Source organism: Paenibacillus sp. P46E (assembly GCF_001909095.1).
Lineage (GTDB): Bacteria > Bacillota > Bacilli > Paenibacillales > Paenibacillaceae > Paenibacillus_AQ > Paenibacillus_AQ helianthi.
Genome location: NZ_LVYZ01000001.1, coordinates 230,686 through 288,356, shown reverse-complemented (window position 1 = coordinate 288,356; position 57,671 = coordinate 230,686). Strand labels below are relative to the sequence as shown.

47 protein-coding genes (2 of these 47 only partly in view) are annotated in these 57,671 nt (G+C 49.6%); 11 read left to right on the top strand and 36 right to left on the bottom strand.

Features of this window, described 5'->3' with window-relative positions; genetic code table 11:
- Nucleotides 1–621, top strand: the end of a protein-coding gene (locus A3849_RS01145; RefSeq protein ID WP_074109774.1) for a sugar efflux transporter. It extends 630 nt beyond the left edge of the window; 621 of the gene's 1,251 nt are visible here — the last part of the coding sequence; its start codon lies off the left edge, out of view; its stop codon occupies nt 619–621.
- Between the two features lie 404 nt (nt 622–1,025).
- On the opposite strand, the gene A3849_RS01135 is transcribed toward A3849_RS01145, so the two are convergent.
- From A3849_RS01135 to A3849_RS01110, 6 genes are all read right to left on the bottom strand, one after another.
- Nucleotides 1,026–1,844 carry a serine/threonine protein kinase gene (locus tag A3849_RS01135; RefSeq protein WP_074109772.1) on the bottom strand — a complete coding sequence of 273 codons (819 nt, stop codon included), beginning with the start codon at nt 1,842–1,844 and terminating at the stop codon, nt 1,026–1,028.
- 24 nt (nt 1,845–1,868) lie between these two features.
- The gene (locus A3849_RS01130; protein ID WP_074109827.1) at nt 1,869–2,534 is read right to left on the bottom strand and encodes an SDR family NAD(P)-dependent oxidoreductase; all 666 of its coding nucleotides are present in this window, start codon (nt 2,532–2,534) and stop codon (nt 1,869–1,871) included.
- Nucleotides 2,535–2,574: 40 nt separating this feature from the next.
- Entirely contained in the window at nt 2,575–3,654 is a 1,080-nt protein-coding gene (locus tag A3849_RS01125) for an alkene reductase (RefSeq protein WP_074109771.1), read from the bottom strand.
- A 49-nt stretch (nt 3,655–3,703) separates the two neighbouring features.
- Nucleotides 3,704–4,456 carry an SDR family NAD(P)-dependent oxidoreductase gene (locus tag A3849_RS01120; RefSeq protein WP_074109770.1) on the bottom strand — a complete coding sequence of 251 codons (753 nt, stop codon included), beginning with the start codon at nt 4,454–4,456 and terminating at the stop codon, nt 3,704–3,706.
- Between the two features lie 127 nt (nt 4,457–4,583).
- Complete coding sequence (locus A3849_RS01115; RefSeq protein ID WP_074109769.1) at nt 4,584–5,360, bottom strand: SDR family oxidoreductase; 777 nt, start codon at nt 5,358–5,360, stop codon at nt 4,584–4,586.
- Nucleotides 5,361–5,378: 18 nt separating this feature from the next.
- A complete protein-coding gene (locus A3849_RS01110; RefSeq protein ID WP_074109768.1) occupies nt 5,379–6,380 on the bottom strand; it encodes an NADP-dependent oxidoreductase in 1,002 nt (333 codons plus the stop codon).
- Between the two features lie 145 nt (nt 6,381–6,525).
- Here A3849_RS01110 and A3849_RS01105 point away from each other — a divergent pair, with 145 nt between their 5' ends.
- Nucleotides 6,526–7,116 carry a TetR/AcrR family transcriptional regulator gene (locus A3849_RS01105; protein WP_218619198.1) on the top strand — a complete coding sequence of 197 codons (591 nt, stop codon included), beginning with the start codon at nt 6,526–6,528 and terminating at the stop codon, nt 7,114–7,116.
- 172 nt (nt 7,117–7,288) lie between these two features.
- On the opposite strand, the gene A3849_RS01100 is transcribed toward A3849_RS01105, so the two are convergent.
- The 15 genes from A3849_RS01100 to A3849_RS01030 all read right to left on the bottom strand — a co-directional run bounded on the left by A3849_RS01100 (nt 7,289) and on the right by A3849_RS01030 (nt 24,711).
- Nucleotides 7,289–7,891, bottom strand: coding sequence for a hypothetical protein (locus tag A3849_RS01100; protein ID WP_074109767.1), 603 nt, complete (start codon nt 7,889–7,891; stop codon nt 7,289–7,291).
- A gap of 183 nt (nt 7,892–8,074) precedes the next feature.
- Nucleotides 8,075–8,644 (bottom strand): manganese catalase family protein, encoded by a 570-nt coding sequence (locus tag A3849_RS01095; protein WP_074109766.1) that lies wholly within the window; start codon nt 8,642–8,644, stop codon nt 8,075–8,077.
- Between the two features lie 117 nt (nt 8,645–8,761).
- Nucleotides 8,762–9,028: a spore coat protein CotJB gene (locus A3849_RS01090; RefSeq protein WP_074109765.1), complete on the bottom strand. Its 267-nt coding sequence runs from the start codon at nt 9,026–9,028 to the stop codon at nt 8,762–8,764.
- A 2-nt stretch (nt 9,029–9,030) separates the two neighbouring features.
- On the bottom strand, nt 9,031–9,246 hold the full coding sequence (locus tag A3849_RS01085) for a spore coat associated protein CotJA (RefSeq protein WP_074109764.1): 216 nt from the start codon (nt 9,244–9,246) through the stop codon (nt 9,031–9,033).
- A 223-nt stretch (nt 9,247–9,469) separates the two neighbouring features.
- Nucleotides 9,470–11,407: an alginate lyase family protein gene (locus A3849_RS01080; RefSeq protein ID WP_074109763.1), complete on the bottom strand. Its 1,938-nt coding sequence runs from the start codon at nt 11,405–11,407 to the stop codon at nt 9,470–9,472.
- Entirely contained in the window at nt 11,407–12,798 is a 1,392-nt protein-coding gene (locus A3849_RS01075; RefSeq protein ID WP_074109762.1) for an ABC transporter substrate-binding protein, read from the bottom strand. Before A3849_RS01075 ends, A3849_RS01080 begins: the two co-directional genes overlap by 1 nt.
- Before the next feature lie 115 nt (nt 12,799–12,913).
- Nucleotides 12,914–14,542 (bottom strand): response regulator, encoded by a 1,629-nt coding sequence (locus tag A3849_RS01070; protein ID WP_074109761.1) that lies wholly within the window; start codon nt 14,540–14,542, stop codon nt 12,914–12,916.
- 11 nt (nt 14,543–14,553) lie between these two features.
- Nucleotides 14,554–16,314 (bottom strand): cache domain-containing sensor histidine kinase, encoded by a 1,761-nt coding sequence (locus A3849_RS01065; RefSeq protein ID WP_074109760.1) that lies wholly within the window; start codon nt 16,312–16,314, stop codon nt 14,554–14,556.
- A 6-nt stretch (nt 16,315–16,320) separates the two neighbouring features.
- Nucleotides 16,321–17,154 (bottom strand): carbohydrate ABC transporter permease, encoded by an 834-nt coding sequence (locus tag A3849_RS01060; RefSeq protein ID WP_074109759.1) that lies wholly within the window; start codon nt 17,152–17,154, stop codon nt 16,321–16,323.
- A gap of 18 nt (nt 17,155–17,172) precedes the next feature.
- Nucleotides 17,173–18,057, bottom strand: coding sequence for a carbohydrate ABC transporter permease (locus A3849_RS01055; RefSeq protein ID WP_074109758.1), 885 nt, complete (start codon nt 18,055–18,057; stop codon nt 17,173–17,175).
- A gap of 362 nt (nt 18,058–18,419) precedes the next feature.
- Nucleotides 18,420–19,778 carry a hemolysin family protein gene (locus tag A3849_RS01050; protein ID WP_074109757.1) on the bottom strand — a complete coding sequence of 453 codons (1,359 nt, stop codon included), beginning with the start codon at nt 19,776–19,778 and terminating at the stop codon, nt 18,420–18,422.
- A gap of 18 nt (nt 19,779–19,796) precedes the next feature.
- A complete protein-coding gene (gene yfkAB / locus A3849_RS01045) occupies nt 19,797–20,933 on the bottom strand; it encodes a radical SAM/CxCxxxxC motif protein YfkAB (protein ID WP_074109756.1) in 1,137 nt (378 codons plus the stop codon).
- 223 nt (nt 20,934–21,156) lie between these two features.
- Nucleotides 21,157–22,260 carry an HD-GYP domain-containing protein gene (locus A3849_RS01040; RefSeq protein ID WP_074109755.1) on the bottom strand — a complete coding sequence of 368 codons (1,104 nt, stop codon included), beginning with the start codon at nt 22,258–22,260 and terminating at the stop codon, nt 21,157–21,159.
- 106 nt (nt 22,261–22,366) lie between these two features.
- A complete protein-coding gene (locus A3849_RS01035; RefSeq protein ID WP_074109754.1) occupies nt 22,367–23,194 on the bottom strand; it encodes an undecaprenyl-diphosphate phosphatase in 828 nt (275 codons plus the stop codon).
- Between the two features lie 77 nt (nt 23,195–23,271).
- Nucleotides 23,272–24,711: a bifunctional metallophosphatase/5'-nucleotidase gene (locus A3849_RS01030; RefSeq protein WP_074109753.1), complete on the bottom strand. Its 1,440-nt coding sequence runs from the start codon at nt 24,709–24,711 to the stop codon at nt 23,272–23,274.
- Nucleotides 24,712–24,865: 154 nt separating this feature from the next.
- Between A3849_RS01030 and A3849_RS01025 the strand changes: the two genes are divergently transcribed.
- Together A3849_RS01025 and A3849_RS01020 are read left to right on the top strand one after the other, a co-directional pair.
- Complete coding sequence (locus A3849_RS01025) at nt 24,866–25,579, top strand: molybdenum cofactor biosynthesis protein (RefSeq protein WP_074109752.1); 714 nt, start codon at nt 24,866–24,868, stop codon at nt 25,577–25,579.
- Between the two features lie 88 nt (nt 25,580–25,667).
- Nucleotides 25,668–26,708, top strand: a complete 1,041-nt coding sequence (locus A3849_RS01020) for an HD-GYP domain-containing protein (protein ID WP_074109751.1) — start codon at nt 25,668–25,670, stop codon at nt 26,706–26,708.
- An 818-nt stretch (nt 26,709–27,526) separates the two neighbouring features.
- Here A3849_RS01020 and A3849_RS01015 read toward each other — a convergent pair.
- From A3849_RS01015 to licT, 3 genes are all read right to left on the bottom strand, one after another.
- A complete protein-coding gene (locus tag A3849_RS01015) occupies nt 27,527–28,984 on the bottom strand; it encodes a glycoside hydrolase family 1 protein (RefSeq protein ID WP_074109750.1) in 1,458 nt (485 codons plus the stop codon).
- A gap of 48 nt (nt 28,985–29,032) precedes the next feature.
- Complete coding sequence (locus A3849_RS01010; RefSeq protein WP_074109749.1) at nt 29,033–30,892, bottom strand: beta-glucoside-specific PTS transporter subunit IIABC; 1,860 nt, start codon at nt 30,890–30,892, stop codon at nt 29,033–29,035.
- Between the two features lie 241 nt (nt 30,893–31,133).
- The gene (licT, locus tag A3849_RS01005) at nt 31,134–31,979 is read right to left on the bottom strand and encodes a BglG family transcription antiterminator LicT (protein ID WP_074109748.1); all 846 of its coding nucleotides are present in this window, start codon (nt 31,977–31,979) and stop codon (nt 31,134–31,136) included.
- 354 nt (nt 31,980–32,333) lie between these two features.
- Here licT and A3849_RS01000 point away from each other — a divergent pair, with 354 nt between their 5' ends.
- The gene (locus A3849_RS01000) at nt 32,334–32,582 is read left to right on the top strand and encodes a DUF7667 family protein (protein ID WP_074109747.1); all 249 of its coding nucleotides are present in this window, start codon (nt 32,334–32,336) and stop codon (nt 32,580–32,582) included.
- A 51-nt stretch (nt 32,583–32,633) separates the two neighbouring features.
- Here the strand turns inward: A3849_RS01000 and A3849_RS00995 are convergent, their stop codons facing one another.
- The 9 genes from A3849_RS00995 to A3849_RS00955 form a co-directional block, all read right to left on the bottom strand.
- Nucleotides 32,634–34,493 carry an ABC transporter ATP-binding protein gene (locus A3849_RS00995; protein WP_256700608.1) on the bottom strand — a complete coding sequence of 620 codons (1,860 nt, stop codon included), beginning with the start codon at nt 34,491–34,493 and terminating at the stop codon, nt 32,634–32,636.
- Nucleotides 34,490–36,259 (bottom strand): ABC transporter ATP-binding protein, encoded by a 1,770-nt coding sequence (locus tag A3849_RS00990; RefSeq protein ID WP_074109746.1) that lies wholly within the window; start codon nt 36,257–36,259, stop codon nt 34,490–34,492. The genes A3849_RS00995 and A3849_RS00990 overlap by 4 nt, the downstream gene beginning before the upstream one ends.
- A 401-nt stretch (nt 36,260–36,660) precedes the next feature.
- Complete coding sequence (sufB, locus tag A3849_RS00985; RefSeq protein WP_074109745.1) at nt 36,661–38,058, bottom strand: Fe-S cluster assembly protein SufB; 1,398 nt, start codon at nt 38,056–38,058, stop codon at nt 36,661–36,663.
- 19 nt (nt 38,059–38,077) lie between these two features.
- Nucleotides 38,078–38,521, bottom strand: coding sequence for a Fe-S cluster assembly sulfur transfer protein SufU (gene sufU / locus A3849_RS00980; protein ID WP_074109744.1), 444 nt, complete (start codon nt 38,519–38,521; stop codon nt 38,078–38,080).
- Complete coding sequence (locus A3849_RS00975; RefSeq protein WP_074109743.1) at nt 38,508–39,734, bottom strand: cysteine desulfurase; 1,227 nt, start codon at nt 39,732–39,734, stop codon at nt 38,508–38,510. The genes sufU and A3849_RS00975 overlap by 14 nt, the downstream gene beginning before the upstream one ends.
- Entirely contained in the window at nt 39,731–41,032 is a 1,302-nt protein-coding gene (gene sufD / locus A3849_RS00970; RefSeq protein ID WP_074109742.1) for a Fe-S cluster assembly protein SufD, read from the bottom strand. The genes A3849_RS00975 and sufD overlap by 4 nt, the downstream gene beginning before the upstream one ends.
- Before the next feature lie 27 nt (nt 41,033–41,059).
- Nucleotides 41,060–41,842: a Fe-S cluster assembly ATPase SufC gene (gene sufC / locus A3849_RS00965; RefSeq protein ID WP_074083897.1), complete on the bottom strand. Its 783-nt coding sequence runs from the start codon at nt 41,840–41,842 to the stop codon at nt 41,060–41,062.
- A 292-nt stretch (nt 41,843–42,134) separates the two neighbouring features.
- Complete coding sequence (locus A3849_RS00960; RefSeq protein WP_074109741.1) at nt 42,135–42,596, bottom strand: Dps family protein; 462 nt, start codon at nt 42,594–42,596, stop codon at nt 42,135–42,137.
- Between the two features lie 294 nt (nt 42,597–42,890).
- Nucleotides 42,891–43,193, bottom strand: coding sequence for a YunC family protein (locus A3849_RS00955; RefSeq protein WP_074109740.1), 303 nt, complete (start codon nt 43,191–43,193; stop codon nt 42,891–42,893).
- Between the two features lie 219 nt (nt 43,194–43,412).
- On the opposite strand from A3849_RS00955, the gene A3849_RS00950 reads away from it, so the two are divergent.
- A complete protein-coding gene (locus A3849_RS00950; RefSeq protein ID WP_074109739.1) occupies nt 43,413–43,949 on the top strand; it encodes a hypothetical protein in 537 nt (178 codons plus the stop codon).
- Between the two features lie 104 nt (nt 43,950–44,053).
- Here the strand turns inward: A3849_RS00950 and A3849_RS00945 are convergent, their stop codons facing one another.
- A complete protein-coding gene (locus tag A3849_RS00945; protein ID WP_074109738.1) occupies nt 44,054–44,431 on the bottom strand; it encodes a DUF423 domain-containing protein in 378 nt (125 codons plus the stop codon).
- A gap of 173 nt (nt 44,432–44,604) precedes the next feature.
- On the opposite strand from A3849_RS00945, the gene A3849_RS00940 reads away from it, so the two are divergent.
- A complete protein-coding gene (locus A3849_RS00940; RefSeq protein WP_074109737.1) occupies nt 44,605–45,006 on the top strand; it encodes a hypothetical protein in 402 nt (133 codons plus the stop codon).
- 110 nt (nt 45,007–45,116) lie between these two features.
- On the opposite strand, the gene A3849_RS00935 is transcribed toward A3849_RS00940, so the two are convergent.
- The gene (locus A3849_RS00935) at nt 45,117–46,058 is read right to left on the bottom strand and encodes a hypothetical protein (protein ID WP_074109736.1); all 942 of its coding nucleotides are present in this window, start codon (nt 46,056–46,058) and stop codon (nt 45,117–45,119) included.
- Nucleotides 46,059–46,272: 214 nt separating this feature from the next.
- Here A3849_RS00935 and A3849_RS00930 point away from each other — a divergent pair, with 214 nt between their 5' ends.
- The 4 genes from A3849_RS00930 (at nt 46,273) to yhbH (ending at nt 56,716) form a co-directional block, all read left to right on the top strand.
- Nucleotides 46,273–46,902: a class I SAM-dependent methyltransferase gene (locus A3849_RS00930; RefSeq protein WP_074109735.1), complete on the top strand. Its 630-nt coding sequence runs from the start codon at nt 46,273–46,275 to the stop codon at nt 46,900–46,902.
- 166 nt (nt 46,903–47,068) lie between these two features.
- Nucleotides 47,069–53,782: a DUF7507 domain-containing protein gene (locus A3849_RS00925; RefSeq protein ID WP_483874369.1), complete on the top strand. Its 6,714-nt coding sequence runs from the start codon at nt 47,069–47,071 to the stop codon at nt 53,780–53,782.
- On the top strand, nt 53,779–55,446 hold the full coding sequence (locus A3849_RS00920) for a DUF11 domain-containing protein (RefSeq protein WP_074109734.1): 1,668 nt from the start codon (nt 53,779–53,781) through the stop codon (nt 55,444–55,446). Before A3849_RS00925 ends, A3849_RS00920 begins: the two co-directional genes overlap by 4 nt.
- A gap of 109 nt (nt 55,447–55,555) precedes the next feature.
- Nucleotides 55,556–56,716 (top strand): sporulation protein YhbH, encoded by a 1,161-nt coding sequence (gene yhbH, locus A3849_RS00915; protein ID WP_074109824.1) that lies wholly within the window; start codon nt 55,556–55,558, stop codon nt 56,714–56,716.
- Nucleotides 56,717–56,790: 74 nt separating this feature from the next.
- On the opposite strand, the gene A3849_RS00910 is transcribed toward yhbH, so the two are convergent.
- Nucleotides 56,791–57,671, bottom strand: the 3' portion of a protein-coding gene (locus A3849_RS00910) for a stalk domain-containing protein (RefSeq protein ID WP_178382569.1). 253 nt of this gene lie beyond the right edge of the window; only the last 881 of its 1,134 coding nucleotides appear in the window; its start codon lies beyond the right edge, outside the window; the stop codon is at nt 56,791–56,793.

The following is a 57,671-nucleotide window of genomic DNA, read 5'->3' as shown; positions in this document are numbered from 1 at the left end:
CTGACTTTGGCGCAGACCAAGACTACCCAACAAACGGGACGCTGGCTGCTGTGGGTCTCCATCTCAGCTTTCATGATTTTCGAGACCAGTAATGCCATGTCAGGAATTGCCTTACCTTTGCTTACTACGGTTGATCTTCGCGCCACAGACCAAACCGTCGGTTGGCTGGTTGGGCTGGGCGCTCTGCTGCAAATCCCGTTTATGCTTGGATTCGGTCTATTGGCTAAAAGGTATGGCAATACATTTATAATGAAAGCCGCTGGTGTATTTGGCGTTCTATATTTTGTTGTGTCATCTGGGGCGGATACAACCTGGCAGCTGGCAGCTTGCCAGATTCTGAATGCTGCCTACGTATCCATTGTCCTGGGCGTTGGCCTCAATTATTGTCAGGAGCTAATTCCTGAATCTCCTGGAACCGCTACAACAATGTATTCTAATGCTACAACCATCGGACTTATGCTTGGCGGATTCATGGCCGGGAGCATTGGGGAGTGGATGGGGAACCGCGCGATCTTCATTGCCTGTGCCACCTTGGCTGGCCTTGGACTCGTGCTTATTAACAGCACAAGCCTCCTAAGTAATAAGAAAGATTCTATGAAAGAGGCTGAAACGTTAACATAACCATTAACTAATCACGAAACCAGCAGGTATGAATACCGTACTACAGGGTAATGAAAGAATAAGACCGCACTAAGCGGCCTATACAACCCTAGAGGAGGAAACATGATGCTAAAAAAAATTCTCGGCAAAGTCCTGCACTCCATGGAAAACTCCCAACATGGAAGGCGGAGCAGATCTTCAAGCGGTCATAAAGGGAGGCCTGTGTACGGCAGACATTCCAGCAGTAGTCACGGATACAAGCGCCACTCATCTTCGGACGCACACCATGGAGGAAATGGACATAAATATTATAAGAATCGCTATGGCAGCTCAAGCTGATCCTTCTCTGTTTGAGAACTGTTCCAAAATCACAAGGCGCCTTTCATCTTTTGGATGAAGGCGCCTTGTTTGTATGTAAATCAATATCACTGCAGACTCTCATGCAGAGCTTCGGCTTCACGGATAAAAACGGCTGTATCCGGGTAGGCTTCCTGTTCTCCGAAAAGCCGGGATACGATACGCAGCATTCCTGGCGACAAGTCCAGTTCTTCCCGCCAGCTCCGCTCCGCCACTCCCGGATCGGGTCTGAAACCGGAATACAGCATGAACAGCATGAATTGCCCGATATCATACAAATCCGAGGCAATAACCGGCGGCTTCCGTTTCGGTATCTCCTCCACCTTCGGACTCCGCCTCTCCAGCACCGTTTCCGCCTCTCCGATCCGCCTTGCCAACCCGAAATCAATCAAGTATACTTCTTCATTGTTCTGGAGAATCACATTAGGAATCCGCAGATCAAGGTGAACATATCCACGCGAATGGACATGGGCTACCAATTCCATCAGTCTCAGGGTTGTGGCCAGGCACTCCCGCTCCCCGTAGACCCTGTGCTCATCGAAGATCAGATCCTCCAGCGTTTCACCCTCTATATAATCGGTTACCAGCCAGTTGGAACCCCTCTGCTCAAAGTAACCGCGGCACTTGGGAATGTGGGGATGATTCATGGCCTGTAAGATATCCCGCTCCTTGGCCAGCATACTCCGTCCCACCGCTTTCTTGCTCGGTCTGGACTGCTTGACGGCTAGAAGGGCTCCATTCCTGGAATCACTGCACCGGTAAGTAAGCCCGTAGCTCCCTTCCCCTAATAGGGATTCTATCGTATACCACTCACCGATCCGCCTCCCTTCCGGAAACGGGTAATCCCGCCAGGCCTGAACAAATCCCCGCCACCGTTCAAATGCCATTCCTCTTACACCCCTCGTTCTCTGTTAATTAATAAATTGCATGATTCCCTTGGGGAAAGTATCCTCTGCCTCTGTCCTTTTCTCGTATAGATTATACCAAGCTTCTGCGACTTGATCAGGGTCAAAACCTGTACCTTTCTTGATTAAAGGACTAATAGACAAATGACCAACAAATACCCCGAGAGGAAGCAAACGCTCGTGTAAATTTAGGATATAGTTTCGCAGCCCTGACATCGCTATGCCTGAATTACCAAACATGGGGCTTGGACTCATTGCTGAAAGATCGCTCGTGAAAAGAAGCGCGCCTTCACCTCTTTCAGTCATTTCTGGAATGACTTCTCTTGCTGAATTTATGGCTCCAGCTACAACATTGTTGAAAATCTGAAGTGCGCTCTCATCTGTCGTATCCAGAACAGATGTCGTTGCAACATTTCCACTATGCGGGCTGAATTCCATGATATCTATTGTACCAAATGTATTCTTAATTTCTTGAAATGCTCTTGTAAGCTGTGTTTTGTTAGTAATATCAGCCGCAAAACCGTGCGCTTCAATTCCTATCTTGTTTAGTTGCTCTGCATATTGATTCAACTTCTCTTGTGTTCTTGAAACCATAGCGATCCGGAATCCATGTCTTCCAAATGTCTTGGCCAGTGAAAAGCCCAGACCTGGCCCTGCACCGATAATAACCATTGTTTTCAATTCATATTCACCTGCTTTCAAGACAATATACTTAACCCTTCTGAGCTTCCAATTCTTTGAGCGTAGGATAATCCGTATATCCCTTGCTTCCGATCCCGAAAAAGGTTGTAGGATCTGCTTCATTCAATGGAGCACCTGCTTTAAGTCGTTCTACTAAATCCGGATTCGCTAATGACCATGCACCTACGGGAACCATATCAGCCAGGCCATGTTCAAGATCGATACTTAGATCTTCTAGAGCCCTTCCCGCCCGGTTGACTAATAATGGATTTGTCCATATCGCACGAATGTCTTTGAGCAATTCTTCGTTTCCAAGGTGCATAATATGAAGGTAAGCTAAATTCAATTCAGCTAATTCTTGCGTCAGGTAACGGTAAAGCTCTGGACCTTGTTCCCCGTCTTGAATTCCACCAAGAGGTGTCCCTGGCGAAATGCGGAAGCCTGTTCTCTCTGCCCCAATCTCTTGGGCTATGGCTTTTGTAACTTCAATCGCGAAACGGGCACGATTTTCTATAGATCCACCATATTCATCCGTCCGTGTATTCGAATTTTCTCCGATGAATTGATTAATAAGATATCCATTTGCCCCGTGAATTTCAACACCATCCGCACCGGCTTCAATAGCTGCTGCTGCAGCTTTCCGGAAATCGGCAATGGTCGTTTGAATTTCCTCTATGCTTAACTCGCGCGGAGCGGGTATGTCCTGCATTCCGGTGGTCGTAAACATTTGAACACCGGGAGCAATGGCTGAGGGTGCAACGGGTTGACGATGATGGGGGGTATTATCGGGATGTGACATACGGCCCGCATGCATTAATTGGATGAACATAAATCCACCGGCTGCATGAACCGCATCCGTAACCTTTTTCCACCCTGCTATATGCTGACCGGTATAAATCCCAGGTGACCATAGATACCCTTGACCATCATCAGAAGGCTGTACGCCTTCCGTAATGAGGAGTCCCATAGATGCTCTTTGAGCATAATAGAGGGAACTCAATTCTCCTGGTGTACCATCTTCCTCAGCCCGGCTGCGTGTCATAGGTGCCATTGCTAAACGATGCGGCAATTCCAGGTTTCCGATTTTCGTTTTACTCCATAATTTGTCCATCCTAATATTCTCCTCTTCAAATGAATGTAATCGAATAGATGGATTCGAATTAAAACTCTGAGATGATCGGATAGATTTGACTTCTCAGATTGAAGTCATAGTTCTGGTCAACAATACCAACCACATCGTTGCTATCATATAGCTCTACCATGAATCCCGCCATTTGTTTGGCAGTATGGTATTTAGGCATGTTTGCTTTGTAATCAAATTCTTCAGCATCGATCGATTTCTTCACAAATTCCGTTTCGGTTATTGCTGGTGCTAATACTTTTGCTTTTAATTTCGCACCTTTAAGCTCCAGTTCTTTGGCAAGCCCTTCGGTGAAGGCACTAACATAATATTTAGATGCAGAATAAGCAACACTCCCAACAGCAATGGCATATCCGAGTGCGGATGCTACGTTAATTAACTGAATGCCTTCTACATCAGCATAATCCCGCACAAATAGTGTGGACAGGATCGTCAAGGATTCGATGTTAACACGTAACATAGTTTCAACTTTAGCTAAATTCTGCTCTGCTACAAAAGAAGCTTCACCAAGCCCGGCATTATTAATCCAGGTCTCAATTTGGTATTCCTTCAAGGTCTTATACAGTGTGTAGGCCTGTTCTGTAACAGATAGGTCACTTGTATGAACAATAACATTTACATTAGGATCCATAACCTGGATTGTTGATTTAAGATCTTCTAATTTATCTAATCGTCTAGCTACCAAAATTAAGTTTTTACCGCGTGCAGCAAACGCCAATGCCGTCTCATATCCAATTCCTGAACTTGCTCCTGTAATCACTGTGTACTTCATCATTATTCTCTCCCTTTGGTTTTGTATTAAATAGTCATTCGAGAATGATCATTCTAGTTTAGGCAAACAAGACTTTGTTAGACCTTACTTGCACTAGTATAACAATTATAGAACGATCGGTAAAGAATTATTTTGCTTTTAGAATCATTTGACCCCAGGTATGTGTGATGAAATCCGGGGCGAACTTCATGGAAAAGCGCATCACTTTGGCAAAACCTGCGTTCACCCGTATTTTGTTTTTTTCCATCCCTGTAATCCCCGCCTTAACAAGCTTCGCCAATGGCAATGAGATCATCTTATTCAGGAACCCTTCGTCATACGTATCTGTGAGATTGGTTTCGGAAATAACGGGTGGGCAAAGTTCCATCACATGAATATTTTTTCCTTTGGCACGGATTTGCTCGCGTAATGCATCACTGAACATGTGGACGCCAGCCTTCGTTGCAGAATAAGTCGGTGCGTTAGCAACTGTAATATTAGCAAGTAATGAGCTGACGTTAACAATCATGGCCTCCTGCTGTTTGGCTAACAGTGGCAATAAAGCCTTAGTGACATAGATTGTGCCGTTTAAGTTTGTGGTGATTTCTGCGGTAAGGCGCTCATAGGTGATACTTTCATCAAATAAGTCAAATTCGTGCATTATACCAGCATTATTAAAAACAATATCCAGTTTTGGATAGTGTATAGCGAGTTCTTTGGCAAGCTGCTCAACACTTGAGGGATCACTAACGTCTGCAGCCAGCCCAATGAGACCGGGATTGTTTTTCACTGCCTGGTCGATACGCTCTTGTGAACGCCCCGTAATGATCACGGTATTTCCCATCTCAAGAAAACGTTTAGCAAAAGCAAAGCCAATCCCGGATGTCCCGCCTGTCACCAATATCGTTCTATTTATTAATTTCATTGTTATCGTCTACTCTCCTTAGAATCGGATAATGACTTTTCCTTTGGGATGACCTGTAGCCACAAAATTCAGTGCTTCGTTAATATCTTCAATGTGGAATTCTGTCGGGTCCACCGCTGGGACAATCCCGTTATCTTCAATAATCTTCGTAATTTTTTTTAACTGTTCGCCGTCACTCCGTACAAAAATAAAATGATATTGAATCTTCTTTTTCTTCGCTTTGTAATCATATTTAGCCCCGGCAATGGCGAAGAGCTTTTGCTTCCAGCCTGACAAGCCGATATCTTCGGCAAAACGTTTGTTAGGACCGGTACGCAGAGAAAGAAGTCGGCCGCCTGCTTTAATAATGACAAGTTCATGATCAAATTCGCTTGGTCCCAAGGTATCCATCACATAATCTATATCACGAAGTTGTTCCCAATAGTTCTCTGTGGTGTAATCAATATATTGGTCGGCACCAGCCGCTATCGTCCGTTCACGTGCTTGCGGGCTTCCGCTAACAATGACCTTAAGCCCCATGCTTTTGGCGATAGGAATAGCCATTTGGCCAAATGAACCCGAACCTCCGGGGATAAACACGCTTTCGCCAGCTTTTGCAGCTAATTCTTCATGTAATCCTTGATAGGCAGTCAATCCTGTTAATGGCGCAGCAGCACCAGTCACAAAATCCAGATTAGCAGGTAAGTGACCGATAGCATCTGCACTAATCGCCGCGTATTCAGCAAAAGCACCGATTTTGTGTAGCGGCAGGCGTGAATAAATGGCATCACCCACTTTATATTCATAGACGTTCTTACCGACCTTCTCAATAACACCCGTCAGCTCGTTACCGAGTACCAGTGGAAACTCATAATCCTGGATCAGCTTCACGCTTCCGGTAGCGATAAGCAATTCCAAATGATTAACTGCTGCTGCCTTCACCTTGACCAAAACTTCGTGATCACTTATTTCCGGAATTGGAATATCGTTGACTTCTACTATGAACTTTTTTGAATATTTGGTGATCTGTGCTGCTTTCATAATGGATGGCCTCCTTTGCACTGAATAATAAGTAACATTTATTAGTTTTTGTAACTTACACAACAAGCATAAACCCACAGGTTACAAAAGTCAACAATTGTTACTTACTATTGTATATGCTAAAATACAGGCAGGTGGACAAACGATGATTAAGGAATTTATTGAAGAAGAAAGGGTTGGCAGCAAAATGGCTAAAATCACACAAGAGCTCATTATTGAAACAGCCGAGGCATTAATGGAGCGCACGGAAAAATCCGAAGTGACGCTCTCCCAAATTGCAGATGAATTAAGTATCACCCACGCAGCGCTCTATAAACACTTTAAGAATAAGCAAGAGCTCTGGGCAGCCGTCTCTAAGAACTGGTTCAACCGGATGATTTCAGAACAAATTCAAATTGATATGACTAATTCGGCTAATCCTAAGGAATGGCTCCATGATTGGCTCTGGGCCTTTGCGAATGCCAAAAAACGCGCCTATAACGAGAATCCCAAGATGTTCGCCCTGAATACGCAATACGTTGATAGCAATCCACTGGTATTGCGCGACGTTCTATGGGATTCCTACCAGATTATTGACGGCTTCATGGACTATCATGATCCCCACTTAGAAAGAGCAGAGGCGATTCTATCCGCATTTGCGGTATTTAGCCTCCCATCCTTCAAAGAATCCTGGAATTACCCAGACTACCAAGACAGATTCGAACGTATATGGAGTTTGATCAAACAGGGGCTTTAAACCTAAAAAACCGCTCTCTTATAGAAGAGAACGGGGAACCTCAACGCATGCACAATCTCCCGCTCCCGCAGGAACTTCAGGCTGTCCTGCTCTAATCTATATTTACAAAAATAAACACACCGGCATACAATGACGGTGTGTGTGAAGTAGTTCCTAAATGAACAATTAGATATTATTTGAAAGTGTTGGCGGCTTGCCCATCCAGCAGGATGATCAGCATAGCATTCCCTTCCGCATCATAGGCTGTTGATACCAGTTGTTTGGCTCTAAGCTCTTCCCCCGAGAGCGAATTCAACTTTATTGCAGATCCTTCCACAAGTTGCTTCGCTTCTGTATCGTAGTAATACTCCATATATTTCTCATTACTCTCAAATGCATATTTCTCTCCGTATAACTCTTTAATTTTCGCTTTCGTCATGCCGGTTTCAGCCCCCCGGGTAGTTCTATATATCCCCTGGGATTCTCTTTTCAGGGTTATGGCTACGGCCTTATCATCCCTGTAGAGCACGCTTACTCCAGACTCATATGTATACGAATTGGTAATCCCTACACTTCCGGTCCCTAGCACCTTCTCCGCATCCTTGCGTTGCATGCCGTACCTGACCCTTTCTTTGCTGTTATCTACTTTGTAGATGGCCATATCCTGCTCCGAGAACGTATCTGGCTCCATCTTGACGACCTTGGAATTGCTGGCCCCTGAACTGCTGCTGCAACCTGCCAGTACAAAAAGTAGAAGAGTTGATGTCAATAAGATATAAATCTTTTTAAAACCCAATGATTTTCCTCCTCTGGTTTATTATTCAATTATATTAACACAGCGTAAGTTAACCAACCAAGTGTCTGACTACTATCGATCTTTTCGTTGTTATCCCTAGTTTGGGACAAGAACTTTTATTCATTACAACAAAAAAGCCGCCAAAATGGCGACTTATATAGTGAGAATGAGCACCTAAACTGCTCAGAACACCTTCTTCTTATCTCTATCCTCAATAATAATCTGCACCGATTCCTTGAACCGGATCGCATGAATAATCTCACGCTCCCGCAAGAACTTCAGACTGTCCTGCAGATCCACGTCATCGGTCATGTCGATCAGCCACTGGTATGTAGCCCGGGCCTTTTCTTCGGCGGCAATGTCCTCGTAGAGATCGGCCAATGGATCACCTTTCGCCGCGATATAAGTCGTGGTGAAAGGTACGCCTGCTGCGTTGTTGTAGAACAAGGCGTGATCCCGTGTCGCATAGTTCGGGCCCAGTCCGGCGGCCTCCAGTTGATCTATGGTGGCATCCTTGGTCAGCTTATAGATCATTGTTGCGATCATCTCGAGGTGGGCAAATTCTTCGGTTGAGATATCCGTCAGCACACCTATTACTTTGTCCGGAATGGCATACCGCTGATTCATATACCGCAGCGCAGCCGCCAGTTCCCCGTCCGCTCCCCCGTACTGCTCCATTAGATAACGCGCCATCCGTACGTCGCATTTGCTGACACGTACCGGATATTGCAGCTTTTTCTCATATATCCACATTTGGGAACTATCCCTCCTCAAAGTTTTGTGAGCATATGCCTCCTTGAATCCGCTTCGTACAAAACTCACTTCGGAAGCATACGCTTGGTTTGGTCTCACTACGAAAGCACCAGCCAGCTAGACCTGCCAGGGCCAGGGTGTCTGGTTCCATTCCCATGGACATTTCGAATAGGCACGGCCGAAGTTCTGCAGCGGACCGTACAGCTCCTGGAACTGGTTCGCCAGCCGGGTACGCTCTTGGGTCAACTGGTTGAACTGCTCGATAGCTTTTAAATCCTCAAGATGAGTATCCAAATATAGATTCAGCTCCACCAATGCAAAATCGAGTACCTGCAGCTGCTCCAGCATCTCATAGTATCGCGGTTCGCAAGGACTTGCTTCCATGTCTACTTGCCTCCTTTGCTCTTGGATTCATACGGGCTGAACAGAGCAGGCCAAAGTGTACCTGCTTTTAGGGCTTCGGGCAAGGTAAACTGCGGCAAGTTAGGCGGCTGGAAATTGATAAATTGATTCGGGGGTACCACATAAGTCTTGAATGGCACCGGCGGGCAAGGATCAAACGGGCCACGGTACGGTGTCCATACGCGTTCCTGGGGATTCATACTTTTCTCCTCCTCTGTTTACTTTCAGCTTCTTACCGGAGTAAACACAGTACTTTGTAATAAATCTATGACCCACAGCCAGCCAGTAGACCAAGGAAAGTTCTTATCCGCTTAAGCCGAAACGTCCATCAGATATAGAATTACGCAAAAAAGTGTCCCAAGAACCGCTAAACGGTACCTGGGACACTTTGCCCACTGCTATCCACTTTATTTTTCACAAGCTCTATAGGTCCCTCATATTCCAATGGACCTGTTCTCCATTGACCCCGACGTCCAGTCTGTGGCTGCCGCAGATCAATGCGAGGGTCACCGTCTGCTCCGTGTGATTCAGATCCAACCGTTCAAGCCGCCACTCTTTTCCATCTGCCGGGAGCCTCAAATCTTGAGGCAGCACGACCGCCGCTATTCCCGAGCTTTCCCCGGTCACCAGCTTGGCAGCGAGGCTCATACTTTCCTGCTTGGAGCCGTAAATCTCCGATACCCAGCTTGGTATCAGATCTATCTGCGGATGCTCCGGCTGTGAGTCCTGCCCACAGGCTGCCCAACAGATCTGCATTCTAAGCGCATTGGCGGGATAATCAATCTTCACCGCCGGATAAAGCTCTTCGTTCACAGTCCCTGAGACTGCCGCATCCGGGTGAAGCTGAAAACGCTGTTCCACCTCATGTCTTCCCTCGCCTTCCAGCCAGTCGATAATCATCAGCAGAGGTACGCTTTTCCCCATCAGCAGCCACCGGCGGTGCAGCAGCGGCTGCTCCAGCCGCATATAGCCATTATGCGAAGCATCGATGAAGTCATAATCCTCATTGCTCACCCGGCGGTGAGTCTGGCATTCAGCCAAGGGCCGGCCCCATTGCTGCGTGGATACATACGGCGTCTGATCAAGTCCGTCCACCAGAACCGTATTATGTGCGGCGGTGCTTTTGAAATAATGCCTCCACTCGCCTTCTTCATAGGTGTACCTTCCGGGATCGGCGAAGATCAGCTGCCGCTTCCAGTACCATTCCAGATTAAGTGCGTCGGCATGGCCATGTGCGCCTCCCATCGGCGCCGCATCGAAGAAGAGATATTGATTCGTGTCCCTCAGCATATAGTATCCGGTCTGCGGAAAGGCCTGGCTACCCGCTTCCACCTGCATGTTCTGCTGTAATTCGGCATACCGTTTATATTTCTCAGCACCGAACAGCCACAGAAACTCAGAACTGACGGCGCCTTGAGCAATTAAATCGTCATCCTCCAGTATAGCTCCGAGAAAGGCGACCCGTTCTCTTCCGTTACTGACCCAATCCGAGTCTCCGATCGCTGTGGAGCGGTGATCCGGGCGGATCATCGCCAGCGAGAAGGAAGCCATCCGCCGCAGCTGGGTTCCATACGTTTCGGGAAAAGGGTGACCGGCAAGCTTCCCCAGCAGATAAGGCGTACCGAACATCTCGATACTGGCATCATGGTAGTGGGTGGTCAGCTCAGATTGCACCCCTTCCGGGCCAATCTGATGATGCTGACACAGCTCCAACCGCTCCATGGCGAGCTGGCGCCAATACGGTGCTCGTTCGTTGCGGTCAAGGAATTCGGCAATCATGGACAGGCCCTGCATATGCATTATGGCGTGATTGATCTCCGTCCCGCCCAGATAACGGGTCAGATACTCTGCATGCTGCTCCAGAGCGGCATGCAGCTCCCGGACAAATGCCGCATCAAGCAGCTCACTGGATTGCATATAAGCATAAGCCGAAATCCAGGATTGTACCCGCAGGCCGGTTTCCAGCAGCCGCCACGGACCGGGCAGCTGGAAGTATACCGCTTCTTCATAAGGCAGTGCCGGTGTTGGATTCTGTATGCACCATCCCCGAAAATGCTGGATATACGTCCGGACGTACTTCTCGTCCTTTGTCAGCAGATACGCCTTGCCCAAGTCGAGCATATGCCAGTGCCGGTTAATTCCCCAGATGAACTCGGGATCCTTCGAGGGATTATACAGCCAGTCGATCTGCTCCCCCATATGGATCCAGGTTGAGAGATCATTCGTATACGGAATCATCAGCTCATTCGCGCAGGCATGGTCTGCGATGAGCAGTGAAGCGTCGGCAAGCGCGGGATATGCCTCGCGGTACAGCCGGGCAGCTTGTTCCAGCTCTTTATGGGTTAAATAATAAGTACCCATTATTCGTTCGACAGCTTCCCTTGCAGATTGACTGAACTGAAGCTTGGGTCTGCCTGAATGGTTGTCAAGCCAGACTCACGGGCTTTCTTGAGCGCGTCATTGTAACGGGTGTTCAAATCCGTGACCACCTTGTCCACGTCACCGCCGGCCAGGACGAATTTGGAGAATTCCTCCGCCCACTTGGAGCCTTCTACCTGGCTCTCTGTAGCTACTGTAGGATTTGCAGGGTAGAGCGCATCGTATTTTTTCGGAAGGAAGCCTTCAATGCCCTTGATCTCCGGCTTCTTACCTTTCTCCAGCACCGCAGGGATCAAAGATACGCCATAACCATTCTCGTAATAAGCCGTCTGAAGATCCAGGCTGTAGACATACTCCATGAATTTCCAGGCTGCATCCTTATGTGCAGAGTCATTGCTGATGCCGATGTAGGAACCGCCTACAATTTGTACAGCACCCTTGATGGTTCCGTCTTCCGTTGGAGGCTGTGCAGCCGCCCAATTGATCTCTGTCGGGAACTGCTCTTTGTAGACACCCGGTTCACCAGAGTGATTAAAGTACATGCCGATCTTGCCTTGGGCAAATTGTGCGCGTAACGGGTCAATATCCAAACTTTCAACACCCGGAAGCATGCTACCGTCCTCCATCATCTGGCGCAGCGCAAGGGCCGCTCCCTTATACATGCTGAAATCATATTCACCTGTAACATAATTGAAGCCGTCCACCCCTACTGTGGTGCTGGCAGGTGCAATCGTGTTGGCTGGCCGGAAGAAGCCGCTTGAGCCCTTGAATGGACTCGCAAAACCGTAGATGCCTTTGCTTTTGCCCATTTCAGTGATTTTCTTGGCATCGGCCACCATCTCATCCAGCGTTGTTGGCGGATTCGCAATACCGGCCTCCTTGAACAGATCCTGGTTATAAATCAGCCTCCAGGTCTGTCCGGTATTCGGCAATGTATATATCTTTCCGTCGATTTCGTTCTTATGGTCAATCAAAGTCGTTTCAAAGGTCTTCTTCATCTCAGCGTTCATATAATCATTGATCGGAGTCAGGTAGCCTTTCTTGACATAGGTCTGAAAATCGTCAATTTGCAGCACATCGGGGGCCTGTTTACTGGCAAAAGCAATGTCGACAGCCTGCGGATAGTTATCGCCCATTACGCTCATTTCAACTTCAATATTATCGGTGTTCGTCTTGTTGAACTCATCCACCTTCGCCTGCATGAATTCTGCATCATGCCGGTCAGGTGTCCAGTAGACAACTTTCGTCTTTGATGATGCGGATGCTCCTGCCGAATCCGTTTTCTCATTTTTCGTACTATTCGTCGATGAACAAGCAACCAGAGCCAATGTAAGAAGAGCATTCCCTGCTATTGCCAACCATTTCTTTTGCATTTTCAATCCCCCCGGTTATTAGTTGAGGGACCTTATTGACGATCCCTTGCTAATAGGATACAAGGTGTAATATGACATGTGTGTATGGTATATCAACTAGGGTAGAGTGGGGAATTCATCTTTTCTTCGGGTTCATTTGCTCAAAATACTGCTGACGGAAGGTGGAAGGCGTAACTCCACAGTGTTTTTTGAACATCTCACTGAAATAGGGACGGTCCTCATAACCGAGCTGTGCGGAGATCAGCTGTACCTGAATTCCCTCCATCAGCCATTCCTTTGCCTTCTCAATACGCACATTGGCGATGTAGCTGGCAAGCGTCATAGACGTTTCTTTCTTGAACAGGTTGGCCAGATAGCTTGGACTGATATGCACCGCCTTGGCACAGCTGTTGACCGTCAGATTCGTATTCAAATTCTGCTCAATATACAGCTTCACTTGAGTAATGAGCTGGGAGTAATCCTTAAGTTGCCGGCTCTGCATCAGATCACAGGAGAACTCGCAGAATTCCGCCAAGGCCTGCATCCATTCCGTATAATTTTGCCGCTCCCGGCTCTGAATTTGCGATATTTTCGCCTCAAGCTCTGCATGCTGCTCATCCTTAATAAGCTCCAGCATCGTTCTGTATACGGCTGAGATCAAAGTCTGGAACAGCTGAATGAGCGCTGCCGGGTCCGGCTCTGCAGCCTGGAGAATCCACGTCAAGAATATTTCATCCAGCCGCTCACGTGTTTGCTCCTTGCTGCCGCTGCGCAGCGCATACAACAGCCCCCTTTCCTTCTCCGGAGAGTAGCGCGGAACAGGCCGCTCCAGATCAAGCCTCGCGTAGCTGTGCACGCTGGCCCCATTGCTGTAGAATCTGTACTCCAGTGCCTTCTCGGCCTCCCGGTAAGCCCTCTGCATAGCGGAAGGCTCCTGCTTGACCAGACTGATTCCCACAGATACAGGATACAGGCATAGTCCCTTCAGGGAATTCCCGCATTGCTCCCACAGCCTCTCCCCCTCTTCCACAGCCGTACTCCGGACCAGCGCTACCAGGCGATGTCCGTTCTGCTGCAACAGAACGGACGGAACGGCCGCGCTGAGCAGCGCCTCTATCTGTGATCTGTCAGCTTCCTCCCAAATGATTCTGCTGGAAAAAGCCTCAGCTCCCGACGGTTCTCTGCTAGAACGGTATTCGGCTTCCAGGACCAGCACCTGGTAGGAAGGCAGCAGGTCACCTATCCCGAATTCACTCCATTGCCCAAGCGGATTCACCCCTGCACTTTGATGCAAAAGACTGCGAAGATACTCATCGCGGAGGTGATGCTTGCTTCTAAGCACTTCCTGTTCCAGACGGAGCAGCTTGTCCGCCTTTTCCCGTTCCAGCTCTAACGATTTGCGGACCTTAAGCACACTCTGCACCACCTGTTTCCGCGTAAAAGGCTTCAGCAAATAATCAGCGGCTCCAAGACGCACCGCTTCCTGAGCATAGTCAAAATTATTGAAGCCGCTCATAAAAATCACCCGGGTCGGCAGTCCCTCTCTCACGATCTCGCGGATCATGTCGCAGCCTCCCAGTTTGGGCATGCAAATATCGGTAAGGACGATATCGGGCCGAAGCTCCCGGATCATTTGAAGACCCTTTTCACCATCTCCTGCCGTTCCTATCACTTCGATCCCATGCTCTGCCCAAGGGATCTGATAAGCCACACCGCTCACTACCATTTGGATATCATCCATTACGCACATTGTCAGAACACTCATGAACACTCCTCCTAGTGTAATGGGATTGTAATTACAACCATAGTCTCCACCTGTGGAACGCTTAAGAAGCGGAGAGAGGCCCGGTCTCCGTAATTCAGCTGCAATCTGCTGAAGATATTGTACAAGGCATAGCTGGAGTGTCCTTCGAATTGCTGCTTCACCTGGCTATTCAGCTTGTCCGCATCCATCCCGCGGCCGTTGTCCTTCACGCGCAGCTCTAGAGAGTCCCCGGCACGCAGTGCTTCAATGATAATATGACCAGGCTCGTCCATATCCTTGAAGCCGTGCAGGATCGAATTCTCGACAAGCGGCTGCAGCAGAATCTTCAGGACAGGAGCCTGGAGCAGACCAGGGTCATCCGGCACCTGAAGCGAATAAGTGAACAGATTATCATAACACTGCTGCTGCAGCAGCATATACTGCTCCGCATGATCCAGCTCTTGCCGGAGTGTTGTGATTTCATGCCCGTTGTTCAAGCCCAGCCGGAACAGCAAGGACAGGGAGACAATCATTTCTCCCACCTGCTCACTCCGTCCGCTCTCGCTTTTCCATAGAATGGTGTTCAGCGTGTTATACAGAAAATGAGGATTGATCTGGGCCTGAAGCGCTTTGATCTCGAACTTCAGCTTCTCCTCCTCCGAAATCTTGATCTCCTCAATCAGATTCTCAATCTGTGCAAGCATCCGGTTGAACCGAAGCCCAATCACGCCCACCTCATCCTCATACTTGCTCTCAAACCGTACCTCCAGATCGTTATTTTCAACCCGGAGCATCAGGTTATAGAGCTTATGAAGCGGCTTCAGCAGCAGCTTGGAGAGGAAGCTGGAGAACATCAGCGCTACAACCATGCACACGATCATGATGACGAGGATCAGCCAGCGGATTTGCCGCATAGGCCCCAGCAGATCCCCCTTGGTCTGAACACTTACCAGCATCCAGTCCTTACTCACGCCAAGCGCTGAGAAGTTGATCAGCTGTTCATCCTCCCTATTGGCATAAGTGAAGGCACCCTGGTCCTTATCACCGATATTCTTCAGAAATGGAGCATCCTTGAATTCGTCAAGCGCGGGATAGGAGGTAGGAATGACAGGGGTACCATCTCTTTTTAGCAAAAAAAGCCTAATCTGATCATCGATCAAATTCTGCTCAATCACATTGCGGATATAGTCTTCTTTATAATTCACCATCAGATACACGCCAGGCAGGCTGTAATTATTCAAGGTATTGCGCAAAGGGCGCAGAATGAGGGATACCACACGCTTCTCCCCCTGAAAGAGGGTATCCTCATGTCCTGTCACCCAGTGCACATTCCAGGAGTCGTCCTTCAGCTCCTCCTGGTAGAGCAGATTAAATCTTCCCCGGCTGATCACCGTATCCTTGGTAGCATAGAACTCCCCGACAGGTGTAACAAGCAGCGCCGATTCTACGGCCGGTTCGACCTGTCGCAGCTGTTCAAAGGGAGTCTGAAGCAGGGAAAGATTCTGGTAAAAGTGTTCCGTATTTTCGTTTCGCACATCCGACATGACCTTACCATAGGTTTCACTCATCATCATGGAATACGGGGACACGATCATATGCCGCATGCTTTCATCGAGCGCCTGCACCGATTTGTTCAGCAGGGTCTGCTTCAGCTTGAGCGAATTCTCCTCAATGACATCTGCGGCAAAATTATAAGAGAATAATCCGGTCGCGCTGATGCACAGAAAGGTAAGCAATACATATAGAATCTGAATGCGGTTCTTGAGCGACAGCTTGTAGAAGCTCCACTTCATCCTTCATCATCCTTTTACGGCACCGAGTGTAACCTGCATAAAAGATTTGTTCGCGAACAGATAGACGGCCAGGAGCGGCAAAATGGAAATGCAGGCTCCTGCCAGCATCAGCTGGGATTCGGAGGCCGCGCCAATGCCGTATCTCAGATTCGCCAGCCCCACCGGCAGCGTCTGCAGCGCAGGATTACTCAGCGTGAACACCAGCGGCAGAATATATTCATTCCATGAATTCTGGAACACACTGAGCCCCGCCACCGCAAGCGCCGGACGAAGCAAGGGGAGAATAATTCTCCAGAACACCGCTGAGGGCCTGCAGCCGTCGATCCAAGCCGCCTCATCCAGCTCGCGAGGAATATTCTTCAGAAAGCCGATCATCATAAAATAAGTCGCAGCGTGGGCACTTATTAGAATAAGAATGACGCCCCAGAGTGATTTTTGCAAGCCTAGTTGAACCATAAGATCGAATTGCGGGCGCAATACCACCGCACCGATTGAGATGAACAAGGTGCTCGCCAAGAGCCCAGTATATATCTTTTTCCCCGGAAAAGAAGCCCGGTCCACGGCATACGCCGCCATCGCGGCCACAAGCAGCGAGCCGATCGTCGTCATCGTGCTGACAAACAGGCTGTTCCAGGTAAAACGCGAGAAGTTCGCCGTCTTCCAGGCTGTCGCGTAGTTGCCAAATTCCCAGGTAGCCGGCAGCACCGTAGCACCAGTAGTCAGCTCCAGGTTCGTCTTCAGCGAGCCGAAGATCACGACAACAATGGGAAATAAGGTGATTGCGGCACTGACAAGAAGGAAGACCCACAGAATCGTTTTTCCCAGCCATTTTTGTACCATAGATTGATCCTCCCCGTCTTAAGATATGTTGCTCATTTTTTTGGAGAAATAGAAGTAAATCATCGTTACCACACCGACAATAAGCGCTGTTACAAAGCCTACCGCACTGCCATAGCCAAGCTGCTGCTGGGTCTGTACTTCCGGTGATATCGGAAACAGAAGCTTGAACAGATACAGATACATCACCTCGGTCTTGTTGTACGGCCCACCCTGGGTAAGCACCATGATACTCTCGTATCCCTTCAGGGATATGGTAATCGCGAGCATAATGATCATCTGCATGACCGGGCCCAGGAGCGGAATCGTAATACTCCACAGCTTTCGGACTTCGCCTGCGCCGTCTATGGAAGCCGCTTCATACAGATCCTCCGGTATTCCCTGAAGTCCGGCAAGGAACAGCAGCATATAGTTTCCGACAGCCCCCCAGATAGCAATCATAATCGTCGTCAGCATCGCGTATTTGGGGCCCAGCCAGCTCACCGGCTCGCCGATCACGTGATATTTGAGCAGGAACTGATTAAGCACGCCATTGTAGGAATTGAAAATGATGAAGAACACGATGGACATGACTGATGCACTGAAGACCGTAGGCAGATAATAGATACCCCGGAGCAGCGTCCTGCCTCTGATTTTCCGGTTCAAAATAAACGCAAAGATCAGCGACAGCGGAATCGTGATTACTAATTTGCCTGCGGCATAGATCCCCGTATTCCTTACCGAATTCCAGAACTCCCCATCCCTCATCAGACGGGAAAAGTTGTCCAGTCCGATATACACTGGCTCTCCATAGCCCTGATAGTTGTAAAACATATACCGGAGAGCCCAGAGAAGCGGATATACGCCCAGTACTAATGTCAGCAGCAGGCTTGGAAAAATAAACATATACGCGGTCCTTTTGCTCATCTTGCAATCCCCCTCTTTATTCCTTGAGAAAAGTATATAAGAGGGAAGAACGCTGGCGAGATAGGCGTATCAACTTTATCATGTAGGGTAATGTTACTTTGATTCGAAAATGTAAAGGGATACAAATTAATATCATCTGAATATATGTGATTAAACATAACATGAAGTTGGAGCAAGGAAGTCCAAAAACGCAAAGCAGCGATTCTCCAGTAACAGGAGAATCGCTGCTTTGCTCACTTTTTGTGGTTATAAGAATGAAGAAAGCTGTCTCAGTTATCAAAATCTTCTTAAGGACAGACCCTTACTTCCAATCAGAACATTCATGGCTTACAGGCCTATATCTGGGCTGGATCATTCGCTTGTTACAAGCCTTGCTCATCTTCCCCAGCCTCGTCGTCATCTACTGCCAACGGTGTTTCCCGGTGGATGTTGATTCTGGTGATCCGCAGACGCGTAGATTCTTCCACCTCAAAGGTGACATCACCAACGATTACCCGCTTGCCTTTGGATGGATTACCTTCCAGCTCCTTAAACAACCAGCCGCCGATCGAATCCACTTCGTCGTCTTCAATCACTACACCGGTGAGGTCGTTTACATCCTCGATCAGCATCCGGCCCTCAACAGAAATGTAATCTCCGTTGCGTTCCACACTTGGACGTTCATCCTCGAACTCGTCATGCAGGTCACCTACGATCTCTTCAAGGATTTCTTCGGCGGTGAGCAGTCCGGCTGTCCCGCCATATTCATCCACCACCAGTGTAAGCTGGGCCTTGTTCTTCTGCATAAGCCGCAGCACATGGCTGATCTCCATGGATTCCGGCACATTAAGGATAGGGCGGACCAGCGAAGCCAGATCATTCTGCTGCGCTGCCTCTGCAAACAGCAGGTCGGTGATATGAATGAAGCCGATGATCCGGTCCTTGTCCTCAAAAGCCACCGGATAGCGGGAATGCTTTGTTTCTGTAATAATCCGCATATTTTCTTCCAGAGAAAGATTGCTGTATAACACATCCATATCCGTACGCGGGAGCATGACCTCACGGGCCAGCAGGTCGGAGAATTCAAAGATGTTGTCCATCAGCTTCATCTCATCCTTATCGATGACCCCGCTTTTGGCACTTTGATTCATCAGGATACGAATTTCTTCTTCAGAGTGGGCCGCCTCCGCTTCACTGGCCGGCTCTACGCCCACCAGCCTCAGGAGCGCATTGGCCGAAGCATTCAGCACCCAGATAAACGGCATAAACACATTATAGAAGAACATCAGCGGCGCGGACAGCAGCAGCGCGGAGCCTTCTGTTTTTTGAATGGCCAGGGACTTTGGTGCCAGCTCCCCCAGCACGATATGTAAAAACGTAATGATTGAGAACCCGACAATCACAGACACTGTGGAGATCAGAGTATGATCAGTAACACCTATCTGAACCATCAGCGGCTCGACGAGCAATTCGGAAATGGCCGGTTCCCCGACCCAACCGAGCCCCAGCGAGGCCAGTGTAATCCCGAACTGGGTAGCCGACAGATAGGAGTCCAGTTTTTTGTTAACCTTCAGCGCATACCCGGCCATCTTGTTGCCTTCACTGACCAGCTGCGTAAGGCGCGACTGCCTCACCTTTACAAGCGAGAACTCTGCTGCCACAAAGATGCCGTTCAACAATACGAGCACCAGAACCAGCAAAAGATTGAGCAGCAATCTCCCTACTTCAAATTCCGTATGCACAATAACAACGCCTCATTTCTACAGAGTGATCGCTTTTCTTGTTTTGAAATCAACCTTCGGATAATACATATCAGCTACGAGAAGATTGGGACCACAGCAGCCGGCTTCATCACAGTGGCAGTTCACCTTCTGATTAAGCGGATGTTTCAATTGCCACTCGGCAAAAATATCATCCAGCTTGCCGCTGCCAATGTTACCAAAGGCGGATATATCAGCAAAATCCGTCACAAACACATCCCCTGTGAACAAATTGACATTCACCCGGTTTCTTCCGTCCGGATCATTGCGCAGGGTAACGTTTTTCTCCTCACGCAACCGGCGGAGAAGCTTCTGGTCTTCTTCCAGGAAGCTGCAGGAAAAGAAAGGAAGTGTGCCGAACAGCATCCACATTTCGGGATTGCGGTGGTCCAGCAGATCATGGATCGCTGCCCCCATTTCCTTCAGGGAGAGCACAGGCAGCTTCGATGCAAAGCTGGACGCGTACATCGGATGCACCTCATGCCGTCTTGCCCCCATATCGCCAATCAGCTTATGAATGGCCGGCAGCTTGTTATGCGTCCGGTAATTAATCATTGATTCGGCTGATATCAGCATACCGTCATTACTGAGCCGGCGGGAATTTTCCAGCATAGTGTCATAGAGACGGTAAGCTGCTTCCTTAGAAACCGGATGGCCGCTGTTCGCGAAGCCCACCTCATGGAAGTCATCTCCATTCACATAGTTGAAAGAGATATGCATGACATCCAAGTACGGCAGCAGCTGCTCATATCGGGAGTAAGGCATCGTGAGATTGGAATTGATCTGTGAACGGACACCCCGTTCACGGGCATATTTGAGCAGCGGCACGATGGTATTCTCCACAGTACTGGCGCGGAACATCGGCTCGCCGCCTGTAATACTGATCGTCTGCAGATGTTCAACCTCTTCCAGACGGTCCAGCATGTTTTTTAAAGGCAGCATTTCTCCTTCTCTGGTGGTCAGGCTGTCGCCAACCGCGCAATGCTCACAGCGCATGTTGCACAGATTGGTAACCGTCATCTCCACACTGGTCAGCACATGACGCCCATGCTGGCGGAGTGAAGTGATCGGGTCCCAGGGATCGTAGCTTGGCGACAGCTCCCGTATTGGTGATGATGATGGCTCTAATATACTCATTTTCATGGTGCTCCTTCGATGCGTATTCCTTATTATTAACCCAAATGAAGTGAAAAAGAACGGTAACTTAACCTATATCATACCACGACTTTGCAAAAAACTGCAGAAAGGGGTCCACACAAGCCGCTTATACCGTCCATCTGTAAAATAAAAAAGCGGGACGGCAACGAAGCTCCGCACTCATGCGGCCTGCCCGTTTCCTGTCCTCGCTTCGAACCGGAACTCAGGTGGTTCTCACCACAGCCCCGTCTTCATCGGTCACATCCACAATTACTACAGAAAGCTTGCTGCCTAAATTAAGCTCAAACGGAACGACCGGTTCGCCTTCAGGTCCGTTCAGCACACGCACAACCGGTCTGTGCGGCGTTGACGGGTCAATTTTGACTACGACACCGCTCTCCCCCGTGCTAAGCTTGACGGTTAATCCAAGCGGATAGATGGCCACACGGTCTCTGAACAGCTCGAGCTGCTTCTGTTCATATAGTGTTCCTGAACCTACATACAGCGCTTCTACCGCCTGATGCGGCAGCATGGCTTTCTTGTAGATCCTGTTCGAGGTCATCGCATCATACGAGTCTGCAACGCCGAGCCACTTAGCATATTCATGTATTTGCGGACCGGTCAGCCCGCGGGGATACCCCGAACCGTCAATGCGCTCATGGTGCTGCAGTGCGCAGTGCGCTGCAAGCAGCGGGATATTCGGCTCTTCCTTGAGAATCCGGTAGCCGATCTCCGTATGAGCCTGCATGTGCCGAAACTCCTCGTCGCTGAGCATGCCCGCCTTCTGCACGATTTTGACGGGAATTTGCGTTTTGCCGATATCATGCAGCAGTGCACCCAGTCCGATAACCCGCAGTTCTTCCCTGCTGTACCCGTAAGCAATACCAAGGACCAGTGTATACAGGCATACATTCAGAGAGTGGGCATACAGGTAGTTGTCGGCTGTGTGCATATCAAGGAGCATGATCATGGGATCTTCCTGCGTAGCCAAATCATCCAGAATGGAATCCATCACCTTGGAGAATTTCTTATCCAGATGATAAAAGCCTTTAGTAATGCCGGATGCTCCTGACATCTGCTGGAACTGTTTCCTGACGACCTTGAGCGCCTGATTGCGTGTCTCGTCCTGCAGCATGCCGGTAATCTCAACATCTTCCGTGAGGGAATCCTCTATATAGATATAGCCGATGTCAATCTTGGCCAGACGCTTGATTAGTGCATCAGTAAGCTCTACTCCATCCGAAAGGAGAACCAGCCCTTCATCATTATATATTTTTTTACCCAGCTTCATTCCCGCCTGAAGCCGATTCACGGATACTAGACGCACCTTGGCTCACTCCTGCCTTTAACGGTAAATTGCTATTCTGTTTCAAATCCCCAGGTGACCTCTGTGTTATACCGTTACCTTGAGCGATTAGTCATGAGCTTGTGAATTAACGCATAATAAACAGCCAGAACACAGCTGCCAGAATAAAGCGGTAGATCGCAAAGTGGGTAGGTCTGATCTTCTGGATCATTTTCATGAACGCCACCACAACCACATATGCAACCACAAATGAAATCACAAACCCGATCGCGAAATCCATAATCGTATCTTTCGTAAAATATTGATAGGAATCGAGCAGCTCATAACCTGATGCCGCACACATAATTGGGATTGCAATCAGGAACGAAAAGTCCGCTGAAGCCTTATAACTGACCCCGCTTAGCATACCGCCCGAGATGGTCGATCCGGAGCGTGAAAATCCCGGCCACAACACGGAGATAATCTGATAGAGACCAATAGCCAGCGCCTGGCCGTAAGATAAATCATCCAGCTCGTGAGCCGTGATCCGGATCTTCCGCCGGTTCACCCATTCTGCGACGATCATCAGAATCCCGCCGGCGACAAGCGCCCAGAGTACAGTGGGGGCTCCAAAGAGACTTTTAATGAAATCACGGGCTAAGAAGGCTACCGCAAGGGCCGGTACAATCCCTAGAAGAACATGGATCAGATTCAGTCTGGAAGCCGGCATGACTCCGCCTCTGCCTGAACGGTTGCGCCCGATGCCCAGCAGACTCAAAATGCGCTGGCGGTACACCAGCGCAATAGCCAATATGGCTCCGAGCTGAATGACAATCTCATACGTCTTCATAATCGGTGACTGCTCATCAAATCCGAGCAGCTTGGTTGTTAAAATCATGTGTCCCGTGGATGATACCGGGATAAATTCTGTTATTCCTTCTACAATTGCCAGAATAATTGCTGTAATAGTATCCATATAATCCTCCTGATCATAAGAAAATGAAACCTAATGCGGTTAGTGTTCCTAATACTCATACATAGTAAAGTCAGTAACTATACAGACCTATTCTCCCAGCGGAGAGACTCACTTTCTTCAAGGCTTCCCGGACGCTGCAGTTCCATCCGCAGCAAATCCCTCAGGAAATGAGGCAACAGGTACAACGGTTCTGTTCCGTTTGCAATGCTCTCATAACCCGTGCGAAACGTGAACATATCCAGTGTTCCCACTGAATATATAGCATTCTCATCCAGCGGTTCCCCGGCAACAAAAACGGCAATACCGTTATCATAAGGCATGGCCCTTGGATCGTACAGGATTTTTAATCCATCCACCGCAAGGCTTCCCAGTACCTCCCCCCGGAATCCGTAGCCGAAAATCGCCTTGGTCCGATACTCTTCTGTGAGGCTCTGCTCAAGAGCCCTGCGGATATCCTCACCCTTAAGCTGAACAACGCAGGCATTTATTGGAGAGGGGCACAGTGCATGCAGTATGCCTGCAGTAATGTTGCCCGCCGGCAGAGATTCAAGCAGTTGCCCGCTGTTGACCAGTGATACCGGTGCCCCTGTATAGCGCCTTACAGCCTGCGCCAGAAGGTTGCCGAAAGGAGATTCTCCCTGCGTATCCAGCGCAAGCTCGCGGTCGGTGATGGCTACTGTCTCGTTAAGAACCTCCCGCCCATGCTGCAGATGCAGCGCCGCCGCAGGAAGTATCACATCCTCAGTAAGCGACGGGTCTACGGGAAAACATTGACCACTTGCGAGCTCAAAAGGATGACTGGCAGACGCCCGCTCAAAAATAAGCCGTCCCACATAACGGCCGAACTTACCGGCACCGCAGACCGCAGTTCCGTTAATAATCTCCGGCGTCTCCAGCATATGATGGGTATGGCCGCCAAGAATGGCATGAACCCCCTTCAGCTGCTCGGCCAGCCGCCTATCAGCCGGAAGCCCCAGATGGGACAGAATAATCAGAAGATCTACCTGCGGAGCCAGCAGTTCACATTGTTCACGAAGCGCTATCTCCGGGTCCAGCGCCTCCCAGCCCAGCAGCGAATAAAAAGAGGCAAAAGCTGCGGTAGCTCCAGTAACCCCTATCTTGGTGCCGTCCTTCTCCAGGATCGCATGGCGCTTCATCCAGCCGGGAGGCTCTCCGGTAGAGCTCTCCAGAATGTTGCAGCATACCACCGGGCACTGGATGCCTGCATACAGGACAGATAGCATCTCCCGGGGGAAGGTCAGACCTTCATTATTGCCTATAGTTACGGCATCGTACCCAGTCAGGTTAATCATGTCGATATTCGCCTGTCCCATGGTCCCCTCAGTCTCTACGGAGAACCGGTCCATATGATCGCCGATATCCATTAACAGCACAGGCTCGTCCCCTGCTATTGCCCTAAGTTTGGCTATTTCAGCAGCAACAGGGCTCATCATTTCAAAGTGGCTATGTATATCATTGGTGTGAATTAGGGTCAACCTTTGCAACGCTCGCTCCATATGCTTCTCTTTCCTCCCACCTGTGAAGCCGTTTTATGATAAGCGGCAGGTTTGTAATCTTATAGAGCCTAGCATAACATTTTCAGGCTCAATATGGTATATTGGAAACATTATTGAAAATCCAATAACCCATACATTCCGAGGTGAATTAAACATGCATGTGACTATTCGTCTGTTCGCTGGTCTGGCCGAAATCATCGGCTCCTCGTCGCTGACCTTCCATTCCCATGAGGCTCCGCTTACTGCCGGAAGACTCAAGGAGCTGCTCTCTGCCTCCTATCCGGATGCCGCCCCGCAGATCAAAGTGTCTCTGGTTGCCATTGACCATGAGTATGCGCCGGAGGACTCTGTCATTTCCGAAACTTCCGAGGTCGCACTCATTCCTCCCGTGTCTGGAGGAGAACCGGCAGATGAGGACCTGGAAACACCGGACGGACGGTTCAGTATCACAGGCCAGCCCCTTAACGGAGAAGCTCTGCTGAATAAAGTGCTGGATACAGGTCATGGTGCCTCCCTGCTCTTCGTCGGCACAACCCGTGAAATGACCGGCACCCAGCGCACAACAGCATTGTACTATGAAGCATATGTCCCTATGGCTCTCTCCAAGCTGCAGGAAATCGGCAGGGAGGTCGAGGAGAAGTGGGATGCCTGCTGTGCCATTTCACACCGGACCGGGCTTGTAGGCCTTAAGGAAGCAAGCGTGATGATTGCCGTATCTGCCCCTCACCGTGATACCTGTTATGAGGCGAGCCGGTATACCATTGAGAAGCTGAAAGCTATAGTACCCGTATGGAAAAAAGACATTGGCGACTCTGGAGAACAGTGGCTTGGAGCGGATTCTGATGCTATGAATTACCGCACTCTGTAACCGCTTATCAATAACTTTTCCACCTATTGAATAATCTTAATTTTGTTGCTATGCTGGAAAAAATCGCTATAGTAAGGTGGCATAGTCATTGAGAGTACACGTGACGGATCTGAAACCAGGGGATTCCCTCCGGATGGATACCTTTAGCTCAAAAGGGCTGCATGTTTTGCCCAAAGGAACACAACTCCAAATAGAAGAGATCGCTAAACTGATGCAGCTTGGAGTAGATTACGTTGATATCGAATCCATTCAGGAAGATCCGGCTCCTTCCATCAGATCGTCTGTCATCGAGGCAGTATCCAGTAATTTCAACACCATGATTGACGGTTTTGAATCGGTGTATATGGAAGCGTTAACTAAGGGCAGCTTCAATCAGACAGTGGTGGATGATGTCCTTCAGCCTTCGCTGAAATCCTTGGACAAACACAAGGATGTGGTTTCCTTACTGTTACTGCTTGACCGTGAAGACAATTATACTTATAACCACTCGTTGCAGGTGGGCATGCTTTCTTATTATATAGCAACATGGCTTGGATATTCGAAGAAGGAATGCTATGAAATCGGCCGGGCCGGCTATCTCATCGATATCGGCAAATGCCGGATTTCTCCAGACATTCTGAACAAACCAGGCAAGCTGACTGCGGCAGAATTTGACGAAATCAAACTACATACGATTTACGGCTATGATATAATCCGCAATTCCATGGATGACCCCATCACCGCCCTTGTGGCACTTCAGCATCATGAGCGTGAAGACGGTAGCGGGTATCCTCATCAGTTGACCAAAGATGATATTCACCCTTATTCCCAGATCGCTGCTGTGGCCGACATTTACAGCGCCATGACCTCTCACCGGATATATCAGTCTAAACAGGAACTGATTTCGGTGCTTCGTGAGATCAACACACTCAGCTTCGGTAAGCTGAACGGGAAACCGGTACAAGCCTTTATCCAGCATCTGATGCCCAACTTCATTGGCAAACACGTGCTCCTGAACACAGGGGACATGGGTGTAATCATCATGAACAATCCGCTCGACGTTTTTCGTCCGCTCGTGCAGAGCGGAGGCAAATTTCTGGACCTGGCCCGCGAACGCAAGATTACGGTGGTAGAGATTTATATGGAATAGGGGGCGACCCCTTGCAATCGGATTTCCGGTCCCTCCCGAGCCCTCCCTTAGCTAAGGGAGGGCTCTAAGGGTCCATCCTCTGGCACCGGAAGCCTGGTGGAAGTCTGCGGCTGTTGCGGACGGAAGGAATGTTCCGCGCATCGGTCCGCCTTGAAGCTCCCTGCTTAGTTGTGCAAGGGCTGAAGCTTCAAATCTTTATTGGCGTAACTGGCCTGCCCCATTGGAAGTGTCCATTGGGACCAGGAATAATCTAATTGTGTCCTGGTTTTACAGAGTATGTGTTCAGTTATCCGGCCCGCAGTAAGCTCAGGTGGAAAAAGTGAACCTAAATTACTTCTTCCCGCTTCCCGGCAAGTTATAGTTGGAGAAAGGATACCTAATTCGGCCGATTTCCATCGTTTTGAGTGAATTGGCTTCAATTAAGTCTACTTTTTCCCACTTTACCCTAGGTATAACGATTTTTCATCTATTGAAGTGAACGAATTCCACTTCACGTAACTGCAGCTCCTACGCGCTACACGTTTGCCTTCTGCGCCCGTCATCCCTCTGCACAGCAGAACACACAGGTCCAAACACTCTCAGCTCTACTCACTCATTCCCAGTTTTATAAATGGCTCTCCGTAACAGAAGGCAATCATCATTTGCTGAATAAAAACATAAACAGGAGGCTCCCTCACCGGACGGTATGGGAATCTCCTGTTATTATTATGAGCTGGTCTTCTGCACGTTCCCAGGTTCGGCTCGTAGAACTTCAACTCGCAGCGGCGGGCCAATCAATATCCGGTCCAGCTCAGCCGCAGCCGCTTGCAGCCCCCACCTTACAGTTCCTTACCATTGCTGGCGATGACTTTTTTGTACCAATGAAAAGAATCCTTCTTCGAACGGTTTAAGGTTCCGTTGCCTTCGTCATCCAGATCCACATAGATAAACCCGTAGCGCTTCGACATCTCCGAGGTGGACATGCTCACCAGGTCAATGGGTCCCCAGCTGGTATAGCCGATCAATTCAACGCCGTCCAGGACGGCTTCCTTCATCTGTGCGATGTGCTGGCGAAGGTAGTCGATCCGGTAGGTGTCATGAATGGAGCCGTCTGCTTCCACCTTGTCATATGCACCCAGACCATTTTCTACAATAAACAAAGGTTTCTGGTAACGGTCGTACATCGTGTTCAGCATGATCCGCAGCCCGATGGGGTCAATCTGCCAGCCCCATTCGGAGGCCTTCAGATACGGGTTCTTCACACCGCCGAACAGGTTGCCTTGCGCCCGCTCGCCTTCCGGACTGGCCGAAACGGTCAGCGTCATATAGTAACTGAATGCCACATAATCCACGGTGTGAAGCTTCAGAATCTCGTCGTCACCCGGTTCTTTCAGAAGAACCACATGATTCTCTGCAAAGTAACGCTCCATATATTTGGGGTACTCGCCACGGGCATGCACATCCGTAAAGTACAGGTTCATCTGATTCTCGTGCTGATTGAGCCGCACATCCTCAGGGTTACAGGTATTGGCGTAACTCTCCATCCGTGCCAGCATGCAGCCCATTTGTGAGCCGGGAATGATCTCATGCACCAGCTTGGTTGCCAGCGCGCTCGCCACAAATTGGTGATGAAGTGCCTGATAGATCGTCTGGAGCTTGTTATCCGCCCGGTCAATCACAACCCCGCCTCCGGTAAAAGGGCTCAGAGTCATCATATTGATCTCATTGAAGGTGATCCAGTATTTCACCTTATCCTTGTAGCGACGGAATACGGTCTCCGCATAACGGGTATAGCAGGAGATGACTTCCCGTGAAGCCCACCCGTTATATTTCTGCGTCAGTCCCAGCGGCGTCTCGTAATGGGCCAGTGTTACCAGGGGCTCGATGCCGTATTTATGCAGCTCGTTAAATACATTGTCATAGAACTGCAAACCGGCTTCATTCGGCTCCGCATCATCGCCATTCGGGAAGATCCGCGCCCAGTTGATCGACAGGCGGAAGACCTTGAATCCCATTTCAGCAAATAGAGCAATATCCTCTTTGTACCGGTGATAGAAATCCACCCCTTCACGCTTCGGAAACCGTGCGGTGAACTCCCCGGACAGGATCTGATCGATCCGCTCGGATGTAATTTCAATAGCATGATCATTGCTGCGCTCGGCCTTGGGCACATAAGCGACCATATCCGCACTGGACAAGCCTTTGCCGTCTGCATCATATGCACCCTCGACCTGGTTGGCGGCGGTTGCACCGCCCCATAAGAAGTTTTCCGGAAATCCTTTTTGGATTGCAGTCATCTGTTACGCTCCTTCTCCTCCAGTGTGGCTTGCTGCCACCTCTGGCTTCTAGTGTATTAGTGTTAGCAAAAGCTCGCCGTTTCTTGCTTCCGTACCCGTATTCTTCAGGACATCCAGATAACTAGCAGAATTGGTTACAATCACAGGTGTAGCCGTCACGAATCCGGCTGCGCGAATCGCATCCACATCGAACTCCAGCAGCAGCTGGCCTTGCTCGACTTTGTCACCTTCCTGCACCTTTTTATAGAAATGCTTACCCTTCAGCTTGACTGTGTTGACCCCAACATGGATTAACAGCTCCGCACCGCCTTCAGAGGTGATACCAATGGCATGACCCGTAGGGAATACGGTCGTTACAGTCCCATTCACAGGGGAAGTCAATACGCCCGAGGACGGCTCTATCACAATCCCTTTTCCCATTGCCCCTGTGGCGAAGGCTTCGTCAGGCAGACTTTCCAGCGGCAACAGCGCACCCGTAAGCGGACTGAAGATCATCTCTTTATCGATTTGTGTCATTTCCTGGTTCACGAACGGCCGGGAAGTATTCTCCTTATCCGCTGCTTCTGGATCGTCAAACCCAAGCACGAATACCAGAATAACGGCAAGTACAAAGGCCACCACAATCCCGATAGCCGCCCAGGCAAATCCTGTACCGAAATACGTTGGCAGCGCAAGCAGCCCCGGCAAGGAGAACGCAATAGCTCTGGCACCACCCGCTGCGATAATTGCCCCCCCGATTGCCCCTGAGATACAGGCGTAGATGAAAGGCTTTTTAAGCTTCAGGGTGACTCCGTAGATGGTTGGCTCGGTGATCCCGAACACAGCAGCCAGTGTAGATGATCCGGCTAACGCTTTTAACTGCGTATTCTTGGACTTCAGGAACACGCCGAATACAGCACCAGCCTGGGAGAGTACAGCCGCCGCCAGAATCGGCAGCATGGTATCGTAACCAAGCGTAGCGATGTTGCTGAGCATAATCGGGACAAAGCCCCAGTGAACACCAAAGATAACGAACACCTGCCAGAACGCTCCGGCGATAGCCCCGGCGACAAGCGGACTGAGATTATACAGCCAGGTGTACCCGGAAGCGAGTCCTTCACTGATCAGTGAGCCTACCGGACCAAACGCCAGGAATGTCAAAGGAATGACAATCAGTAGTGCGAACATCGGAACCAGGATATTCCGGACCGATTCATGGATAAATGAACGAAACCATTTCTCTACATAGGATTGTACCCATACCGCCAGAATGATCGGAATAACGCTGGAGGAATAATTGACCAGTACAATCGGTATTCCTATAAAATTCAGCGATTCCGTGGAGCCGACAGCAGTAATGACCGACGGGTAGATCAATGCTCCGGCTATGGCGATGGATACGAATTGATTGGCTTTAAACTTGCGCGCCGCCGTTACCGCGAGGAATATCGGCAGGAAGTAGAACACACTGTCCGACGCCGCATTCAGAATCAGGTAGGTACCACTTGTGGCGCTGATCCACTTCAGTGACAGAATTAACGCCAGCAATCCTTTGAGGACCCCTGCACCTGCAAGTGCCCCGAGTATAGGAGAAAAGATACTTGAAATAATATCTACTGCTTTGCCGAGAACACCTGTACTTTCGGAGGAATCATCATCTTTGCCGTTTTTCTCCGCATCCTGTAAGGAGGTCTCCTTCATGATCTGATCAAAAACCTGGCTGACATTGTTGCCGATGACAACCTGGAACTGGCCGCTGTTCTCGACCACTGTGATTACACCTGGCGTTTTTTCGAGTGCTGCTTTATCTGCTTTCCCATTATCCTTCAGCTTGAATCTCAACCGTGTGGCGCAGTGGAAAACCGAATTCACATTGGATTCACCGCCAACAAGTGCGATGATCTGTTTGGACAAGTCCTTGTTGCTCATATGGTTTGCTCCTTTTAGATTAAAATGGATATCTATTGTTGTCGTTACAGTAGGGTTATGATGTGCCAGCAGTTATCTTTAATCCCTCTGTAAACAAGAAAAACCTGAACTCACAGCAAAAGGAAACGTCAAATTCACGCTTATTTTGCCATCAGTTCAGGTTTTGCCTGCTTTACCAGTAACACCCTGTCCAATGATCGTATTTAGTTGTCTGTTCCTTATCCCCCTGGTAATACCGTTCCTATTCCAGGCTGTTGCGCTCCGTGACACGCTGGATGTGAATCGTCAGATAGACATATTCATCCTTGCTCAGACTCTGAGCATACGCTTTTTCCACATAATCATTGATTTTGCTTGCGCATTCATAAGCTTTGACATACGTCTGCTTGACCTGATTGTACAAGAAGTCCTCTCCACTGGTGCTGGTTTCCTTCTTCAGTACCCGCATGGAAAAATACTGTAAATGTGTCAGGAACCGCGAATAATTGAGTGAGCTATCATCCAGCACCACCTTATAATGATAGGTGACGATGTTGAGAATATTCTGGACAATCTCCGTCATTTTGATCGTGGACTTCATTTCATTTCCGTCCATTTTCGCATTCACCAGATGCAGTGCTATGAAGCCCGCTTCATCCTCACCTAACGCAAAACCGGTCGCCTTCTCGATAAATTTCAGCGCGTCCATTCCGATGGAGAATTCCTTTTTATAGAACCGCTTGATTTCAAACAACATCGCATTTTTCAGGAAAATCCCCTTCTCCATACGCTGTACAGCAAAGTGGATGTGATCCGTCAAGGTCAGATATAGATTATCGCTGAGCTCGGTGCCCAGAATCCCATTGGCATAGGTTACGATTTCACTCGCCAGCTCCAGATGAGCCACTGGAATATCATTCAGCAGTTCGGTTAGCCGGGCCGTGAATTCGTTTTCGTTAAGCAGGAAGATTTTATCGACCTTGGCGGGATCCACATAATCGCCTGCCACTTTATTGAAGGAAATACCTCTTCCCATCACAATAACTTCCTTGCCCTTCTGGTTTTTCGTCAGGAGCACGTTATTGTTCAGCACCTTCTCTATAATCATCTGTAGTCACCTCCTGTCACATAGTTTGTACAAAAAAAGCCTAAGTTGATCCCAATATCATTAATTAAATGATACTCGAATCAGCTTAGGCATTGCCCGCGTTACCGGTCACAATCCTGTATTACTGTTATTGTAGCATAAATAAAAGCGATTACAAGGTTTTTGTATTTAATTTTACGAAAAATTTATGTCCGGGGTCTCTCCCCCAGGTTTGGACCATTGGTCCCATGGCGAAGCTGATAGCAGATAATACGTAAGGCTTATGCTCACGAACTAGGCAGATGCTTACGAACCCCGTTTTGTTCGAGGTAGTTCAAGGATATGAACACAAACAAAACTTACAAGGAGGCATAAATGCTTGCCATTCATCAACGACTTGCAGAGCTGTACACCTTAAGCCGCAAGCGCCCGTTGACAGACGAGGAAGAAACCGAGCAACGTCATTGCCTGCAGGCAAACGCCAAGTACTGCTGGGAAATGGCACGGCTGAACAATGAAGCCAAGCTTGCCGCTGATACTGAGGATACCCAGTGGCAGCAGGAGATCTGTGCACAAATGTATGAAGTCAGGGTAACCGGCAGAGCAGGCAAACGGCCAAAATAAAACAGCCCTTCCACACTTGAATGTGCCGGAAAGGGCTGCTGCTGTTATATGCTACAGGAAGCGGAACTGCGCTTCGATCAAACCGTTATAGATGCCATCACGTGCTGTAAGCTCGGCATGGGTACCTTCTTCTTTGATCTCGCCGTGATCCAGTACGACAATCTTATCCGCATGCCGGATAGTAGACAGCCGGTGGGCGACGATGAAGGACGTCCGGCCCTGAAGCAGAATCTTCAGCGCCTCCTGAATCTTGATCTCCGTCTCAGTATCAATGCTTGCTGTCGCCTCATCCAGGATCAATATCCGCGGATTGGCCAGCAGCGCACGGGCGAAGGACAACAGCTGGCGTTGTCCCATGGAGAGCGCACTGCCGCGTTCCTCGACCTCGGTCTCGTAGCCTCCGGGCAGCTTGCTGATGAAATCATGGGCGTCCACTGCCTTGGCTGCATCCTCAACCTCCTGGTCCGTAGCATCGAGCCGCCCGAAGCGGATATTATCCCGGATTGTCCCTGAGAAAATAAACGTATCCTGCAGCACGATTCCGATCTGCTCGCGCAGACTTTGCAGCGTGACGTCACGTGTATCCCTGCCGTCGATGGTAATGCGTCCGCTCTTGATATCATAGAACCGGCCGATCAGGTTGATGATGGTGCTTTTCCCTGAGCCTGTATGACCGACAAGCGCAATCGACTGGCCGGCCTTCACATCGAGATCGATGCCTTTCAGGGCTGCCCGGCCTTTTTCATATTCAAACACTACCTTATTAAATTGAATATCGCCCTGAATCTTCGGCAGCGGTGTTGCCCCTGGTTGGTCTTGTACGGCAGGCTGCTCATCCAGATACTCAAAGATCCGTTCCGAGGAAGCCATCGCCACCAACAACTGGTTATACATCTGGCCCAGGCGGTTGATCGGGTCCCAGAAGTTGCTGACATAGGTACTGAATGCCACTAGAAAGCCCACGGTAAGATCACCGGTCTGGATCAGGTATGCCCCGAACCAGAAGAGAATCATCGTTCCGAAGCCGCCTGTAATTTCAATAATCGGTCCAAACGCCTGGTTCATCGCCGACGCCTTGTTCCAGGATTTCCGGCTATCCATATTCATGGCGTCGAAATAGTTCATGTTCTCCTGTTCCTGGGTGTAGGCCTGGGTCACTCTGATCCCTTGAATCGACTCATTCAAATGGGAATTGATTCGTGAGTTCTTCATCCGCACATCCTGCCAGGCAATCCGGATCTTCTGGCGCAGCTTGGTGGAGACAAAAAACATAACCGGTACAGTGATCATCACCGCAAGCCCCAGCTTCCAGTTAATCAGCAGGAGAATCACCATGATTCCGATCAATTGCACACTGTCGATCATCAGATTGACGACCCCGTTGGTGAACAGATCCTGCAGGGAGTTGATATCATTGGTGACCCGAACCAGCACCGAACCGGCCGGACGTTTATCAAAAAAGTTGAAGGAAAGCTTTTGAATATGCCTGAACAGGTCTGAGCGCAAATCGTATATGACCCGCTGTCCGATTACATTCGTGTATTTGATCCGGTAGACCCCAGCGATCCACTGAATCAGATAGAGTACAATTACTGCAGCCGTCAAGGTGTACAGCAGAGTCAGACTGGGATTCCCCGACTTCGGAGCAATCGCCTTATCGATAGCCATACTCGTCAGGTAAGGGACCGTCAGCTTAGTAATCGTGCCGAGGATCATCATCACCGACACGAGCGGCAGCATTTGTCTGGCATATGGCTTCATATAGCTGAACAGCCTGGTGAACTGCTTCCAGTCGAACGCCTTGTCAATGACGTCATCATCCTTGTACACGAACCGTTCGTCAAGCGTCTGCTCCTGGGCCGAACCTTGCTTTATTTTTACGGATTTCTCTTGGTCAGCTTCCAGCTTCATGCCGTATCACCTGCCCCTCTTCCATTGTCCCTGGCCAGATAATCAGCATACTGAATCCGGTAGACGTCCTGGTAAGGACCGGGAACCTCAATCAGCTCGTGATGGGTACCCTGCTGAACCATATGACCTTCATTCATGACAATAATCTGATCGGCATGCCGCAGCGAGGAGATCCGGTGGGCAATAATCAGGGTGGTCCGTCCGCGCATAACCTCCTGGAATCCGGCCTGGATCTCATGCTCGGTCTCCATATCAACGGCACTGGTGGCATCATCGAGGATTAGAATCCGCGGATTCTTCAGAAGGGCTCTGGCAATCGCAATACGCTGCTTCTGACCGCCTGAGAGTCCCATCCCCCGTTCGCCGACCACCGTATCATACCCGTCCGGCATTTCCATAATAAAATCATGAGCCTTCGCTAATTGTGCGGCACGGACGATCTCTTCCATGCTCACATTCTTCAGGCCGTACGAAATATTGTTGCGGATCGAGGAGGAGAACAGGAACGTCTCCTGGAACACCGTAGCAATCTGTGACCGCAGGCTGCGCACATTGTATTCACGGATATCCACACCGTCCAGGGTTATGCTGCCTTTATTCACATCATAAGCCCGCATCATCAGCTGGATAATGGTTGATTTCCCGGAGCCGGTACCGCCGAGGAACCCGATGACCGCCCCTGGCTTGGCGCTGAAATGAATGTCCTTGACTGCAGGCATTTTGTTGCCGTAGGCAAATGTCACATGATCAAAGACGACTTCGCCCTTCACCTCTGCTGCCACAAGCTCTCGGGCATTATCTTTATCCTTTACATCGATAGGCTGGTTAAGCACCTCAAGCACACGTTCTCCCGAAGCTTTGGATTGCGTATAGTTGTTGATATGGAAGCCAAGGCCCCAGACCGGGCCGATAATATACCAGATTAAGCTGAAAAAGGCTACAAGCTCACCAAGCGACATCCGTCCCTTAATGACCAGTGTTCCGCCAACTCCGAGCAATATCGCTACGCTGACCGAAGCCAACAGCTCCATCACCGGAAAAAACTTGCTCCACAGCTCCGCGGCAAAAATCTGATTATCCTTGTAGCGTTCATTACGGTGTGAGAACTTCTCTACCTCGAAGGATTCTCTGGCGAACGACTTGACCGTCCGCACACCGGTAACATTCTCCTGGACAGCCGTTGTAAGAGCGCTAAGCGCAAGCCGCATCTCCTGAAAGGCCGGGTGAATCTTAGATTCGAATCGGAATGCGACAGCAGCCAGAAACGGCATAGTGATCAGTGTGACAAGGGTTAGCTGCCAATTGATCGTGAACATCATAATGGATCCAAACAGCACCATAAAAAACACATTCAGCAGTTGGGCAAATCCGAAGCCGATGAACAGCCGGATGGCCTCAAGATCCCCGGTCAGCCGGGACATCAGGTCACCTGTCTTCGCCGTGTCATAATAGCGGAAAGACAGGAATTGCAGCTTCTCATAGCAGGCATTACGCAGGCGGTAAGCCAGAAAGTTACCCAGCCGTCCTCCGAAAAAACCATGCGCAAACTGCAGACAAGCCTTAACAAAAACGACAGCCAATACGCTTAGAGCAAGAACGGGCACCTCAGTAAACTTCATGGGCACAATAACATCATCAATCAAACGTCTTAACAAGTTGGGGGTAATAAGCCCCACTGCAGTTGCGGCCGCCAAACAAACAATCGACAGAATCAGATAGTGCAGCTTCTCCCGATAAAAGCCCCGCAGTTGCCTGAGAACATCCATATCTCTCCTCCTTAAAGCTTTAGATTTTTAGCGCTTCCATTTTTAGTGACTTTATGCAGTTTATCACCCCTGATTTAATGCGGCAAAGGGGAGAAATCACCGTTTTCTCGGTTTTTCCCGAAAGAATCGGTCTTCCTCTCCAGGAAAAGGACAGCTTCAGCTTTAAATGCTTCCATTTCCTCCTGAATCCTATTGGATTAAGATTATCCAAGATTCAGCCTGTTTTCCTGCGGGCGAGCATAGACTTTTAATGTATTTTATGTATATTTATTCTTTCCGAATAAATTGACGCAACGAAAAAGCTGCCTTCTCAAACAGATTCATCTGTTAAAGAAGACAGCCTAAATCAAGAAGAAGACGAACTTTACAGTTCGCCTTCTGCCCTTTATCTTTTGTTTTTGTTAACCGATGGAGCCTTCCATCTCGAACTTGATGAGACGGTTCATTTCTACCGCATATTCCATCGGCAGCTCTTTGGTGAATGGCTCGATGAAGCCCATGATGATCATTTGAGTCGCTTCGGCTTCAGTAAGGCCGCGGCTCATCAGGTAGAACAGCTGCTCCTCGGAGACCTTGGAGACAGTCGCTTCATGCTCAAGCACGATGTTATCGTTCATGATCTCATTGTAAGGAATCGTATCCGAAGTGGACAGGTTATCCAGAATGAGCGTATCACATTTGATGTTGGATTTCGCCCCTTCCGCCTTACGGCCGAAGGAAGCAAGTCCACGGTACGTTACTTTACCACCGTGTTTGCTGATCGACTTGGAGACGATCGTCGAAGTCGTGTCCGGAGCCAAGTGAATCATTTTGGCACCTGCATCCTGGTGCTGGTCCTTGCCCGCAACCGCGATGGACAATACAGAACCCTTGGCTCCGCGGCCTTTGAGTACCACTGCGGGATATTTCATGGTCAGCTTGGAACCGATGTTGCCATCGACCCATTCCATCGTAGCGTTCTCTTCCGCAACAGCACGTTTGGTAACCAGATTGTAGATATTCGGTGCCCAGTTCTGAATGGTTGTGTAACGAACGCGCGCGTTCTTCATGCACAGGATCTCAACCACCGCACTGTGAAGAGAGTTTGTGCTGTAGATTGGAGCCGTACAGCCCTCTACATAATGCACGAAGCTGTCTTCATCGGCAAGAATCAGAGTACGCTCGAATTGGCCCATGTTCTCAGAGTTAATCCGGAAGTATGCCTGCAGAGGCACTTCGCATTTCACACCTTTCGGAACATAGATGAAGCTTCCGCCAGACCATACCGCACTATTCAGTGCAGCAAATTTATTATCCGCAGGCGGGATAATCGTACCGAAGAACTTTCTGAACAGTTCCGGGTGCTCACGCAGTGCTGTGTCGGTATCGGTGAAGATCACACCTTGATCCTCAAGGCTCTTCTGCATGCTATGATAGACAACCTCGGATTCGTACTGGGCGGAGACCCCGGCCAGGAACTTCTGTTCCGCTTCCGGGATACCCAGCTTGTCGAAGGTCTCTTTAATCTCGGAAGGAACTTCCTCCCAAGTCTTACCTTGCTTCTCGGAAGGTCTTACATAATACTGGATTTCGTCAAAATCCAACTCGTCGAGATTGCCGCCCCAATTTGGCATCGGCATTTTGTAGAATTGCTCCAGAGATTTCAGACGGAATTCCAGCATCCACTCCGGTTCATTCTTGATGGCGGAGATTTCCTTAACAATTTCGGCCGTAAGTCCCTTACCAGACTGGAATATCGACTTATGCTCGTCACGGAACCCGTATTGGTACTCTTCCATATCAGGCGCTTTCTTAGCCATGGTGTCAGCCTCCTTGTTTTTAGTGTTCTTGGTGATGCTCTTCTTCTTCCTCGTCTATACCTTTGCGCAGCGCGTTCCATGCCAGTGTCGCACATTTGATCCGCGCCGGAAATTTATTAACACCGGAAAGGGCTTCAATATCTTCATAGTCATCAAAATCCGCTGCTTCGCCCTTCATCAGGCAGGAGAAACGGTCAGCCAGGTCAAGCGCATGCTGGATCGTCTGACCTTTGACCGCTTCCGTCATCATGGAAGCCGACGACATGCTGATCGAACAGCCTTCGCCGCTATAACGGGCATCCTTGACGATGCCATCCTCCACCTTTAGCTGAAGTGTAATACGGTCGCCGCAGGTAGGGTTGTTCAGTTCAATCTTCACGGCGTCATCTGCAAAAGAACCACGGTTCCGGGGATTTTTATAATGATCCATAATTACGCGTCTATATAAGTCATCCAAGTTCATAGGCGAAATACTCCTTTGCCTTGATTAAAGCCTGCACCAGCGCATCTACATCCTGTTCCGAATTGTACAGGTAGAAGCTGGCACGGGCGGTCGAGCTGACCTGCAGCCAGCGCATCAGCGGCTGGCAGCAGTGATGCCCGGCACGGACAGCAACGCCTTCAGCATCCAGCACAGTAGCCACATCATGAGGATGAACATCCCCAAGATTGAAGGTAACCACACCGACCTGACGGCTGCGCGGTCCATAAATGGTGAGTCCGTCCACCTCTGAGAGACGCTCTTCCGCGTAAGCAGCAAGCTCCATCTCATGGCGATGAATTTCGTCCATCCCGATTTCCTGAAGGAAATCAATCGCTGCTCCGAGGCCAACAGCACCGGCGATAATTGGTGTACCGCCTTCGAATTTCCAGGGCAGCTCTTTCCAGGTAGATTCATACAGGCCCACATCATCGATCATTTCGCCGCCGAACTCGACAGGCTCCATAGCCTCTAGCAAGGATTTTTTGCCATACAAGGCGCCTATACCTGTAGGTGCAAGCATCTTATGGCCGGACAATGCGTAGAAATCGCAATCCAGATCCTGAACATCCACCTTCATGTGCGGCGTGCTCTGAGCCCCGTCCACAACAATTACAGCACCGTGGCGGTGAGCGATGGCTGCCAGCTCTTTTACCGGATGGGTAACACCCATTACATTTGAGACATAGGCGATGGCGACGATCTTGGTTCTATCCGTTATCGTCTCCTCGGCATCTGCAAGTGTAATCGTTCCATCCTTCTGCAGCGGAAGGAATTTCAAGGTTGCTCCTGTCTTCTTTGCAAGCTGCTGCCAAGGAATGAAGTTGCTGTGATGCTCCATCTGGGTGATGACAATTTCGTCGCCTTCCCCCACATGTGCAGGGCCGTAAGACGAAGCCACAATATTCAGGGCGGTTGTTGTACCGCGGGTAAAAATAATCTCCTTCGTGCTGCGGGCGTGAATGAATTTGGCCAGCTTCTCGCGGGCTCCTTCATATGCGTCCGTAGCGCGGCTGCCCAGTGTATGGACACCGCGGTGCACGTTAGCGTTATCCCATTCATAATAAGACTTCACGGCCTCAATGACCTGACGCGGCTTCTGTGAGGTTGCCGCGCTGTCCAGGTACACCAGAGGATGTCCGTTGATTTTCTGGTTCAATATGGGAAATTGCTCCCGGATGGCGCTGTTAATCATTGGCCTAACTTCCTTTCCACAAGAGATTGGAGCTGATTGCGCAGTCCCTCCAGTGGAATTTGCGACACTACAGGTGCAAGGAAGCCGTATATAATCAGTGTTTCTGCATCATGCCGTGAAATCCCGCGGGACATCAGGTAGTATACCTGCTCGTAATTGACCTGTCCTACGGAAGCGGCATGGCCTGCTGTAACATCATCTTCATCAATAAGCAGAATCGGGTTGGCGTCGCCACGTGCTTTGGGACTCAGCATCAGAACTTTCTCCGTCTGCTGGCCATCGGCCCGGGTTGCGCCTTTCTCGATTTTCGTAATACCGTTAATAATAGAGGTTGCGGAATCGCGCATAACCGCACGGGTAATCATATCGCTCGGCGTGTTTTTGCCAAAATGCTGGGCCTGTGTTGTATAGCTGAGCTTCTGCGCGCCCGATCCCACTGCGATGACTTTGGCGTCCGAGCTGGATCCGTTGCCTTTCAGCACGGACTTGGTGTCGCTGGCGGTATCGCCGTAGTTCATCTCGCCTACAATCCATTCAATCGTTCCATCATTCTCAACAATAGCACGACGGTAAGTCACGTCGGTCGTATCCTCACCCAGCTGATGAACCGTAGCATAACGCACCTTGGCACCAGCGCCTACAAATACTTCCACCGCACCGTTGTGCAGTCCGGCTTCCGCTTTGTCCGATACATAGTTGTCGACATAGGTCAAAGAACTATTAGCCTCGGCAACAATCAGAATATGCGGAACAAAAGCTGCTTCAGCATCATCTGTGAGCAGAACCGCCTGCAGCGGTGTCTCAATAATGACGTTCTTAGGTACATAGAGGAATACCCCGCCGTTCCAAAGGGCCGCATGCAGCGCAGCAATGGAATGCTCGTCAGGCAGGACAGCCTTGTGCAGATAACGCTGCACCAGATCCCCATGCTCTTTGACTGCGGTTTGCAGATCGGTGAAAATAACGCCCTGAGCCGCTAGCTCCGGAGCAAGCCGGACATACACGGCGCTGGAGTTGCGCTGAATGATCAGGCTGCCTTCCTCCTGATCCTTGATCAGAGCCGCAACAGAAGCAGGGGCTTCACTAAGTGCAGTAATGGTCTGGCTTGCTTTGTAGCTTCCATAAGTATTCACATTCCAGCGGTCAATCCGGGTCTTCTCCAATTTCGGCAATGCCAGCCCTGAAGCCAGCGTAAGTGCGTTCAAACGGCTGTCCTTCAGCCAGCCCGGTTCGCCGCTGCTCTGCGACAATTCGCTGAGCAGCTGTGCATCCACCGGAAGAATGGTTTGCGTCGTCATAAGTGGTTTCCTCCTTCCTGGCGTCTCTTAAGCTTCCTGTCCTACAGTTTCATCTTCAATGCCGAGCTCTTCCTTTACCCATTCATAACCTTCTGCTTCCAGACGCTCAGCCAGTTCGGAGCCGCCGGATTTCACGATCCGTCCCTGCATCATGACATGCACATAATCTGGCTTGATGTAATTCAAGAGGCGCTGATAGTGGGTAATCACAAGAAAGCCGCGTTCCGGGCTGCGCATGGAGTTGACGCCTTCAGCGACAATTTTGAGCGCATCAATATCAAGGCCGGAGTCAATTTCGTCAAGAATGACGATCTTAGGATCCAGCATCATCATTTGCAGAATTTCGTTACGTTTCTTTTCGCCGCCGGAGAAGCCTTCGTTCAAGTAGCGGTGCAGAAACTCAGGGTTCATATCCAGTTCTTTCATTTTGGCTTCCATTTGACGGATAAATCGGATCAAGGAAATCTCGCTTCCCTCTTCACGGCGGGAATTGATCGCGCTGCGCAGGAAGTCGGAGTTCGTTACACCACTGATTTCACTTGGATACTGCATTGCCAGGAATAGACCGGCACGTGCGCGTTCATCCACAGCCATTTCGAGCAGGTCTTCGCCTTCCAGAACAGCTGTACCCTCAGTAACTACGTACTTGGGATGACCCATCAGAGCTGAAGCCAGGGTGCTTTTACCGGTACCGTTCGGTCCCATGATGGCGTGAATTTCGCCGCCCTTCATTTGAAGGTTAATTCCCTTCAGAATTTCCTTTCCTTCAATTGATGCTTTCAGTCCCTCAATGACAAAATCTGCTGCCATAATAATGTTTCCCCCCATTGTTCGATTTGCGAAATCAGAAAGCTGTATTGTAACAGGATATCCCTGATGCCAGCAAAATTAGATTTTATATCATATTATAATTATTATAAAGTGTCGCGGAGTGATTATCAATGATTCTCACTAATTTTATTACAAACCATGTTTTTTTACAAATATCTATTTTCACACAGCGCAGCATACGAATTCTTAGATTTGAACAAAAATCAAAAAAGAAAGCCCCCGCACTGGAGGCTTTACTTCTATTGTAGATGCGATTATTCGCAATGTATGATCAGCCCAGGAAAGAACGCAGCATCCATTGATTTTTCTCCAAATCGCTGCGGATTTTGATGAACAAATCGGCCGTTGGCTGATCACTCACCTGCTCAGCCAGCTCAATGCCTTCTGTAAGCTCTTCGGCCACGGTGGCGAAGTCTTCAATCAGCGACTGAACCATGCCGCGTGTGTCTTCTTTGCCTGTAGCTTCCTGAATGGTAGCCAGTTCAAGATATTCTTTCATGGTAGCCGCCGGGCTGCCTTTGATGCTCAGCAGACGTTCAGCCACCTCATCCATTTTGAGGGTAACATCATCATACAGTTCTTCAAATTTCACATGCAGGGAAAAGAATTGCTCCCCTTTTACATACCAGTGATAATTATGAATTTTGACGTACAGTACGTTCAGGTTTGCAACCTCACGGTTGAGTACTTGTTCGAGTGAAGTAGTGTTGACTTTGCCAGATGCTTTAGCCATTGTAATATCCCTTCCTTATCCATAATTTAGCCGGCTGCCAGTCCATGGTCCGGCATGAAGTTGTCTATACTGAATTTACCCTTTCATACTGGAGACGAAACATGAAATATCCTTTCTGGTGCAAGACGCCTAGGTCTGAGCGCCTTCCTTCTGGACGGCTTATTGTGTAGGATGAGCCAAGCATGTCCGGCTTATGCTCTTCCATAAATATCAACTTTGGGGAGGAGCGGCAGAAGCAGCAAAAAAGAGGCCCGAAGGCCTCCTTAATGATGTACCAGGCAGATTGAGCATAGCTTACAGCATAAGAAGCAAGGCCTCCGCCCCGGTCATTCCCGGTACAACTCCCAGCTTCTCTGCTTCTATAGTTACGGACTCCATAGGTGCAGATAGAAGCTGCGGCAATGTCCGCACACCAACGGCCCGGGCAGCTATAATCCTGCGGTCGCTAAGCGTTTCATTGAGCAAGCCCACATCAAGTGCTCCGCACATGATATACCCTTTTTCCGTACTGATCGACAGCAGCGTAGTCTTCGGAAGCTTCACTTCAACACCGATCATAACATGACCACCTACGACAACAGGCTCCATGGTAACCAACCAACATGACCTCCTTGTTCTTGATCCTCCATCACGTTGTATGTGTATGCTTAAATGGGGATCAGTGTGTCGACAAAGGACTAGTTCTCCGTTTATTGAGGGTCAATAGTCCTAATTTCCCAATAAGGAGGTATATGCTTATTCATTAATTAATGGTATAGTTTATATACTTTTTAAATAGTATTTCCAATAGTGTCTACTGACAAAGCTGGGGGATTTATGGACAAGAAACTACAACACACGGACGGCAATTATCTATTCAATGTCGATATCCTGATCAACGCCCGTACTAACCCGCTTGCACTGCAATACTTGCTTGAGATGTTGAACAGCAATGAGAAAATCACGGATTTCAACATTAACTCAGGTCTTGAGCTCGGAAAAACAATTGATAATCTCCTCCGGTCCGCGAAGCTTGCACTAAAGCAGGAACCCGCAACGGCTGCTCAAGTACCTTTTAAATTGCCAGTGAAACAAGCGGGTAAGCAGGCTGAAAAGCCTGAACCCAAGAATGTCCCTGCGGACACACCTGCGGCTACAAATGCGGGTACTCCTGCGGATGCGTACGGTAAAATCAGACTGTACATTCAGAACAACCAACTGGTCCGGCTCCGCGCTAACCGGCACGGCAAACAGGTGTCTATGCCCTGCCGTATCCTGAATTTTGATGAAGCCGCCAATTCACTCAGCGTATATCATGTGGATGAGAAGCAAGTGTATACTTTCAAGCTCAATGAAATCGACGAATTTTCGTAAACCATTTACAGCTTCACCACCAGACAAACAAGCACCTGACCCGGAAGGAAATCTTCGGGGCAGGTGCTTGTTTGTCTTTTTATGGTCATCGTTCTGAGCATCCATCAATCTTTTCGGGAAAAAGCTTCCCAGGCCAGACAGAGCCACCCGGCAATAAAACATACGCCGCCAAGAGGAGTAATCGCTCCGAGCACCTTAATACCGGTAATACTCAGCACATACAAGCTGCCGGAGAAGAAAATAATTCCCAGTATCAGCAGGCGTCCTGCCCATCGCAGACGGGAGCTCTCTCCCCATTGACCCGCAGCCAGGCCGATAAGAATCAGTCCAAGCGCATGAATCATGTGATAATGCACACCGGTCTCGTAGACCTTCAGGTTGTCATCGCTGATCACAGTTTTAAGCAGATGCGCTCCGAACGCGCCTATGCCGACAGACAGCATGACCAGCAAGGCTCCATAGGCTATAAATCTTCGTTGCATGGATACACAGCTCCTTCTATTGAACTTCTCCTATCTTACCGTAACTGGACTGTGTATTTCCAGCAGCCGTAAATTGGGGGCTTTTTACAAACCAGGCTTGCTTTTGCCGCCATCTTATGGAAAAGTGGGTACTACCATCATTTATATTAAATAGGATACAAGGAGTGCCTCACATGAACGATTATTCTCCGCCACAAGAAGAGCAAGTTCTGTATGAAGAAAAACCCCGGGATTTCAAACATTCCGGCCCCGGGATTGCCTCGTTCGTTATCGCCCTGATTACCCTTGCCGGCTATATTATTGCCTTTGTCGTTGTAGGTGCTAACGCCTCCTCCGTCACAGGCGGAAGCGACTCTTTCATTACCAATTCTGCAGAGTCTATCTTTTATCTGGGGATGTCTGTCCTCGTACTTGCTGCGGTTAATGTGATCGGAGCCGTAATTGGTATTGTAGGACTTACCCTCCGCAAGCGCCGCAGGGTTTTTGCTGTCATCGGCACTATTATTAATGGAGTCATTCTCCTGCTGTTCATGGTGATGATTGCCACCGTACTCATAAATGCCGGCTCAGCCTAAGGCATCAACATTGCAGATACTCGCCCATTCCAAAGAAGAGGCCGCCCCGTTTTTTTCGGAAGCGGCCCTTTTCTTTTTTTGCCTAGTGCAAACTGCAGCCCGGAACGGAATTACCGGCTGACCAGACTGTCAAGTGAAGCGTAGACATGCGGGCCAAATCCCTCTGAAGCCTCCCGCTGCGGAATGTTCAGCTTGATGATATATCCCTGCCCATCCATTTCCTTCACCACATACTCCCGGGTCAAACCGGATCCCATAGCTGTAAGATAGAGCCGGATGCCGGTCATCCGCCGGTCCCGTTCCTTTTGACCAAGTGCAGTTACTTTGCCAGTGGAAGCCAGTTCCTTCTCACCCTCCAGTTGAAGAGCATCGAGCTTGAAGTCGGAGGGCAGCTTGGTAATCTCGGCGTAATATCCGGGATCAACTTTCATTGCAAGTTTGCCGGTCTTCTCATCAAACGTGAAGATATCGAATACATAAAGTGAATATCCCGCTCCAGTCGCCAGAGTAGCCGTCTTTTCTTCCTCCATGCCCTCCAGCGTCAGCTTGAATGACTTCGTCTTGGGGAGTTCACCTGTTGTAGGTTCTGCGCTTTCGCTCTCTGCAGACTTCTTTTCCAGTTTCGACAGCACCCGCTGTGAAATGGTGGAATCTCCTTCTACACTCCGCTTGGCATATTCGAAGACTACGGGATCATCCATATTCAAAGTCTCCAGAGACTTTTCCACCCCCGCGCCAAGCTCAAATGATGTTGCCCCTTCTTCTGTCTTGATCTCTACCGAATGATTGTCGATCTGTCCGACATAGATCCCTGTACCGTGAATCGTCTGCGCTTCCTCTGCAGGGGTTGAACTAGGTTCAGTTGCAGGAGATGAACTAGCTTCAGCCGTAGGGCTTGGTGACGGTGATGCCGTGCTCTGTGCTGGAGAGACAGAAGCAGAGGCGGATGGCTCTGTTGGGGCCTCAGCCGGGGTATTACCGCTGCATGCGGTTATAGCCAGCATGAATACAGCAGTTGCTGCCAGAACAGGTAGTTTACGTTGTGATTTCATGTTGACTGCCTCCTCTTTGGTGAAACGGTATTTGAATCGCCTGGCTAGGCTCACTCTTATTAACGAATAACCCTTCGCCCGGGTTGCATAAACTTTCTGCTATATAGATTGGACCGTTTACAACTTGGATAGGCATTCGCCGGAAGCAGCATGCTGCAAAATTAATACTATGGTGAAGAGCCTTTTTTAGAATGACCCTGAAGGAGTGATTTCCTTGAAAATAGATATCGGCTGCGGTTCCGGCAAAGAATCTGGTTATCTGGGAATCGGCCGTGAAGGTTGCCCCGGAGTGGATATCGTGTGCAATATTAATACGGGAATTCCACTGCCGGACAATACTGCAGAATTTGTTATGGCCAGCCGTGTGCTGCCGTATGTGGACAATTTATTTGCCGTAATGGCGGAAATCTACCGGATCAGCACCCACAAAGCTGTTATTTGTATTCTGGCCCCTTATGCCCACAGTTTCCCCCACATCTCTAATCCTCTGTTCAAGCAGAAATTCGACGAGTATACTCCCCGCCATTTAACGGGCAGCTTTTTCCAGCCTTCCTCCGGAGCCGTCTCTCCGGAAATCCCCGATTATCCGGTGCCTGCGCCACCCTTTGACTATCGGCTGCTTCGGATGGAGCTGTTCTATCAGTATCCTTTTGACGACATTCTTTATGAAGCCGAGGAACTGGAGATTCTGAAGACGCTGCAGTCCAATGTCGTTCATGAAATTATGTACCATTTTGCGGTGATTAAAAAACCAATAACTGCTGAAGAGCTCGAAGACATGAGCCGCAAAGCCTACCCTGAACCCCGCGCCCTGCTCGCCCGGAGAAGACCGATCACAGAATAGACAAGATAAACTTAATTATGTGCCCATAACAAACAATTATTACCACATTCTGTCATAGGCTAATAACAAACAGAATAAAATGCATACCGTTCTCAAAAAACGAGCGGTCTGCCTTTTTTATTGTTGTCATAACATACTGTATCTTCTTTATAAGGAGGTGAAAATCATTCCTCTAGTCGTTCGGGCTACAATTAACGCGACCGGTGCCATCACTTTCACGGGCAACACGCTAGGCCTGAGCAGGTCTGAAACAACTGGTGTACCGGGCACTCAAGATAGTATCGGGGCGTTTACCACAGTAAATACTTCCTCCACATTTGGAACATATCCCGCTGGAACTACAAATCTATATACTAGCAACAGCTCGGCCGCCATTCTGTCGATACCTTCAGGAAGTACAGTGCTGTATGCAGAGCTGATTTGGGCAGGCTCCTATATTAACGGTTCCGTCAACCTGAGTTCTGTCATTAACAATCCGATCTCTTTCACCACGCCGGCGGGCACTCTCTTCAGTGTCTCCCCGGACGCAGCGACCAGCAATTCTGTCGATTTGGGCGGCGGAGGCTTCGCCTATGTACGTTCCGCGAATGTAACCAGCATTATTCAGACAGGGGGGGCCGGAAGCTATACCGCAGGCAGTGTAGTCGGTACGATAGTCATTACTGGCGATACTACAGCGAATCATGCGGGCTGGACCTTAGGCGTTATTTACTCGAATCCGTCTCTTCCTTTCCGCAATATGTCTCTCCGGGCAGGCGCTGTGCTTGTACAGGCCAGTTCTGCTCCTGTGGTCACAACCATTACTGGATTCGCGACCCCTGTGTCAGGAGCACTGGGCGGAAGAATTCTGTTCAGCGCGCAGGAAGGAGATGCCAACCGTTCCGGAGATCAGGCGCTGTTTGGTCCAACTACCTCTACCCAGGTAGCGTTGTCTGGCCCCAATAACTTCGCCACCAACTTTTTTGCTTCACAGATAAATAATGATGCCGGTGTGCTCAATACAACCGGGACCTTTGGGACCCGCAATCAGACCAACGGCAGTCCTGGAACCAACATCATTGCTGGACGTCAAGGCTGGGATATCACCAATGTCGATGTCTCCGCGAGACTCGTCAACAATCAGTCTTCTGCCTTATTGACCCTAACCACATCTGGCGATGCCTACGTTGTCAATGGAAATGCGCTGCAGATTGACATCAATGCTCCCAAAATCACCTTAACCAAAGGCTCAAATGCGGCGGGAACCATCGTCGGAGATACGTTGACCTATACCGTAACTGTCAGCAATACGGGCACTGCCAGTGCGACCAGCGCCGTTTTGTCAGATGCCTTGCCGGCAGGCTTAACTTTTGTGACCGGAAGTGTGGTTGTAGCCGGTATACCTAGGCCTATGTATGATATAACAGCAGGCATTCCCCTTGGGACTTTGACTCTCGGCACCTCTGTGACCATTACATACCAAGCCAAAGTCACTTCATTGCCACCTTCGCAGATTGTCGCCAATACGGCCAATCTCGCATTTACGTTCCAGAGCGTAGCGGGCGGATCGATATTGACTGGAGTTATTCCTTCAAATACTGACTCTCTGCCGGTATACTCTCCGGTCCTTGGCATTGTCAAAAGCGCCAACACCACAAATGCCACTGTCGGCGATCAAATTATTTATACCCTGCAGATTGCTAACACAGGTAATATTGGCGCAACTACTACGCTAACCGATAATATTCCCGCCGGCAGCTCCTATGTGCCCGGAAGCTTCACAGTGAACGGAACCCCGGTAGCAGGCAATCCAGCCTCAGGTATCGCCATCGGCGTCATTGCTGCCGGAGGCAGCTCAACCGTCCAGTTTCGGGTAGTGTTAAATAGTCTTTCTCCATCGTCTCAGCTCGTAGACCAGGCAACTGCCGCATATACTTTTGTGGTACCGGACGGCAGGACGGTGGCCGGATCAGCCGCTTCCAACACGCTTACAATTCCTGTTACTCTGCCGAATGTTGTGATCGTAAAAAGCGCAAGCTTCCCTGATGTTGCCGTAGGTGACGTCCTCCTATATACCTCCATAATCAGCAATAATGGAATTGCCCAGGTCACCAATCTTATATTGTCTGACCCGCTTCCGGCGGGTAGCACTTTTGTTGCCGGAAGCGTCAATGTCAACGGATCTTCGCGCCCGTCTGCTGATCCTGGAACGGGAATAACTGTAGGTACCATTGCAGCAGGCGCCAGTGCCACCGTTACCTTTCAGGTATCTGTGACCTCTGTACCTTCACCTGCACAGCTCTCAAACCGCTCATCCGCATCCTACAGCTCCGGTGTGTTTACCGGGATCACCCAATCCAATACGACGGCAACGCCTGTCTATCAGCCAGTCATAGGGATCAATAAGAGTGCGAATACAGCCAGTGCGACTGTAGGCGGGAATGTTCTCTACACCCTGCAGATGCAGAATTCGGGGAATCTGGCTGCTACAGTTATTCTAAGTGACAACATCCCGGCAGGATCAGTCTTTGTGCCCGGCAGTGTCACCGTCAACGGTGTGGTCCGTCCATCGGATTCACCCACTGTGGGTATACCGCTGGGAGCTGTGGGCCCTGGAGCAACGGATACTGTTACCTTCCTTACAGCGGTGCAGTCACTTCCATCTCCAGCCATGCTAGTGAATCAAGCCAGCAGCAGCTACACCTATCAACTGCCGAGCGGCCGCTCTCTCTCTGGAACAAGTTTGTCCAGCACGGTGAGTATTCCGGTATCCGCACCGGGCATCACCCTGATCAAGAGTGTGAATCTTACCAATGCTGCTGTCGGGGAGTATATCACCTACACTGTGGCGGTCACAAATCCCAGTGGCGTACCTGTGAACAACGTGGTCCTGTCCGATCCGGTTCCAACTGGCGGTGCATTTGTAGCCGGAAGTGTCACCATCAACGGTACGCCGCTACCCTCCGCTAACCCTGGCGCCGGCTTTAGCCTCGGAACCATCGCTGCAGGTGCCACAGCAACCGTATCCTTTCAGGTGAATGTGATTTTCTTGCCGAATCCGGCAGTCCTTGTGAACAGGGCAAGCGCTTCTTTCACTTCCGGTTCTTTCAGTGGTGCCGCTCTGTCAAATACGATCAGCACTGCAGTGTTCATCCCCGTTATCGTTCTTGAAAAAAGCGCGAATGCAGCACAGGCCTCTGTCGGCAGCTCCCTGTCCTATTCCATTCTTGTCAGCAATACCGGGAACATTGCCGCAACGATGAACTTGACCGACACTCTGCCGCCGCAGGCAGTATTCGAAGCAAACAGCGTGAGCATTGGTGGCACGCCTCTGCCGGGATTCAGTCCAGCCACAGGCATTCCTGTAGGACCACTCGCACCAGGCGACAGTGTTACCGTCTCATTCCTGGTCACAGTGACCGCGCTGCCCCCCGGCCAGCTGCTGCTTAATACAGCGGCGGCTGCCTTCAGCTTCACCCTGCCCGATGGCCGGCAGCTTGGGGGGAATTCCGTATCGAATACACTCTCCATTCCTGTCTCCGCACCTAACGTAAGTATTGTAAAAAGCGTGAATGCCATTGACGCCGTTACGGGTGATATTCTAACATTCACCTCCGTTCTGACGAACAACAGTATTGCTGCTGTCAGCAAGATCATTCTCAGTGATCCCTTGCCTGAGAATGCAGCCTTCATTTCCGGAACCGTAATTGTGGGCGGTGTCTCCCAGCCGCTATCAATCCCGTCCGCCGGCATTCCAATCGGCAGTCTGGGCCCCGGGGCCTCAGTCGCCGTAACATTTGAGGTGAAGATAACAATGCCGATTCCTTCACAAATCAACAACCAGTCAACCGTCAGCTTTACCTCCGGTGCGTTCTCAGGATCCTCATCATCCAACATTACAACTACACCGGTTATTCAGCCGCAGATTTCCTTGGTCAAAAGTCCCTACGAGTTCAATGAAACCGTTGGTGATACCGTCATCTACACGATTATAGTCAGTAATTCCGGCAATCTTGCCGCAAATGTAACCCTTACTGACAACATCCCGGCCGGCACTGAATTTGATCCCAATAGCGTGATTGTAGGAGGATTCCCCCAGCCGGGATCAGCCCCAGATACGGGGATCGCTGTAGGAATTGTGGCTCCGGGCGCAAGTGTGACCGTCAGTTTCACTGTCATTATTGTTTCGCTGCCCTCCCCACAGCAATTAGTCAACCAGGCTTCGGCAACCTTCACTTTTACACCGCCTGACGGGCGTCTGCTGACCGGCACAGCATTATCCAATGTGGTGACGATCGCCGTCTCCGCGCCTAACGTCGCTGTGGTGAAAAGCACAACCTCTACATCGGTTGCCATTGGAGATACTATCCCTTATTCCGTCAATATTACCAACAACGGTATTGATCCGGTCAACAATATCATACTAAGTGATCCTCCCCCACCGGGAACTGCTTTTGTGCCAGGCAGTGTGTCGGTCAACGGCGTCCTTTTTCCAAATGCCAATCCGGCTACCGGGATAAGCATAGGCACATTGGCTATTGGCGCATCTGCTATAGTTTCATACAGTGTAACGGTTGTATCCCTCCCGGCTAGCGTATCAATCAACAATCAGGCCACAGTTACGTATACCTCGGGCGTTTCTTTTTCCGGCTCGGTATTCTCCAATCTGGTTAGCGTCCCCGTATATCAGCCGATTATTGCTGCCGTCAAAAGCGCCAGTACAATGAATGCCACAGTAGGCGATACCGTAACCTACTTCTTAGCGGTCAGCAATACAGGCAATTATGGAGCAAACCTAACCATTACGGATAATATTCCAGCCGGTACCATCTTTGAGCCCAACAGCGTGCTGATTAATGGCTCCCCGCTCCCTCAGGCTGATCCGTCTACTGGAATTGCCGCCGGCATTGTCGCTCCTGGAGGAACAGTAACCGTCGCCTTCTCGGTAGTGATCACTTCACTCCCCAATCCTCAAGTGCTGGTGAATCAAGGAACCGCAGCTTACAGCTTCACCTTGCCTGATGGGCGGATGCTTGGCGGCTCGGTCCTGTCCAATACCATTACATTTCCTGTCTCGAATCCGAATCTCGCCTTAGTCAAAACGACAATAACAACCGCTACCACCATTGGCGATACCATTACTTATTCAGTGACATTGACCAACAATGGGATTGCTGCTGTCAATAATGCTGTATTCACAGATGCGCTCCCTGCAGGTACTACATTTGTAACAGGCAGTGTGCTGGTGAATGGTGTGGCGCGACCCGCAACCTCTCCGGCTACAGGTGTAACCATAGGCACTATTGCCCCTGGCGCTTCAGTTACCGTAGACTTTAACGTTACGGTAACCTCGCTGCCGGCAACCGGATTGCTGAACAATCAATCCTCTGTCAGTTTCACCTCCGGAGCACTCTCTAGTGTAGGCTTCTCCAATATCCAAACTACACCAGTCTATCAGCCGGTTATCAGTGCAGCCAAAAGCTCAAGCTCTGTAAATGCGACGGTTGGAGACACGATTACTTATACGGTCAATGTAAGTAATCAAGGGAATTACCCGGCAAATGCCACTTTAACGGATACCATTCCCGCCGGGTCCACTCTTCTCGCCAACAGCGTGCTGATTAACGGTTCTCCGTCTCCGGGGTCTGACCCTGCAACAGGAATTCTACTGGGGTCGATTGCCGCCGGGGCAAGCCTTAGTGTTGTTTTCTCTGTTGTTATCGATACTTTGCCGGTCAGCCAGCAGTTGACCAACCAGGCTACTGTTTCCTATGCCTATACCTTACCGGATGCCCGGACCTTCAATCAGACCTCGCTCTCCAACATCAATCAGATTTCAGTCTCATCGCCAAATGTGCTTGTCGCCAAGACTACAGCTGCAACCGATGCCGTTATCGGGGATACCATCAGTTACAGCATCTCTGTTACCAACAGCGGCATTACACCGGTCAATAATACAGTACTCAGTGATCCCATTCCGGCGGGCGCTTCCTTTGTCAGCGGCAGCGTAGTCGTTGACGGAACTCCTCTGCCGGGAGCCAATCCGGCCAATGGCATATCACTGGGCACCGTTGCACCGGGAGCAACAATACAAGTCACTTTCAGCATCCTTGTTAATACACTGCCTACGCCAGCCATTCTGAACAACCAGGCTTCCGTGAGCTTTACCTCCGGGGCGTTCTCAGGGGCTTCATATTCCAACACTCTAGCTACCCCGGTGTACCAGCCTTTTATTAACATTGTCAAAACAGCGGATACCACAAACGCAACGGTCGGAGATACTGTAACCTATTTCCTCAACATCACGAATACCGGCAACCTTGCGGCGAATGTCACGATTACAGACACCATTCCTCCAGGCGCGGTGTTTATTCCAAACAGTGTAATCGTAAATGGCGTATCACAGCCTGGAGCTGATCCGGCGAGCGGGCTGAATGTCGGCAGTGTTGCTCCGGGTGCAACTATCACCGTTACGATTACCTTGCAGGTCACCGTGGCATCGCTACCATCACCGCAGCAGCTTGTGAATCAGGCCGCGTCCACCTTCACATTCAGTCCGCCGGATGGCCGTCTGCTCTCTGGCTCATCTTTGTCGAACAAACTGGTTATTCCGGTCTCCTCTCCTGATGTAACGGCCGTCAAGAGCACTCCTGTTATTGATGCGGTCGTCGGAGACATAATCACGTATACCATTGTGGTCACGAATAACGGAATTGTTCCTGTGAATAATGTAGTGGTGGTTGACCCGATTCCAGAAGGCAGCCAGTTCGTCACCGGCAGTGTCACGGTGGATGGAGCCGCCCGTCCCGGCGCTAGTCCTGCTACAGGCATTGTAATTGGAACGGTTGCGCCTGGAGCCTCCTCTACCACCACCTTCCAGGTAAGGGTGATTCAGACATGAGCTCTGCTTCCCCCTTTCAACCTGTTGTAACCAATCAATCCAAGGTGTTCTTCCGATCGGCAGCGGGCATAGACTCCATTACTTACTCTAATAAGGTCAACACCCCGATTGTAGGTCCGGTTCTTTCTATATTAAAAAGCGCGGATCAAACCAGTGCCTCCCTTGGAGAGACACTGGTATACACATTCGTTGCCCGAAATGAAGGCAATGTGTCGGCATTGGCTACCCTGATAGACGCAATTCCTTCTGGCGTATCCTTTATTGCCAACAGCGTCCTGCGGGATGGAGTTCCCCTGCCCGGGGTCTCTCCTTCCTCCGGCATACCGCTGGGAACGATCTTTCCAGAGACCGACGTACACATTGCCTTTCAGGTCATTGTTGTTGCACTTCCGCCTTCACTGAAGCTGAGCAATAGAGCCAGGGCCGTCTATTCCTTTAGCACTCCGGAGGGGAGGATCGTGCAGGGAGAAGTTTTATCAAACCAGGTTACAGTTGCTCTGCTCTCCTACCAGCTCTCCATTCTGCTAGTCGCAAGCACACCTACAACATTTATCGGGGATACTGTAACCTACACATTGTGGCTAAAGAACGAGGGAACCCGGCTGCTAACCGATATTACAGCAACCATCCCTGTGACGGATGGGACCGTGTTCCTCCCCGGAAGTGTCATCTCCGGCGGTATTTATTCACCTGATAACGACCCGGCCAAAGGCATACTAGTGGCGCCGCTGGGCACAGGTACAACCACAGAAATCACGTATCAGGTGAGAGTCATTTCAACCCCTGCAACATCAGTATTAACCACCCAGGCCGTTGTTTCTTACTACACAGGCGGGGATACGGCAGATACCAAGAGCAACACGGTCAATGTTACCGTTGTTCACTCCGGGCTGTCCGTCAGCCTAAAGGTTAATAAATACAACGCAGCTCCCGGGGATCATCTGCGCTATGTGTTCACCGTCAGCAATAGCGGGAATCTGGCGGTGGATGCAGTCCTTGCAGATATTATGCCTGACGACACACTATTGATCTGGGATAGTGTGAATCTCAACGGAACTACTCAGAAGGGGACCCATCCCAGAGAGGGTATTCCGCTTGGCACCCTAAGGGCAGGCTCCACGGCTATTGTTGATTTTCTTGTCTCCATCCCGGCCGAGACCAACATACACCAGAACCCTGTAATCCAGAATCAGGGCAGCGTACAGTATACTTATAGACTGCCTGATGGACGCATTGTAAGGGAGACTGAACGTTCCAACACCGTAGTCACCTTGCTATTCTCACCGGTCATCTCTGTTCAAGTAACAGGTGAGCCTCCAATAGCTGAACCCGGCGGTATTGCCGAATTCTATATTTCCGTTACTAACAGCGGCAACTATCCGGCTGAGGTATCGCTCATAGAGATCATTCCCCTGGGAAGCACCCTCGCAACGGGTTATGTTACACCTGAAACCCCGTACAGCGGGATTATCCCCCTCGGTACGGTACAACCGGGGCAAACCATTCAACTCAGCTATGTAATCCGCATCAATCCCGATTATCTGGGCCGTGCTCTCCAGGGCTCTTTAACCGCACTCTATATGTACACTATCGATGGGCATAGATACTCCGGGGAGACCCGCTCGAACAGCTATAAAATGATCATCGAAGAAATCAGTGAATAAAAGAAGGTTCACATATCCCCCAGCCCCATGAATATACTTTAGTTACAACCTGCCCTTCAGTCACCCTTTGTGCCCCGCACCGATTAATAGTCCATGGGAGGTGGTCGTTCTGCCGCAATCATCCGGTCATCACGCGTTCGTTGTATCCAAAGAAGACTGGTCCCTTCACCGTAAAGGCCATCAGGATCAGGAACGTCATCAGCAGAAGGTCCGGGAAGCCATTAAGGATAATCTGCCCGACCTCGTGACCGAAGAAAATATTATTATGTCCGACGGCAAGCAAATCGTTAAAGTGCCTATCCGCAGTCTGGATGAGTACCGGATTATCTACAATTTCCGCAAGCAAAAGCATGTCGGCCAGGGTGACGGTGAAAGTCAGGTCGGGGATGTGCTCGGCCGCGATTCCCAGTCCGCCCAGCCAGGCAAAGGTGATAAGGCAGGCGATCAGCCCGGGCAGGATACGGTAGAAGCGGAGGTCAATCTGGAGGATCTGGAGGACATCTTGTTCGAGGATATGGAGCTGCCTCATCTTGCCCCTAAGGCACAAGAAGAGATCGAAGTTAAATCCATCGTCTTCAACGATATCCGCAAAAAAGGCATGATGTCCAACATTGACAAGAAGCGTACCCTGCTTGAGAACCTGCGCCGCAACGCCAGCCGGGGCAAACCCGGCATTCACAGCATCAGCCCCGACGATCTGCGCTACAAAACCTGGGATGATATCACGGTACCTCATTCCAATGCGGTAATAATTGCCATGATGGATACCTCAGGGTCCATGGGAACCTTTGAAAAATACTGTGCCCGCAGCTTCTTCTTCTGGATGACCCGCTTCCTCCGCCGCCAGTATGAGAAGGTGGAAATTGTATTCCTGGCACACCACACAGAAGCCAGGGAGGTCAGCGAGCATGACTTCTTCACCCGCGGCGAGAGCGGGGGTACCATCTGCTCCTCAGTCTATCAGAAGGCTCTGGATATTATCGACAGCCGTTATCCGCCCTCCAAATATAATATCTATCCCTTCCACTTCTCTGACGGCGACAATCTCACCTCCGATAATGAACGTTGTGTCAAGCTGATCGGCGAGCTGCTGAAGCGCAGCAACATGTTCGGCTATGGGGAGGTGAACCAATACAACCGAAGCAGTACCCTGATGTCCGCTTACCGCCATCTGAAGCAGGAGCAGTTCATGCACTATGTGATCAAGGACAAGAAGGAAGTGTATCAGGCACTGAAGACTTTTTTCGGCAAAAAGAACGCCGTACAATGATCAAAAGACCTCCACCCGGAAGGGATGGAGGTCTTTTGTTATGAATATTTTTTATCCAATATGGAGGCTACCCATTACTTTACAATCTCACTACCCAGCAAAACATCTTCATTGGAATCCATATACCATTTCCCGTCAGCGGTTTTGATAACCGAAACAAGATAATAAGATCTTTGAGTCGGCAAGCTGGCATCTTCCTTGTCTCTGACGGTATAAACAGTGTAGACCGTAGCTTTGTCTGGTTCATAAGCTACAATCGTCGCCTGCTCCTTGGTCTGCTTCAGCTCATCTCTGAGAAAGTCAATTTCAAGAAGAAGCTTGAGTTGTTCCTTGCTAAAGTTTCCAGTGGTAAAAAAGGCTCCATTCGGATTCTCCACTGCCATTAGCCCAAGCGCATCCTCATCATTTATTGCTTGTACGTATGTATCGAGCAATGTATGGATAGCCAACTTGTCGGCATCCGGCACAACCGCTTCCTTTTGAGCAAGTGATAGATAATTCAGATACTCCGTTTCGGACTGGACATCACTGATGATCCAGCTCTTATCCGTGGCATGTAACATTTTAATCGTTGCATGCTCTGTGCGGTCCAATAGTTCAGTACCGCTTTTGCGGATCGTGATGTCTGCCAGCATCGTTGTAAACATACCCCAAGATTCGATATTAAGCGCTTTTATTGATGCTAACCCGTCGGATGTATGGTAGTAGGCTTCAATTGCAGCTCTTATCTTTTTTAGATCCGCCTCATTGGGCTTGCCTTCCAAATCCTCATATACATTAACATCTTTATGCACGGAATCATAATTTGCAATAATGGAGTTGGTTGCATTGAGCAAATGATTCATGACCAGGACATTAGCTCCAGTCCCCAGGATCACAGGTGCATCTGGACCATAAGTAAATTGACGACCGTTAAGATAGGTTTTCCTTGATTTCAGATCGATTTTGAAGGACT

Coding starts and splice junctions, on each gene's coding strand:
- A3849_RS01010 (WP_074109749.1), bottom strand. CDS start 30,892: ATGAGCAACAAGGACTTGTCCAAACAGATCATCGCACTTGTTGGCGGT.
- A3849_RS01125 (WP_074109771.1), bottom strand. CDS start 3,654: ATGGACAAATTATGGAGTAAAACGAAAATCGGAAACCTGGAATTGCCG.
- A3849_RS00950 (WP_074109739.1), top strand. CDS start 43,413: ATGGACAAGAAACTACAACACACGGACGGCAATTATCTATTCAATGTC.
- A3849_RS01090 (WP_074109765.1), bottom strand. CDS start 9,028: ATGGAAGCAAGTCCTTGCGAACCGCGATACTATGAGATGCTGGAGCAG.
- A3849_RS01030 (WP_074109753.1), bottom strand. CDS start 24,711: ATGGAGCGAGCGTTGCAAAGGTTGACCCTAATTCACACCAATGATATA.
- A3849_RS01000 (WP_074109747.1), top strand. CDS start 32,334: ATGCTTGCCATTCATCAACGACTTGCAGAGCTGTACACCTTAAGCCGC.
- A3849_RS01095 (WP_074109766.1), bottom strand. CDS start 8,644: ATGTGGATATATGAGAAAAAGCTGCAATATCCGGTACGTGTCAGCAAA.
- yfkAB (WP_074109756.1), bottom strand. CDS start 20,933: ATGAGTATATTAGAGCCATCATCATCACCAATACGGGAGCTGTCGCCA.
- A3849_RS00960 (WP_074109741.1), bottom strand. CDS start 42,596: ATGGCTAAAGCATCTGGCAAAGTCAACACTACTTCACTCGAACAAGTA.
- A3849_RS01115 (WP_074109769.1), bottom strand. CDS start 5,360: ATGAAATTAATAAATAGAACGATATTGGTGACAGGCGGGACATCCGGG.
- sufD (WP_074109742.1), bottom strand. CDS start 41,032: ATGACGACGCAAACCATTCTTCCGGTGGATGCACAGCTGCTCAGCGAA.
- A3849_RS01080 (WP_074109763.1), bottom strand. CDS start 11,407: ATGGGTACTTATTATTTAACCCATAAAGAGCTGGAACAAGCTGCCCGG.
- A3849_RS00940 (WP_074109737.1), top strand. CDS start 44,605: ATGAACGATTATTCTCCGCCACAAGAAGAGCAAGTTCTGTATGAAGAA.
- A3849_RS01015 (WP_074109750.1), bottom strand. CDS start 28,984: ATGACTGCAATCCAAAAAGGATTTCCGGAAAACTTCTTATGGGGCGGT.
- sufB (WP_074109745.1), bottom strand. CDS start 38,058: ATGGCTAAGAAAGCGCCTGATATGGAAGAGTACCAATACGGGTTCCGT.
- A3849_RS01110 (WP_074109768.1), bottom strand. CDS start 6,380: ATGAAAGCAGCACAGATCACCAAATATTCAAAAAAGTTCATAGTAGAA.
- sufC (WP_074083897.1), bottom strand. CDS start 41,842: ATGGCAGCAGATTTTGTCATTGAGGGACTGAAAGCATCAATTGAAGGA.
- A3849_RS00995 (WP_256700608.1), bottom strand. CDS start 34,493: ATGAAGCTGGAAGCTGACCAAGAGAAATCCGTAAAAATAAAGCAAGGT.
- A3849_RS01130 (WP_074109827.1), bottom strand. CDS start 2,534: ATGGTTATTATCGGTGCAGGGCCAGGTCTGGGCTTTTCACTGGCCAAG.
- A3849_RS01060 (WP_074109759.1), bottom strand. CDS start 17,154: ATGGTACAAAAATGGCTGGGAAAAACGATTCTGTGGGTCTTCCTTCTT.
- A3849_RS00990 (WP_074109746.1), bottom strand. CDS start 36,259: ATGGATGTTCTCAGGCAACTGCGGGGCTTTTATCGGGAGAAGCTGCAC.
- sufU (WP_074109744.1), bottom strand. CDS start 38,521: ATGAACTTGGATGACTTATATAGACGCGTAATTATGGATCATTATAAA.
- A3849_RS01070 (WP_074109761.1), bottom strand. CDS start 14,542: ATGAGTGTTCTGACAATGTGCGTAATGGATGATATCCAAATGGTAGTG.
- A3849_RS00945 (WP_074109738.1), bottom strand. CDS start 44,431: ATGCAACGAAGATTTATAGCCTATGGAGCCTTGCTGGTCATGCTGTCT.
- A3849_RS00935 (WP_074109736.1), bottom strand. CDS start 46,058: ATGAAATCACAACGTAAACTACCTGTTCTGGCAGCAACTGCTGTATTC.
- A3849_RS01065 (WP_074109760.1), bottom strand. CDS start 16,314: ATGAAGTGGAGCTTCTACAAGCTGTCGCTCAAGAACCGCATTCAGATT.
- licT (WP_074109748.1), bottom strand. CDS start 31,979: ATGATTATAGAGAAGGTGCTGAACAATAACGTGCTCCTGACGAAAAAC.
- A3849_RS00975 (WP_074109743.1), bottom strand. CDS start 39,734: ATGATTAACAGCGCCATCCGGGAGCAATTTCCCATATTGAACCAGAAA.
- A3849_RS01055 (WP_074109758.1), bottom strand. CDS start 18,057: ATGAGCAAAAGGACCGCGTATATGTTTATTTTTCCAAGCCTGCTGCTG.
- A3849_RS01085 (WP_074109764.1), bottom strand. CDS start 9,246: ATGAATCCCCAGGAACGCGTATGGACACCGTACCGTGGCCCGTTTGAT.
- A3849_RS01035 (WP_074109754.1), bottom strand. CDS start 23,194: ATGGATACTATTACAGCAATTATTCTGGCAATTGTAGAAGGAATAACA.
- A3849_RS01135 (WP_074109772.1), bottom strand. CDS start 1,844: ATGGCATTTGAACGGTGGCGGGGATTTGTTCAGGCCTGGCGGGATTAC.
- A3849_RS00920 (WP_074109734.1), top strand. CDS start 53,779: ATGAGCTCTGCTTCCCCCTTTCAACCTGTTGTAACCAATCAATCCAAG.
- A3849_RS01120 (WP_074109770.1), bottom strand. CDS start 4,456: ATGAAGTACACAGTGATTACAGGAGCAAGTTCAGGAATTGGATATGAG.
- A3849_RS01075 (WP_074109762.1), bottom strand. CDS start 12,798: ATGCAAAAGAAATGGTTGGCAATAGCAGGGAATGCTCTTCTTACATTG.
- A3849_RS01025 (WP_074109752.1), top strand. CDS start 24,866: ATGCATGTGACTATTCGTCTGTTCGCTGGTCTGGCCGAAATCATCGGC.
- A3849_RS01105 (WP_218619198.1), top strand. CDS start 6,526: ATGATTAAGGAATTTATTGAAGAAGAAAGGGTTGGCAGCAAAATGGCT.